We start from the raw sequence: 57671 nt of genomic DNA on the forward strand, positions 1-57671 counted from the left end.
CCGTCCGGAATTGCGTAGAAACAATAGGATAGAGCGCTGACCGCTCTAGCGTCCCCTCTCCCCGCTCCTGAGTTCATCGAAGGGCGGGGAGAGGGCTCGGGTGAGGGGCGGTGCGTTCGGCAAATTCACGGTGAATTTCGAGAAGGCCCCTCATCCGACCAGTCGCCGCTTCACTTCGTTCGGCAACTCCTGGCCACCTTCTCCCCGCATTTGCGGGGCGAAGGGGCTTAAACCTAAAACTCAGGTAATCACCGTCGGTGCATCACGGCCGGTACGGCCCTTGATATCGGCGATATCCTGGGCGGCGGCGATGAGGTCGGCAAGCGCTTCCTGGGTCTCGATGTTATGGCGGGTCGAATCCGGCTCGTAGCGCTCGATGTAGACGCGCAGGGTGGCGCCCGTCGTGCCGGTGCCGGACAGGCGGAAGACGACGCGGGAGCCGCCTTCGAACAGGATGCGGATGCCCTGATGCTGGCTGACCGATTTGTCGATCGGATCGTGATAGGCAAAGTCGTCGGCGGCGGAAACGGTGAGATCGCCGAACTTCGTGCCCGGCAGGGTCGGCAGCTTTTCGCGCAGGGCGTCGATCAGGCCGTTGGCGGCATCGGTATCGACGCCTTCGTAGTCATGGCGCGAATAATAGTTGCGGCCGTAGGTCGCCCAATGCTGGGTGACGATATCGACAACACTTTCGCCACGCACAGCGAGGATGTTGAGCCAGAGCAGCACGGCCCAGAGACCGTCCTTTTCGCGGACGTGGTTGGAACCCGTGCCGGAGCTTTCCTCGCCGCAGATCGTTGCCATGCCGGCATCGAGCAGATTGCCGAAGAATTTCCAACCGGTCGGCGTCTCGTAGATGCCGATGCCGCGCTTTTCCGCGACTCGGTCGGCAGCGCCGCTGGTCGGCATGGAGCGGGCGATGCCGGCGATGCCGTGCGAATAGCCCGGCGCCAGATTGGCGTTGGCGGCCAGGATCGCCAGGCTGTCCGACGGGGTGACGTAGATGCCCTTGCCGATAATTAGGTTGCGGTCGCCGTCGCCATCGGATGCAGCGCCGAAATCGGGCGCATCATCGCCCATCATCTCGTCATAGAGTTCTTTGCAATAGACGAGATTCGGATCGGGGTGATGGCCGCCGAAATCCGGCAGCGGCAGGAAATTGCGGACCGAACCGCCCGGCGCGCCGAGACGGATTTCGAAGATTTCCTTGGCATAGGGGCCGGTGACCGCGCTCATCGCGTCGAAGCAGAGGCGGAAGCCGAGGCTGATAAGGTTGCGGATGGCGCCGAAATCGAACAGCTCTTCCATCAGCGCGGCATAGTCTTCGACCGGGTCGATGACCGAAACGATCATGCCGCCGACGTCTTCGCGGCCGATGCGATCGAGATTGATGTCGGCGAAATCGGCGATTTTGTAGTTTTCGATGACCTTGGTGCGCTCATAGATCGCGTCGGTGATTTTTTCCGGCGCGGGGCCGCCATTGCCGATATTGTACTTGATGCCGAAATCTTCGGTCGGGCCGCCGGGATTGTGGCTGGCCGACAGCACGATGCCGCCGAATGCCTTGTATTTGCGGATGATGTTCGAGGCGGCAGGCGTGGAAAGAATACCGCCCTTGCCGACCATCACTTTGCCGAAGCCATTGGCGGCGGCCATCTTGATGGCCTTCTGAATGACTTCGCGATTGTAGAAACGGCCATCGCCGCCGATGACCAGGCACTTGCCGTGGTAGCCTTCAAGCGAATCGAAAATCGACTGGATGAAGTTCTCAGCGTAGTTCGGCTGTTGAAATACGGGAACTTTCTTCCGGAGGCCTGATGTGCCAGGCTTCTGATCCGCATAGGGTTTGGTGGGAATGGTTTTAATCATTTGATTAAGCGCCTCTCGAGACAAGGCTGGAGTAGAGGGCTGCATAGCGTTCTGCGCTCTTGCCCCAGGATACGTCGGATTTCATGCCCTGCTTTTGCATCTGCGTCCAGACCTTTCGATCCTGGAAAAGGTGCATGGCGCGGCGTACGGCTTGCAGCAGCCCATCGGCAGTGATGGGCGAAAACTGAATGCCGGTCGCGACTTTTGCCTGCAGTGCGGCGTGGTTGGCATCTATGATGGTGTCGTTGAGGCCACCCGTACGCGCAACGATCGGCAGGCAGCCATAACGTAAGCCATAAAGCTGCGTGAGGCCACAGGGTTCGAAGCGGGATGGGATGATGATGGCGTCGCAGCCAGCCTGCATCAGATGCGACATCGGTTCATTGTAGCCGGCGGAAACACCGACGCGGCCGCGATGACGACCGGCGGCGGAAAAAAGCGCGCCTTCAAGGGCGGCGTCACCCGCCCCGAGGATTGCGAGCTTGCCGCCCATTCGGACGATATCGCTGGAAATGCGGGCAAGCAGGTCCATGCCCTTCTGCCAGGTCAGGCGGCTGACGACGCAGAAAATCGGTCCGTCGTCGTTGTCGAGACCAAAATGCTCGATCACGAGCTTGCGGTTCGCGGCGCGGTCTTTCAGCGTCGTGGCTCCGTAGGTCTGCGCAATCATCGGATCGGTTTCGGGGTTCCAGATACCGTCGTCGATGCCGTTCACAATTCCGTGCAGGCTGTTGGCGCGGCTGGCAATGACGCCTTCAAGGCCCATGCCGAATTCTGGCGTCAGGATTTCCTCCGCATAGGAGGGACTGACCGTGGTGAGCGCATGGGCGGTCTGAAGCCCGCCCTTCAGGAAGCCGACATCGCCATAGTACTCGATACCTTCCATCGAAAAGGCGTGCGGAGGCAGGCGCAGACCGGGGAAGATATCCGAGCCGAACTGACCCTGGAAGGCGATATTGTGAACGGTGAGTACGCTCGGCAGTTCCGGGGTCGGATAGTAACGCATGTAGACCGGCACCATGGCCGATTGCCAGTCATGCACATGCACCAGATCCGGCCGCCAATTGGGCAGCAGGCCGGCGGCGATTTCCGCGCCGGCAAGCGACAAGGCAGCGAAGCGCTGCCAGTTGTCGGGATAGTCCTTGCCGGTGGCGTCGACATAGGGGCCGCCGCTGCGATTATAGTAGGCCGGGGCGTCGAGCACGAGAAGGGAAACCCCGTCGTGCTCGGCTTCGAAGACCGTGGCTTTCTCGCCGAGCAGGTCGGAAAATTCGAGGCAGGCCACCGGATTGCGAATGGCCTTCATGACCGCGGGATAGCCCGGGATCAGGGTCTTCGTTTCAACGCCATAGGGCTTGAGTGCGATAGGCAGGGCGCCGGCCACATCGGCCAAGCCCCCTGTCTTGATCAAAGGGAAGACTTCGGACGAAACCGAAAGAACTTTCATATGTCAGATATCCAGCTTGTCGATCATCGCCTGGGTGATCAGGCAGATACCGCTTTCCGTGCGACGGAAGCGTTTGCCGTCCAGTTCCGGATMCTCGCCGACCACCAGGCCTTCCGGAATGGTGACGCCATGGTCGATGACGACGTTCTTTAGCTGGGCGCGGCGGCCGATCTTGACGCTCGGCAGCACCACGGCCCCTTCCAGCTTGGAATAGGAGTTGGCGCGCACGCCGGTAAACAGCAGGCTGTTCGACAGGCTGGCGCCGGAAATGATGCAGTCGCCAGCAACGACGGAGGAGACGGCCGAACCGCGGCGGTCCTCGTCGTCATGGACGAATTTGGCTGGCGGCGTGATTTCGGCATAGGTCCAGATCGGCCAGGACTTGTCGTAGATGTCGAGTTCCGGCACCACGGCGGTCAGGTCGATATTGGCTTGCCAGTAGGCGTCGACCGTACCGACATCGCGCCAGTAGGCTTCGCGCTCGAAATCGGAACGCACGCAGGATTGCGTGAAGCGATGGGCCACGGCTTTGCCGTTCTTGACGATGTAAGGGATGATATCCTTACCGAAGTCGCGACTGGAATTCGGATCGGCGGCATCGCGGCGCAGGCACTCGATCAGGAATTTCGTGTGGAAGACGTAGATGCCCATCGACGCCAGCGCGAAATCGGGATTGCCGGGAATGCCCGGCGGGTCCGCCGGCTTCTCGACGAAATCGATGATCTGGTCCTTTTCGTCGACATGCATGACGCCGAAGCCGACAGCCTCCATGCGCGGCACTTCGAGGCAGCCGATGGTGACCTGCGCGCCGGAATCGACGTGCTGCTGCAGCATCCATTCATAGTCCATCTTGTAAATATGGTCGCCGGCGAGGATGACCATGTATTCCGGACCGTAGGGCTCGATGATGTCGATGTTCTGATAGACGGCGTCGGCCGTGCCTTCGTACCATTGCGTTTCGGAAACGCGCTGGCTGGCCGGCAGAATGTCGAAGCTTTCGTTACGCTCCGGGCGCAGGAAGTTCCAGCCGCGTTGCAGGTGGCGAATGAGGGAGTGCGCCTTGTATTGGGTGGCGACGCCGATGCGGCGGATACCGGAGTTCAGCGCGTTGGACAGCGCGAAATCAATGATACGAGCCTTGCCACCGAAATAGACGGCAGGTTTGGCGCGGCGGTCGGTCAGCTCTTTCAGGCGGCTGCCCCGGCCACCGGCAAGAACGTAAGCCATGGCGTCGCGTGCCAATGGCTGGATACGTTTTTCTACCATTTCATTCCTCCCTGTCTGTGATGATCTCAGAATTCCGGCTCAAGCATGATCGTCGCCAGTGGAGGTAGCGTTATCGTCGCTTGTATGCCCCCGCCCGCACTGACGGCCTGTACACGCCCGCCATTACCCTTGCCGCTGCCGCCGTAAATGTCGGCATCGGTATTCAATATCTCGCGCCACCGCCCCTCTGCTGGCAAGCGCAAGGTGTAATTCTCACGATAAACTGGCGTGAAGTTGGTGATGACCGCGACCGGCTTCTCGCCGGGCGCCTTGCGCAGCCAGGCGAAGACCGAATTCTCGAAGTCATCGACGATCAACCATTCGAAACCTTCGCCTTCGCAGTCCCGGGCATGCAATGCCGGTTTGCTGCGATAGGTGAAGTTGAGATCACGCACGAGGCGTCGCATGCCTTCATGCATGCGGTATTGCAGGAGATTCCAATCCAGTGCACGGGCTTCGCTCCACTCGCTCCATTGCGCGAATTCCTGGCCCATGAACAACAGCTTCTTGCCGGGATAGCCCCACATGAAGGCGTAGTAGGCGCGCAGGTTGGCAAATTTCTGCCAGTCGTCACCCGCCATCTTGGCGATCAGCGAACCCTTGCCGTGCACCACTTCGTCATGGGAGAGCGGCAGCACGAAATTTTCGGAGAAGGCGTAGATCAGGCCGAACGTCAGCTCGTTATGGTGATATCTGCGGTGCACGGGCTCGCGGGCGAGATAGCTCAGCGTGTCGTGCATGAAGCCCATATTCCACTTGAAGCCGAAGCCGAGGCCGCCTTCGTGGACCGGCTGCGATACTTTCGGCCAGGAGGTCGATTCCTCCGCGATGGTCATCACGCCCGGGTGCGAACCATAGAGCCTGGTGTTCATCGATTGCAGGAAGCGAACCGCCTCCAGGTTCTCGTTGCCGCCATATTCGTTCGGAATCCATTCGCCGTGCTTGCGGGAATAGTCGAGATAGAGCATCGAGGCGACGGCATCGACGCGCACGCCGTCGAGATGAAATTTCTCGGCCCAATAGAGCGCGTTGTTCTGCAGGAAGGCGAGAACTTCGGTGCGGCCGAAATTGTAGATCGCCGTGTTCCAGTCTGGATGAAAGCCCTTGCGCGGATCTTCGTGCTCGTAAAGCGCGGTGCCGTCGAACCAGCCCAGGCCGTGTTCGTCGGTCGGAAAATGCGCCGGAACCCAATCGAGGATGACGCCGATGCCGACCTTGTGACAGCCGTTGACGAAACGAGCCAAGCCTTCCGGTTCGCCGAAGCGGGCCGTCGGCGCGTAGAGGCCGGTGGTCTGATAGCCCCAGGACGGATCGTAGGGGTGTTCGGTGATCGGCAGGAATTCGATATGGGTGAAGCCCATGTCGACGCAATAGGGAATGAGGCGCGAGGCAAGCTCGTCCCAGGAGAGCATCGTGCCATCATCGCGGCGCTGCCAGGAGCCGGCATGCACCTCGTAGATCGAGATCGGCTGGCGGCGCTTGTCGACACTGGCCCAATGTTCGTGGTGTGCCGCGTCTTCCCAGACCTGGGTCATTTCGTTGGCGGTGACCGAGGCGGTCTTCGGCCGGAGTTCGCTGCGGCGGGCGAAGGGATCGGCCTTCAGTGGCAAGAGCACGCCGTCATGGCCGCGGATTTCGAACTTGTAGGCGACGCCGGCCGGAACGTCCGGCGCGAAGATTTCCCAGATGCCGGAGTCGGAGCGGAAGCGCATGACATGCCGGCGGCCGTCCCAACCGTTGAAGTCGCCGACCACCGAAACGCGCTGCGCATTCGGCGCCCAGACGGCAAAGTGAAAGCCCTGCACGCCCTCGTGCTTCAAGGGGTGGGCGCCCAACTTGTCGAACAGGCGTAGATGCGTGCCCTCGCGGACGAAGTAATCGTCCATCGGACCGAGGACCGGGCCGAAGCTATAGGGATCAGTCACCGCCCATTCGGCATCGCCGCGCCGGGCGCGATAGCGTACCGGCTGTTGTTTGGTGACCGTGATATTGCCGGAAAAGAACCCGGCTGGATCGACACAATCCAGCTCGCCGATGACGGAGCCGTCCAGCGCGGTGGCTGTGACGGCTTCTGCGCCGAGAATGAAGCAACGGGCGATGAACCCGTCATCCGTCCGATGCACGCCGAGGACGGCGAATGGATCGGAATGTGTGCCTGCGAGAATTGCAGCAATCTCGTCTGCCGAAATGTCCCTCAAGGCGGTGCCGTCAGCGGGTCTTTTCGGCTTTTTCATCCGGCTCTCCAGATTTCCTTGGCGTATTGACGAATCGTCCGATCGGAAGAGAACCAGCCCATCCGAGCGGTGTTGTTGATTGTTTTCGCATACCACTCGGAGGGCTTGGCCCAGAGGGCATCGACCTCGCGCTGGGCCGCGGCGTAGGCATCGAAATCGGCTGCGACCATGAACCAGTCATGGGCGTAGATGCCGTCGATCAGGCCGGCATAACGGCCGCGATCGTCCGGAGAGAAGACGCCCGACGCGATGGCCGAAAGCGCCTGCGCCAATTCGCGCGAACGTTCGATGACGGCGCGGGGATTGTGGCCGTCGCTGCGCAGATTGGCGACCTCGTCGGCCTTCAGACCGAAGATGACAATGTTGTCTTCGCCGACATTGTCGCGCATTTCGACGTTGGCGCCGTCCAGCGTGCCGATGGTGAGGGCGCCATTGAGGCCGAACTTCATGTTGCCGGTGCCGGATGCTTCCATGCCGGCGGTCGAAATCTGCTCGGAGAGGTCGGCGGCCGGAACCATGACCTCGGCAAGCGAAACGTTGTAGTTCGGCACGAAGACGACCTTCAGCAGGCCGCGCACCGAAGGGTCGTGATTGATGACGCGGGCGACATCGTTGATCAGCTTGATGATCAGCTTGGCGTTGTGATAGCTCGGCGCCGCCTTCCCGGCGAAGAGCTTTACGCGCGGCTGCCAGTCCAGTTCCGGGTGCGAGCGAATCTGGTCATAGAGCGCGATGGCTTCGATGATATTCAAAAGCTGGCGCTTGTATTCGTGGATGCGCTTGATCTGGATGTCGAACATTGCATCGGGATCGAGCTTGATGCCCATGCGGCTGGCGACGAGATTGGAAAGCTGCACCTTGTTGGCGCGTTTAACGGCGGCGAACTTCTCCTGGAAGGCGCTGTCGCGGGCAAACTGGTCGAGCGGCTTCAGCTTCTCCGCATCGTCGAGGAACGCGTCGCCGATGGTTTCGCGAATGAGACCGGTCAGGCCGGGATTGCATTGCATCAGCCAGCGACGCGGCGTGATGCCGTTGGTCTTGTTGTTGATGCGATCAGGATAGAGTTTGTGAAGGTCGGAGAAGACAGTGACCTTCATCAGATCGGTATGGAGCGCCGAGACGCCGTTGATCGAGTGCGAGCCGACGAAGGCGAGATTGCCCATGCGCAGGCGGCGGTCGCCGTTTTCATCGATCAGCGAGATCGAGCGGATTTCCGCGTCGCTGAAATTGCGAGCCTTGCGGGCTTCGACCAGGATCTTGGCATTGATCGCATAGACGATCTGCATGTGGCGGGGCAGCAGCCGTTCGAACAGCGGCACCGGCCAGCTTTCCAGCGCTTCGGGGAGAAGCGTGTGGTTGGTGTAGCCGAAGGTGTTGCGGGTGATATCCCAGGCGGCGTCGAACTCGAGGCCGTGAACATCGACCAGAAGGCGCATCATTTCGGCGACGGAGACGGCCGGATGGGTATCGTTCAGTTGGATTGCGACCTTGTCGGCGAGATTGGTCAGATCGTCATATTGCTGCAGATGGCGGCGCAGGATGTCTTGCAGCGAGGCGGACGAGAAGAAGAATTCCTGGCGCAGACGCAGTTCCTGGCCGGCGGGCGTCGCATCGGCCGGATAAAGAACGCGGGTCAGGCTTTCCGCCTTGTTGCTTTCGCGGAGTGCGCCGATATKGTCGCCGGCGTTGAAGGCGTCGAGCAGGATCGGGTCGATCGGCTGTGCCGACCAAAGGCGCAGCGTGTTGACCCGCTTGGCGCGCCAGCCGACGACGGGCGTATCGAAAGCGGCGGCGATGACGCGCTCGGCCGGCTTCCAGACATAGCGCGGCTGGTCGTCATGGCCGCTGACGAATTCGACGGCGCCGCCGAAGCCGATTTCATAGGCGCTTTCCTGACGCTCGAATTCCCAAGGGTTACCGTGGGCAAGCCAGGTTTCTGGCAGTTCAACTTGCCAGCCGTCGGCCATCTGCTGGCGGAAAAGGCCGTGGACATAACGAATGCCGTAGCCATAGGCCGGCACATCCACCGTCGCCATGGATTCCATGAAGCAGGCGGCGAGGCGGCCAAGGCCGCCATTGCCGAGCGCTGCGTCAGGCTCAAGGCCGGCGATGACGCGGATGTCGACGCCGAGTGAGGAGAGCGCATTGGTGATCTCCTCCATCAGGCCGAGGTTCGAAACGGCATCGCGCATCAGGCGGCCGATGAGGAATTCGAGAGATAGATAGTAGACGCGCTTGGCACCGGTCTCATACACCTTGCGGGTCGAATCCATCCACTTGTCGATGACGCGGTCGCGAATGACGAGGATCGTCGCCGTCAGCCAATCGTGCGGCTTGGCGACTTTTGCATCCTTGCCGATGCGATAGGTCAAGCGCTCGATGATTTCTTCCGCAAGGATTTCCGGCTGAGAACTGCGGGGCGCCGGAACGGGGAGATTGGCCTTGGTCAAGTTATTCATACTATCAAGTCTCGCCATTTGTGATTTATATTCAGGGCGTTACGCCTCATAAATCAAATTGCCATCGCCTTTACCTAGCAGTTTATGCACCGATGTAAAGGCGTTGCAACAAGTGAATTAGGCAGATGCGAAAATACCGGGCAAACGCCCTCAAAGCGCTAAAAAGACTTGATTCCGATTGTTTTTCCGGCTCTTATCCGCGGATTAGTTAACAAGCGAAAGCCGCCCCGAATTATTCTGGGCGGCTTTCGTTTTTTACGATCTATTTGTGGCTTCCGGTGCTTCGCGCACCGGTTGTTATTTGGTCAGAAGCGTCATTTTCTTTGACGCCTGTGTAGCAATTGACGAGAAGGCGTTGAACAGGTCTGCGGCATTCTGCGGTGTGAAGTAATCGGCGGCTGATGTTGCGCAATACTTCAGCAGAGCTTGGCCGTTTGCTGGCGCCATGAAGGCGATCGTATAGACGTGGATGCCGGCGTTGCGTGCGATATCGCATTGAGCCTTGGTGTTCGTGTCGGCGCTTGCCACGTTGTTATCGCCGTCCGTCATGAAGACGATGTATGTGGACGGGTTTGTCTGGCCGTTCTTGTTTTTATGCTGCAACTGCTCGTTCGTGAGCCCAGGCGTCGTCGATGCCATTGTGAGGGCGGTCACCGCAGCCGTGAATGCGGGCGCCGAGTTCGTCGTGCCGCTTGCCGTCAGGTTGTTGACATATTGGGTGACGCCGCTGGTGCCCCAGGCAAGCGCCGTCGGCGTCTGGGCGTTGGAGTTATAGGAGTCGGCACCGGTGCGAACATACATGCTGTTCGGATCGGCGGTGTTCAATTGCGTCGCCAGGTTCGCGGTCGCGATCTTCAGCGATTGGATCTTCGTGTAGTAATTGGGCTGCGTACCTGTGCAGGTGCTGGTGACAGTCTTGCCCTTCGAGTTGGTCGTCGTGCAGGCATATGTGTAGGTCGTCGTCGGCTGTTGCGCATTGACGGTGTCGGTTGGTTCGTCCATCGAGCCGGAACGGTCGAGAACGAAATACATGGACAGCGGGCTCTTTTGAGTTTGCGCTGGATCGTTGCCGCTGGCGGACCTGCTCGACGCGCCGACGTTCATCGTGGTGAAGCCGAGCATGCGTGTCATGCCGTTCACCTGCATGGCATAAGACGCGTTCACGACGACGGAATAGCTGGCATTGCCCGAAGAATCGGTCGTCTTCGTCACTGTTGCGGTGGTGCCGGCCTTCAGCGCGCTGGCGGCACTCGTATCGCCGGCAAGATAGTTCGACATCTGTCCGGTCACGAAGTTAGCGGCCAGTTGCTGAGCGTTGGATGTTGTCGCACTACCATTGGCAAGCGCCGTTGCCGTAGCAAGCGCCGCAGCATCGGTCGCCTCCTGTAGCTGGCTGTTGGTAACCGCCATGTTGGAAACATCGACCGCGACGCCTGCAGCGGCGGCGAGGACGGGAATAGCGAGTGCGGTCAATATGCCGAAATTGCCAGCACGATCACGCAAAAGATGTTGAATGCCACGAAATTTGCCCGAACAAGTGATCATCACGTCCGCCCAAAAAGAATAAGCCCCAGGACTGCGACTGTGGGCGAAAACTCTAAGGGCGGCGTTGAGATGATCATTCGACTTTTAGCGAATGACGCGAATATTTCCGATTTAGGGTTGTATTCGAAATTACTGCTTTAATGGAATGACGTCGACGGCTTGCACCGTCTTTTGAGTTCCATAGCTCTTCAATACGCCGATAACAGGGGCGACGTCGGAATAGTCGCGGCCGTAGGCGACGACGATATGGTCTGTTCCGGCAGGGATATTGTTGGTCGGATCGAGCTCGATCCAGCCCGCCGTTTCACCGCACCAGATGCGCACCCAGGCATGCATGGCGTCGGCCCCTTCCAGGCGTTCCTTGCCCGGCGGCGGAATGGTGCGCAGGAAGCCGCTGACATAGCCGGCCGGGATGCCGAGGCTGCGCAATGCGATGATCATCACATGCGTGAAATCCTGACAGACGCCGCGCTTCAGGCGGAACGCCTCTTTCGGCGTGGTGTCGACCGTCGTCGCCTTGGGGTCGTAGACGAAATCCTTATGGATCTGGGCGCAGACGGCGTGGGCGATCTGCATTACCGTCAGACCGGTCGTCGCCCATTGCCGGGCATAGTCGGTGATCTCGGTCGTCTCCGGCAGACGCGGGCTTGTGCCGATGAAATGATGTGGTGAGGATGGCTCGATCGACCAGCAATCGCTTAACTCTTCCGGCAGTTTGGCGAGTACGGGCGAGAAGTCGGCGGAAACCGGCTGGCTCTCCACCTGCACCCGCGCCTGCATGCGGATATCGAGCTTTTCATGCGGATTGCGCACCAGGATCGAGGTCGCGGGATGCTGGAAAAAATCCGTGAAGTTCGACTGCTCGTCCGGATGCGGGGTGACCTTCAGCGAGCCGGCAATCAAGCGCTGGCGGTTGGTCAGAGACAGCGGCAGCACCCGCACGATATGACGAGCGCCGCTGGCCGGTACGTCGTAGATATAGCCCATGTGCAGCGACAGGTCGTAGAGCATCACATCATCCGAGATAGGTCTGGGCGAGGAGGTCGGAGAGAGATTCTAGCTCCCGTTCCAGCCGCTTGTAGACCTCGTCGTTCATCGTCTCCGGCGTMATGACGGCAAGGCCCGAATGCAGCCGCATGGCTTCGCGGTAGAAGGGCGACATCTGGCCGTTGACGAAGGCGTTCGGCAATTGCTCTACCTCGCGATGGATCTCGTTCATCTGGAAAAGAATCGAGCGCGGGTTGAGCGGATCGAGCGCCAGCAGATCGGTCACTGTCAGGCGGGCGGTATTGACGTTGTAGCGGCGGCGATGGGTCATGACGCTGTCGCCGATTTCGAGCAGCATGTCGAGCGCGCCGTCGGGCGCCTCAGGGCCGGACATATAACCGAGCAGGCGCGTCATATGCAGTCCACGCTCGATATAGCGGCCGAGCGACAGGAAGCGCCAGCCGGTGAAACGGTACATGTTTTCGTGCACGAGACCGGCAAAGCCCGCGAGCTTGCGCAGGAGAATCGTCATCGCGTGGCTGGCGTCGTCGCCGGCTTTGATCTTTTCCTTGAAGCGCCGGGCAGTCTTGGCGAGATCGTTCAGTGCCAGCCAGCCGTCCGGCGAGAAGCGGTCGCGGATGTTGCTGGCGGAATAGACGGCGCTGTCGATATTGCGCAGCAGGCTTTCCGGTACGGGTTCCCTGGTGTCGATATCGACGGCTGCCAGATAGGTGCTGACATTGGCGAGCAGCGGCTGGGTGGGATCGGCCGCTTCGGCAAAGCGCCCATGCCAGGCTCGCAGGATGCGCAAGGCCCCTTCGGCGCGCTCGATATAGCGGCCGAGCCAGAAGAGATTGTCGGCGGCGCGGCTCGGCAGGCTGCCGGGCATGTTGCGCGTGAAGGTCTCTTCGGTCGGTAGCAGCGTGTGGCGCTCGACAGGCTTGTCGGAGACGATCCAGACATCGGCCGCGGAACCGCCGGACTGCATGGCAATGGCGGCCACATCGTCGCCGCTGCCGATGCGGGCAAAGCCGCCCGGCATGATCTGCCAGCCGTTTTCGGTGCGGGCGGCGAAGACACGCAAACTCATCGGCCGCGGCAGCAGCTTGCCGTTTACCCAGGCAGGAGTAGTCGAGAGCGTCACGACCTCCTGGCCGACCAGCTTGTGGCCGTCCGTCGTTAGCCAGTCTGCAATCGACTCCTTGGCAGTGGTGCGCAGCGTCGAGCCCAGCACCGACTGGCCGTTGTCGTCGAAGAAGGGCATGCAGGAATAGGCCGGGCCGATCACCATTTTTTCGATATGGGCGGCGACATGCTCCCGCTCGGCCTTCTGTCCGCACCACCAGGTGGCGATCGACGGCAGCTTCAGGTCCTCGCCACGCAGATGCCGACAGATGGTCGGCAAAAAGGCGAGAAGCGCGCGAGTTTCCAGAATGCCCGAACCGAGCCCGTTGACGATGGTGACGGTCTGCGCCCTCAGCGCCTCTACCATGCCTGGCGTGCCGATATGGGATTGCTGGTTGAGCTCCAGCGGGTCGGCATAGGATGCGTCAAGGCGGCGCCAGAGCACGCTGATGGGCTTCAGGCCTGCGACGGTGCGCACCATCAGTTGATCGTTGACGACGGTGATGTCCTCGCCTTCCAGCAACATGAAGCCGAGGTAGCGGGCAATATAGGCGTGTTCGTAATAGGTCTCGTTGGCCGGCCCCGGCGTCAAGACGGCGATGCGGTCGGATGCGCCGCGCTTCACGCCCTGCAAGGCATCGCGGAAGGCGCCGAAGAAGGATGCGAGACGGTGCACTTTCGTCTCTGCGTAGATATCAGAGAAAGCGCGCGTGGTAGCAACGCGGGTCTCCAGCGCGAAACCGGCGCCCGACGGCGCCTGGGCGCGGTCGGCCAGCACCCACCAATTGCCGTCCGGACCGCGGCCGATCTCGAAGGCGAGGAAGTGGAGATAGTGACCGTTCGCGGGCTTGATACCGGCGAGTGGCCGCAGGAACTCCGGATTGGCGGCAATCAGCGCCGGCGGCAGCAAGCCTTCGTTGATCAGCCTGTTGTCGCCGTAGATATCGGCAATGACCTCTTCGAGCAGGTCGGCGCGCTGGCGCAGGCCGGCCGAGAGCGTCTGCCATTCGCGCTCGTCGATCAGAACGGGAATATGGGAGATTGGCCAGTTGCGTTCGCTGACGCCGGTCGATCCATAGGCGCGGTAGAAAACGCCGGCGTCGCGCAGATAGCGGTCGGCGCGGGCGAAGCGCTCCAGAAGGTCCTTTTCCGGCATGCGGCTGAGCGCGGCGAGCAGATTTTGCCAGACCGGCCGGACCGCCCCGGTATTGTCGACCATTTCGTCGGCGACGCCGGGCAAAGCGGAATAGGCAAAGGCCGGATCGTTGCCGATGCCAGCCCTTACCTCGTCACGCCGTTCCGTCGCTGGTTTCTTCCCCATGCGTATGCCCGTTTCAAACTCCGATCGGCCGCCTCAGATCGAGCGTCAGCGGAAATTCCGCCGACACTGATTCTGTGCGCAGATTATAGCCGCCCGCGGTATGCCCCCAAGGTTCAAATCGCGCAAGACGTCGCGCTTCCGCCTCATTGCCGTTGACAGGGAAGGTGTCATAGTTGCGGCCGCCCGGATGAGCAACATGGTAGATACAGCCGCCGATCGAACGCTTCGACCACGTATCATAAATGTCGAAGGTCAGCGGCGTGTCGATCGGCAGAACCGGATGCAGGCCCGAAGCCGGATGCCAGGCTTTGTAACGGACGCCGGCAACGGAGACGCCCGACATGCCCGTCGGCGTCAGCGGCACGGCGCGGCCGTTGCAGGTGACAGTGTAGCGCGAGGGATTGTTGGTTTCGAACCGTACCTGCAGCCGTTCCACCGATGAATCGACATAGCGGACGGTACCGCCGATCGCGCCTTCTTCGCCCATGACATGCCAGGGCTCCAGCGCCTGGCGCAGTTCCAGCTTGCTGCCCTCGTATTCGACCTCCCCGCAGAAGGGGAAGCGGAATTCGAGCTGCGCCTGGAACCATTCGGGACGAAGGTCGAAGCCGTTTTCCCGCAGATCCGCGAGCACATCGAGGAAATCCTGCCAGATATGATGCGGCAGCATGAAACGGTCGTGCAGCGTCGTGCCCCAACGCACKAACCGGCCGTCGATCGGATTGCGCCAGAAGCGGGCGATGAGGGCGCGCACCAGCAATTGCTGGGCGAGGCTCATGCGCGCGTTCGGCGGCATTTCGAAGCCGCGGAATTCGACGAGGCCGAGGCGTCCCGTCGGTCCATCCGGCGAGAACAGTTTGTCGATGCAGATTTCCGAGCGGTGGGTGTTGCCGGTGACATCTGTCAGGAGATTGCGGAAGAGGCGATCCACCAGCCATGGGAGTGGTTGCAGCCCGCGGCCGGGTGCCGGTACCTGGGCCAGCGCAATTTCCAGCTCGTAGAGGCTATCGTGACGGGCTTCGTCAATGCGCGGCGCCTGGCTGGTTGGCCCGATGAACATACCGGAGAAAAGATAGGATAGCGAGGGATGGCGCTGCCAGTGCAGTACTAGGCTCTTCAACAGATCGGGACGGCGCAGGAAAGGGCTGTCCATGGTGTTGCGGCCGCCGACGACAACGTGGTTGCCGCCGCCGGTGCCGGTGTGGCGGCCGTCGATCATGAACTTGTCGGTGCCGAGCCGGCTGGCCCGCGCCTCCTCATAGATCGCCGTGGTGATATCGACGGTTTCCTTCCAGCTCGATGCCGGATGGATGTTCACCTCAATGACGCCGGGGTCGGGAGCGACGCGGATGACATTGATGCGCTCGTCCTGCGGCGGCGCATAGCCTTCGATATGAACAGGCAGGTTCAGGGCTGCGGCGGCGCGCTCGGCGGAGGCGACGAGGTCGAGGTATTCCTCGACGCTGACCGTCGGCGGCATGAAGATGCAGAGGCGCCCGTCGCGCGGCTCGACGCTGATGGCAGTGCGCACATAGCCGCCTATCTCATCGATGGATTGCGGCATGATCGGCTGCTGGCCAGCGAAGGGCTGGAAGTGAGCGGTCTGCAATGGCCGACCCTTGTCCGCACCGTAATCCGGCAGCGCCTCGCGCGGGATCGTTGGGTCCATCGGGTTAATGTACGGGTATTGCGATGCCGGTATCCAGCCGAGCGAGTTCAGTGGCAGGCGATAGCCGACCGGGCTGTCGCCGGGCATGAGGAAAATGCGGCCGCGGCGCGTGTGCCACTTCTCGCTGACCCAGCGGCGGCCGCTGGCGCGCGCATTCCAGGCCTGGATGGGGAGAATATAGCCCGTCGGCCGCGTCAGTCCGCGCTCGAAGACGCGGGCCATGCGCGAGCGTTCCTCCGGGTCCTTCAGTTTCGAGTTGGACGGATCGACATTGTCAGGCAGGTTCGCTTCCTTGACCAACCATTCGGCCGGATCTTCGAAGGCGGGCGCCACATAGTCCGGTTCGATGTCGAGTTCGCCGGCAATAGCCGTCAGCAGGCGGCCGGCATCATCCTCGTTGACGCTGTAGTTGCGACCTTCATTGGCAATCAGGTCTGGGTTCGACCAGATCGGCAGGCCGTCGCGCCGCCAATAGAGGGAGAAGGTCCAGCGCGGCAGGCTTTCGCCGGGATACCATTTGCCCTGGCCATAATGCAGGAAGCCGTTCGGCGCGAAGCGCTCGCGCAGGCGGCGGATCAGCGTATCGGCCTTTTCGCGCTTAGTCGGGCCGACTGCGGCGGTATTCCATTCGTCGGACTCGAAGTCGTCGATCGAAACGAACGTCGGCTCTCCGCCCATGGTCAGGCGCACGTCGTCTTGCTTGAGGATGGTATCCACCTTTTCCCCAAGCGAGTTCAGCGCATCCCAGCTTTCGTCGGAGAAGGGCTTGGTGATGCGCGGATGCTCGGCGACGCGGGTGACCTTCATGTCGAAATCGAATTCGGTCTCGGCCTCGCCGAAATAGCCGCCGGAGATCGGCGCAGCATTACGGTAATGTGGTGTGGCGGCGAGCGGAATATGGCTCTCGCCGGTCAATAGACCCGATGTAGGATCAAGGCCAACCCAGCCTGCACCGGGAAGATAAACCTCGGCCCAGGCATGCAGGTCGGTAAAGTCGTAGTCCGTGCCCGAGGGGCCGTCCAGCGCCTTCAGGTCCGGTGTGAGCTGGATAAGGTAGCCGGAGACGAAGCGGGCGGCGAGGCCGAGATGGCGGAGAACCTGGACGAGCAGCCAGCTCGTGTCGCGACAGGACCCCTTTGCCTTTTCCAGCGTCTCTTCCGGCGTTTGAACACCGGTTTCCAGGCGAATGACATAGCCGATCTCGTGCTGCAGTCGTGCATTGAGGCCGACGACCATGTCGACGGTGCGCTGCTCCGAGCGGTCGAGGGTTGAAAGGAAAGCCGCAAGTCGTGGCCCTGGCTCCTCCGGCTCCATATAGATCGACAGATCGTCGCGAATGGTCTCGGGATAATCGAAGGGCCACTTGGTGGCCTCCTCTTCGACGAAGAAGTCGAAGGGATTGTAGACGGTCATGTCGGCAACGAGATCGACCTCGATCTTCAACTCGGTCACCGGGTCGGGAAAGACGAAGCGGGCGAGATAGTTGCCGTAGGGATCCTGTTGTAGATTCACGAAATGATTGGATGGCGTCACCTTCAGCGAATGGCTGAGGACGCGTGTCTTGGAATGTGAAGCAGGTTTCAGGCGAATGATTTGAGGGCCGAGGCGGACCGGATTGTCGTATTTATAATGGGTGAGATGATAAATGCTTGCCTTGATCGCCATATTTTCTCTTTGCCTAGCTCGCATCGTTGTGCGGCATTTGCTGTTCCCGCCGGCAGTGTGTGCAATGCAGCGGAAGAATGCAAGGCGTCTCGGCGCTCAATCAGGCCCATTCATAGGGTGCAAAATAAAAGCGGCGGGCTTTCACCCACCGCTTTGAAATCGATACTGTCGAAGATCTCAGCTTCTGCCGAATTCATCGACCAGGCGAATGATGTCGTCTTCGCCGAGATAGGAGCCCGTCTGCACTTCGATCAGCTCCAGCAGGATCTTGCCGGGGTTGGAAAGACGGTGCACTTCGCCGAGGGGGATATAGACCGACTCGTTTTCACGCAGCATCTGTACGTGTTCGCCTACCGTCACCTCTGCCGTGCCCTTGACGACGATCCAATGTTCCGAACGGTGATGGTGCTTCTGCAGCGACAGCTTCTTGCCGGGCAGAACGAAGATGCGCTTCACCTGGAAACGCTCGCCGTTCAGAACCGAGGTGTAGCCGCCCCAAGGGCGATAGGACGTCGGATGGGTCTCGGTGAGCTTGGCCGTCGTCTTCTGGCTGGCGAGCAGCTTGACCAGCTTGCCGACTTCCTGGCTGTCCTTGAGATGGCCGACATAGACGGCGTCTTCGCTGGCGATGACGGCGACATCCTCAAGCCCTTGGACGGCAACATGGAGGCCGTGGGTCATCACAAGCGAATTCTTGGTGTTGACCAGAGTCGTGGCGCCGGCCGAGACGTTGCCGCTTTCATCGCGCTTGCCGACTTTCCAAACTGCATCCCAGCTACCGAGGTCGGACCAGGTAAAGGGGGAGGGAACGACGGCCGCATTGGCGGTCTTTTCCATCAGGGCGTAGTCGATGGAGATGTCGGGGCTCTTGGAGAAGGTGTCACTATCCAGGCGCGTAAAGTCGAGGTCGCGGGTTGCCTTAGAAACGGCCTTGCCGGCCGCCTTTTCGACGTCGGGCGCATATTCCTTCATTTCGTCCAGAAGCTGGGCGGCGGAGAACATGAACATGCCCGAGTTCCAGTAGAAGCTGCCGCTTGCAACCATCTCCTGGGCCTTCTCCAAGACAGGCTTCTCAACGAAGCGCTTGACGGCATGGGCGCCGGTCGAAAGCGCCTTGCCGCTTTCGATATAGCCGTAGCCAGTCGCTGGTTCGGTCGGCGTGATGCCGAAGGTGACAAGCTTGCCCTGTAGGGTGGTATCGCGCGCCACGCGCACGCAATCATAATAGGTCTTGTTGGCGTCGATCTCATAGTCGGAGCCGAGGACGTGCATGATTGCGTCCTTGCCGAAAAGCTCCGTGACGAGCGCAGCGGCGGCGGCAACGGCGGCGGCGGTATTGCGGGCGACCGGCTCGAGCAGCACGGCTGCAAGCTTCAAATCCAGCTCGCGGGCCTGTTCGGCGACGAGAAAGCGGAATTCTTCATTGGTGAGGACGATCGGCGCTTCGTAAAGCTCAGGATCAGCCACGCGCTCCAGCGTGTTCTGAAAGAGCGTCTTGTCGCCGATGAATTGGATGAACTGCTTCGGTGCAGAAGCGCGCGACAGCGGCCACAACCGTGTTCCCTTGCCTCCGGCCATGATCACTGGGACGATTTTGGCTGCCATATCTGCCTCTCTCCTAGATACTCACTCGGGACCGCTCGCGGGCATCTGCAACATATGCGATCGCCACGTTCGTCCCCTAAACAACTGAACTTCGCCATTGCGATATTTTTCAGGAAAACACCAGTGCGAATTGCCGTCGATTGCGAACATTCGCTGATCTTAGTTGGGAAATTCTAATAGACACAGTCATGCTTCGGTTGAGGGACCAAATCCGTGTTGTGGGAATTTTCCACCGAAAGACGTAGCGGCAACGACCTAAAGCGCATGTCGATCTCTGGGATTCGCTCCTTACGCTTTAGATCCTTGGTTTTCGCTGTCGTTGTCGCAGATCGCTGCACAGCTTTGCGCGACCTGCTTTGGATCATTGATCAGGCTTCGGCTCTATCGCGGGGCTCCTCATCGGCCGGGCCATGCTCGGCACCGTTGCGCTTGTTGTAACGGATCGAAGACCAGAGCGAGATACCGATCAAAGCCGCGCCGCCGAGACCGGTGATAACTTCCGGAATATGTATGAGCGTTTGGACATACATGATCCCCGAAAGAATCAGGATGGCGTAGAAGGCGCCGTGTTCCAGGTAGCGATAGTGGGCGAGGGTGCCTTTTTCCACCAGCATGATCGTCATCGAGCGCACATACATGGCGCCGATGCCGAGCCCGATGGCGATGATGAAGAGGTTCTGGGTGAGTGCGAAAGCGCCGATGACACCGTCGAAGGAGAAGCTCGCATCGAGGATTTCCAGATAGAGAAAGGCTCCGAGGCCGCCTCTCGCGGCAGCGCTCATCGATTTTTGCGAGGCATCCAGAAAGCCGCTGAGGACCTCCACCAGAAGGAAGGTGAGCAGACCATAGACGGAGGCATAAAGGAATGTGGTCGCATCGTCGCCATCGAGCAGGGAGGTGAAGATCAGAACGAGGATCAGCACGAAGGCGATCTCGATGCCCTTGACGGTGGCGAAATGCGCCATCGCCTTTTCGATAAAGGCGATCCAGTGCACATCCTTCTCGTGATTGAAGAAATAGGTGAGGCCGACCATCATCAGGAAGGTCCCGCCGAAAGCGGCAATGGGCAGATGTGCGTCATGCATGATCGCGGCATACTGCTCCGGTTCGGCCGCTGCGAGCTTCAGCGCTTCCCAGGGATTGATGTGGGCGGCAATCGCGACGATCGCCAGCGGAAAGACGATGCGCATGCCGAAGACGGCGATGACGATGCCCCAGGTCAAAAAGCGATGCTGCCAGACTGGCGTCATCTCTTTCAGCTTGTTGGCATTGACGATGGCGTTGTCGAACGAAAGCGATATTTCCAGCACGGCCAGCACCAGGCAGATGAAAAAGGCCGTTGCCAAGCCGCCGAAAGTGCCGGTCATGTTCCAGCCGAGCACTCCGCCCAGGATGAGACCTGCGATGGTGACGATGAAGGCCCAGCCGAAATAGCCGAGCATGGATTTGGAGGAAGAGGACGTCATGGGCGCACCTCCTCAAAAGCGGAAAAAATGTATCCGGACGCGAGGCATAGTCGCATGCCAGAGACGGCATGCGTGCGAGGCATGGTCAGGGTATTCATGAAAAGAAATCCGCCGGCTCATCTGCAGGCGGTACCGACATCGCGAGAGCGCCGTTAAAACTCTCGCCAGAGGGGCCCGGCACCAAAGTTCAATCCGCAGCCGATGTCAGAAGGCGCGGAGATGCCACCATTAGTTAGTGAAATTGTGGCGCCCGTCAAGAGCCGCGACGGTTCGATGCTGCCCTCATCACCAGGATAGAAATTTCCGGAACCAAACGGGAAAGAGGCGCGTTTGGCCTTCAGGCGGGCAGGGCGATGTCCGTTGCAAGGCAGATCCCAGAGCGGGTTTGATTGTCGGATAGAGAGCAGCGGACAAGGAGGACCTCTCATGAGCCCCCATCCCATCCATCATAGACCGAAAGAACAGAAGCCGGACATGGCTCGGCAGAAGCGGGCACGCCCGAATGTCGTGCGTCAGGTGCAGGTATTGCCGCCGCACAATGTCGACCTGACGCTGCAGCCTGCGACCCATGAAGATGTTCATGTGCCGGCCCATGTCAGCGGCGCGGACCTGTCGCGAGAGGCACCAGGCGATGCCAATCACGGCGGGAAAAATAAAGGCCGCTCAAAATAAAAGTTGGAAGCCGAAGGTTTTCCGAGGTTCCGGGTCAGAGGCCCGGAGCGGGCGAAGCTTTGCCTATTTGCCGCGTGGCGGTTTGCCATTCGACAGGAAGCTGGCGGTAAAGCTTAGCTCCGTCGATTTCGCCGAGCATTCGATCGCGACAGGTTTGCCGGCATAAGGATTGGCGAAGGTGCAGGTGCCCTTGGCGCCGACCTGGCCGGTCATCTTGTTGCCTGCACCGGTGGATATGACCTCGATCGGCAATTGCGCGGTGCCCTTTTTCTCGCCGGGCTTGATTCCACGGCCATCGCCCTGGAAGCCAAGCATCTTGCCGCCCGATGAAAAGATGAAGGTTACCGAGCCGTCCGGTCCCGTCACGCTGGCGATCTCACCCTTGCAGCCTTTCGAGGCATCGAGCTTGCCGACGACGAGCTTGGAACATGTTCCGCTAACCACTACCGCGCCGGGCGCCGGAAAATTCTGTGCGGCGGCAGCCGTCGTAGCGGTCATCACTGTCAATCCAATAGCAAGGCCTGCGAATCGCATGAATGGAGTCCTTTTAAAGCCTCCACAGGTTTGCCGATGGAAATGTGGCAGTCAATCCCCGACTGCTGACGCGCCGGTGTGGGCGGCGCCCGTCACTCCGGTACGAGGGTGCCGATCAGTTGCAGCAGAGCGTTCTGCCGATTGCCGCCGCCGGCCAGGAATTCGTAGAGCGTCATCTTCTTTTCGCTGCCGCCATCGACGAGATAATCGGATTGGCGAATGACGAAGACCTCGCCGCTGTCGGTGTCTCGGGCGAGGTGAAACATATATTCGTCGCCGTTGGGCTTATGGTTTTTGTAGAACTGCTTCTTCACGACGGCCATTCTCGTCCTCCCGTACGATCAATGCTTTAGCATGACAGTAGTGTGACAGAGCGATCGGAAGTCAAGCGACTTGTGGCGAAGTTTTGCTCATCTCGCCCGCCGGCGATGCATTCGAGCGCTGAACATCAGCATGTGATTGGATATCGAAGAAAAGACCATTATTCTCAACCCGTGCGATCGAGAATTCGATACGCCATGAGCGAGAGGTCAAAACAAATGAGAATGATGTTAGCGTTAGGGGCCATCTTAAGCTTCGCTTGCGTCTCCGCAGGCGAAGCGCCCTCGAACTACCAGTCATACCAAGGTATCCGCGCCGATAGCGATCCGGTGCTTCTAGCGAGATACGATAGGGCTCTGCAGTATTGCGAACCGGAAGCCTATTCCTGGTCTCGGGGATCACCCGATCCGAACAGCAGCATGTACATCCTGGCATTGAGAGCATGTTTGTATCGGCACAGCTTCGTAGACCGCGGCGTCCACGCTTATCCGACGACGGCGGTATTCCAGCACTTCCTGGATCGCTGAACGCCCACATGCATCTTTGCATAGGAAGCGCCTTTTCCCAGCCGGGAAGGGCGCTTTTCTCGTTTGGAATGTCTTCAACCGTCTCATAGTCAAGCTGAGTGGGTTCGGCGAGCAAGTTGAGGTGAATTTAAGCCTTTGAGATGTTCCGTCATAAACGGCAGAGTCGCAGATCACCGCCGATCTTCAAAACGGTGAATGACACGAGAAATTCCCGAAAAGAGCGATAAGGAAGTAGGGATCATCGCCAAACAGGCCGTATTGTCCAAGCCGAAGGGCGTATATCATTCAAGACACTATCATGTTCTAATTCAAACAGGTCGGACGTCCTCCGACGATTGAAACCGAGCACTTCATGGTAACTGTCCCCTATCCCTAACCGGATAGGGGCTTTTTCGTTCGCTCGACAAACAGGCGCCTGTGATCTCATGCACAAGGCGCTGAACAAAAGGCTAGATTTCTTAGTCATTTTCTTAATTCCCAGACGGAACGCTGGAAGCCGCACGGGTCACGAAAACTTGGTTTGTAGGTCGGATAGGGGGAAGGTTTTCTGAGCCTAGGGGAATTATGAGAAAAGGCCTCTCGATTTCTCGAAAGGCCTTTTTCAAAACTGGATGGTGGGCGTGACAAGGATCGAACTTGTGACCCCTACGATGTCAACGTAGTGCTCTCCCGCTGAGCTACACGCCCATCCGATGGCGGCGCATAGATCACAAAACCTTGGTGGCCGTCAATAGGCTTTTTTTCGGTTTTGTGACGTTGCCGCCAGAAGCCTTAGGCGGCAAGGAGTTTGTTCACTTCGTCGACCAGCTCGCGCAGGTGGAAAGGCTTGGAAAGCACCTTGGCATCCTTCGGTGCCTTCGAATCAGGGTTCAGCGCCACGGCGGCGAAGCCGGTGATGAACATCACCTTCAGGTCGGGATCGAGCTCGGTGGCGCGGCGCGCCAATTCGATGCCGTCCATCTCAGGCATGACGATGTCGGTCAGCAGCAGCGAAAAGGGCTCCTCGCGCAGCCGGTCATAGGCGCTTGCTCCATTGTCAAAGGACAAGACCTTGTAGCCGGCCTTTTCCAGCGCCTTCACAAGGAAGCGACGCATGTCGTTGTCATCTTCGGCAAGGAGTATCTTCTGGGTCATCATCTGTTCGCTAATCAACTTTTGTCGTGTTGGACTTGTCCAGCGTCCAACTTAGTCGTTGGCCGTAAACAAGCGGTGAATGATCGGTMAGGACAAAGCCGTTCTGTTCGTCCGTTGCAGCACAAACGCACCCGAGGCCGCTTCGCATGTCTCGGGATCGTGCTTTCGGACATTTCGGTCGCGGCCCTTTGTATAAGGCCATTTTGCTTAAGTTAGTATGGACTTGCGGGCGAGCAACTGGCAACATGGATGCTGCGACAAGTTGTTGACATGGTAAAGACGTTGATGTCCGCAGAAATGCGTAATTTCGAGATTTTCGAGGTATCGGAGCCCGTCTCTCAGACAATTCCCTTTGTCTACAGCTCGCCTCACAGCGGTCGCATCTATCCACCGGATTTCATCGCTCAGTCCCGCCTGCAGGGCATCGCCATTCGTCGCTCGGAAGATCATTACGTCGATGAACTGTTTTCAGCGGCAAGCGTTCTCGGTGCACCGCTGCTGCTCGCCAATTTTCCGCGCGCCTATATCGACGTTAACCGTGAGCCCTATGAGCTCGATCCGCGCATGTTCGACGGCGTGCTGCCGCCCTATGCCAATATCAATTCGCTGCGAGTCGCCGGCGGCTTAGGCACCATTCCGCGCATCGTCGCCGAAAACATGGAAATCTATGCCCGCCGCGTGCCGGTCGAGGATGCGCTCAATCGTATCGAAACGATCTACAAGCCCTATCATGCGACCCTGCGCCGGCTGATTGCCCGCACCCATGTCAAATTCGGCTTCGGCGTCCTCGTCGACTGCCATTCCATGCCGGGCAATATCCGAATCGCCGGCAGCAACATGCGACCCGATTTCATCCTTGGCGACCGCTACGGGACCAGCGCTTCGGCGGACCTGTCGCGCGCCGCCATGCAGATCCTCGACGAACTCGGCTTCAACGCCGTGCGCAATAAACCCTATGCGGGCGGCTTCATCACCGAGCACTACGGCCGCCCCTCCCGCGGGCTTCATGCCCTGCAGATTGAGGTCAACCGCTCGCTCTATGTTGATGAAACGACGCTGGAGAAGCGGTCGGATTTCGGTGCTGTCGCCGCCGCCATCACCCTGTTCATGAAGCGTATGGCCGAGCATGTGGAATCCTATGCCGGCGATCCCGCTTTGGCGGCGGAATAGGGCAAAGCCCCTTCGCCCCCGTCCTGAGCTTGCCGAAGGGGCGGGGAGAAGGTGGGGCGGGGACATTGAGCAAGGCGAAATGTCGACGCCTCGGATGAGGGGCTATCTCGGACCTTTCAGGCGAATAAGCCCTGTGGAAACGTTTGGCTATGGTTATGGTCAGGCATGTTTTCTGCTGCCGCGCCCTGGTGCCTAGCCCCTCACCCTAACCCTGACAAAAAAAGAACCGCGCTTGTGGCGCGGCTAAGTCTAGGGAGGAAACACCCAAGGAGGGTATTTACAGTCAGAAGACTGTAGGGAGATGTTGCTATTGCATTGCACAAATGTCAAGCAGATTATTGCGGTGCAAAATATTTAGGCAATTATCGGATTTCTGCCTCATCTCCGGGCAATCCGCCTCTCGCATCGGCATTTGGTTTGCTTCGCCGAGTTTATGCGCTATGACTTCGCCCGCCCCGTCATTTATCCGGATTCACCATGCTTCCTGATCGCGCCTTTTTCTATCGTCTGGCCGAGGCGGCCAAGGCTGAGACCCTGCCGCGCTTTCGCGCCGGCGTTGATGTGGTCAACAAGGAGGCGCAGGGCTTCGACCCTGTTACGGAAGGCGATCGCGCCGCAGAGGAGGCGATTCGCGCCTTGATCGAGACGGAATTTCCCGACCATGGCATCCTGGGCGAAGAGCACGGCAATGTCGGCCTCGACCGAGAGCATGTCTGGGTGATCGATCCGATCGATGGCACCCGCGCCTTCATTTCCGGCGTTCCCGTCTGGGGGACGCTCATCGGCCTGCAGAAAAACGGCCGCGCTATCATGGGCATGATCGATCAGCCGTTTACCGGCGAGCGCTATTTCGCCGATGGCAACGGCTCGACCTATTCAGGCCCGGACGGCGAAAAGCGGCTGCAGGTTCGCGACTGCGGCAGCCTGTCGAATGCTGTTCTCTTCACCACCTCGCCGCATATCTTCGTCGACGAGGAGCTGGTGAAGTACCGCGAGATCGAGAGCCAGGTGCGGTTGTTCCGCTATGGCACGGATTGCTATGCCTATGCGCTGCTCGCGGCCGGTCACGTCGATCTCGTCATCGAAAGTTCGCTGAAGCCGTACGATGTCGGCGGCATCATCCCGGTCATCGAACAGGCGGGCGGTATCATCACCACCTGGGACGGCGGTCGGCCGGAAATGGGCGGCACGATCATCGCTGCCGGCAGCCGCGCGGTCTATGATCAGGCAAGGGCGATCCTGTCGCGATAGCCACCCGATCGAGCGTCCGAAAAGCGTCAGATATTCTCGTTGCGCGTGATTCGAGATCGCGCGCTAAATCCCGACACCCGCCATATCCGTATTCGCCTCGGCGTCGCTGCCGGGGATAAAGGCGTTGATGGCGGCGAGTGCGGCGTTGCGGTAGACGTCGCGCTCCTGCAGGATTTCATGTTTCGCGCCGTGGACGGGCACGAACTGCGCTGCGCGGAAATAGCGAGACAATCGTTCCTGGTCGGCATAGGGCACGACGCCGTCGCGGGTCGGCGCGATCAGCACCGTCGGGATGGCGATGGAAAAGAGATGCTCGGGCGTATTGACGCGATCGATGGTGCGGAATGCTTCCAGTAGCCAGCGGGCCGTCGGCGGCCCGAGGGTGAGCTGGGGATAGGCCGTTGCGATGGCGAGATTGCGCCGATAACGGCGTTCGTCCGTGGTTAGCGGGTTTTCCGGGAAGGGCTTTTCCCTGATTCTTTTGCTGAATTGCATCCGGCCGAGACCAAGCGCGCAGACCGTGCCGGAGATAAAGCGGACGAGGCCGGGCGAGACACCTTGGCCGGTGAGACCGACAAAGGGCGCCGACAGCACCATGCGCTCGATCCGGCTCGCAAGCCGCGGCGCCGCTGATAGCGCGATCAGCGCGCCGGTCGAGTGCGCCAGCACGAAGAACGGCAGGCGCGTATCCGGTAGCACGATCTTGTCGAGGAAGGCGGTCAGGTCGCGCTCATAATCGGAAAAGCGACGGACATGTCCGCGCAGCGGATCCTTCAGCAGCCGTTCGGAGCCGCCCTGGCCGCGTAGATCGAAAGTCGCGACCCACAATCCCTTGGCGGTCAGGTCGCGGATCGTCTCGAAATATTTCTCGATGAACTCATTGCGGCCCTGCAGCAGTACCACGGTGCCTTTGGCGACTGGCTGTTCGCAGCGGAAGACGACATAGCGCAGCCTGCGCCCGTCAAATGTCTCAAAGAACCCTTCGGTGCGGTTTTCCGGCACCGGATTGTCTGGTGTGGAATAGAGGATCGAATCCATGACGATGTCGCGCCTCGTTGAAGGGAATGCCTTTCTCAAGGGGATAGCGTAGGTGCAGGGAATTGCAACTGGTTTGTTGGCAGTGCCGCTTGTGTCAAGCCTTCGGCGTCGTGCCGCGTCGTTCGAGTGCGGTTTTGCGGATGATGTCGGCGATCTCCGGGCTGCTGCTGGACAGCATCTGGAAATCCGCCGAATAAAGCGAGAGGAGTKAGACTTCAGTAGCAGCGCTGACGGTCGCGGAGCGTGGTTCGCCGCTGATCAGCGCCATCTCGCCGAAGAAGCTGCCGGAGCCTAGCTCTACCGGGTGTGGTGTCGCAACGGTGACGCGGCCTTCAACGATGAAGTACATCTGGTCGCCGGTGTCGCCCTTGCGGCAGATGACGGCGCCGGCCGGTACGATGCGCGGCCGCAGCGCCCGCACGATCTCGATGAGCGCGGCAGAACCAAGCTTCTGGAACAGCGGTACGGCAGCAACCAACTGCCAATTGCGCACGAAGTCCTGGCGGCGGACTTCCTCGTAGAAGCCGGTGGCTAGGATGCCGGCCCAGAGGGCAAAGATGCCGATACCGCTCATCATGACCAGCCCGGCGAGAACGCGGCCGGCGAAGCTTTGCGGGATCTCGTCGCCGTAGCCTGTAGTCGACAGCGTGACCACCGCCCACCACATCGCCAGAGGAATGCTGCCGAACTTGTCAGGCTGGACGTCGCGCTCGATGATATAGGCGGCAAGCGCAGCACCGAACAGAACGATGCCGAAGATCGAGGTGACGCCGAGGAGATTGCGCGCTTCTTTACTCAGGACCCTGCCCAGCAGCCGAAAGAAGGTCGAACCGCGCAGCGGCTTCAGCAGCCAGATCGCACAATAGAGGCTTTGGTCGCGCCCGCCGACGAACAGGAACGCAGCCAAGGGGACCAGAACGGCGAGCAGATCGACGGCAATTTCCGGTACTCTGTCGCGAACGGCCCTTGTCCGGTGCACGATCAGCGTCTCGATCAGCTGCAGGACGTAGACAGCCCAGATGCCGGCAAGCAGGATTTCCAGAATGAGCCTGGTCTGTCCGCTCACGCCCGGCGTCGTGAGTGCAGCTACGGTCACGAGGCCGACGGCGACGAGCAGCGCGTTAACGGGCTCAGAAATCTTCGAGAAAGGGAGCGTCGACATTCAATACCCCGGGGTGGGCAGGCACCCTTCTAGAATAGGATAGCCTCGCTCTAAACGTAAAGGGCTTGCGGGACATGCGCCGCAACCAAGCCTTGACCGGTAATCTTGCGTCACCCAGCGTCCATGTCTTGGACCGTTATCGCTGCCCGACATCCAGCGGAAAACCCTTGAAAGGCTTGATTTCCTTCAGCACGAAGGTTGTCTGCATCTCCTTGATGCGTGGCAGGTGGCGCACCACCGCCATGGCGAAATCCGCATAGCTGTCGAGGTCTTCGGCAACGACCTGCAGTAGGAAATCCGCGTCTCCAGCGATGCTGTAGCACGCCACGACTTCGCTCAGCTTCAATACGTCGCATGAGAATTCCTCGGCCTCGGCCTCGCTGTGGCTGTCGATCTTCACCCTGATGAAGGCGAGGACGCCAAGCCCGATCTGGCGCCTGTCCAGGGTGGCCGTATAGCCTTGAATCACGCCTGTTTCCTCCAGTTGGCGCACGCGCCGCCAACATGGCGATGTCGAGAGCCCGACTTCGGAGGAAAGCGCCTGATTCGTCAGCCTCCCGTCCTTCTGGAGCGCTCCGAGGATTCGCAAATCGATGGGCTCAAGTGTGTAAGGCATATTCGACCTTGTATTCGGAGAAATCTGGTAGAGTTTACCATAATATCGGCATAAGCAGCAATGAAAGGCAAGATTACCCCGGATATCGGAGATATTCTCTGAGCGCACAGTCTCAACAGCCGTAGGTCTCCATGCTTTTCGATATTCGTCTTGCCATTGTCGTCAATCCCGCACTCCCGCTCGGGCTGGTCGCCAACACCGTCGGTGCGATCTCGATCGGATTGGGTGCGAAGTTTCCCGCGCTTGCGGCGCGGCAATTGACTGACCGAGAGGCACGCATCATCGACATCAGCTCGAACATGCCGGTTCCGGTGCTGCAGGCGGATGCGGAGACAATCACATCCTTATTGCTGAAGGCCTTGTCGCAGCAGGACGACCGCGCGGTCGTTCCTTTTTCCGCTTTCGCCCGCTCATTGCACAACTACAGGGAGTATGAGGCGACGTTCCCCGATCGCGATCTTGCCGGCGAGGCGATCGACGGCCTGGGGTTGGCGGGACCTTCGAAATGGGTGAAATCGCTCACCGGTTCGCTGAAATTGCTGCGCTAGCGGCCAGAAAAAAAGACCGGCTTGCGGAGATAGAGAGATCCGCGTCGCCGGCCTAGCAAGGACTGAAGAAGAAGGGACGATACACTTCAGTCATCGGACAGTGAATGCATCCGATGACCTCATTGGTAGTCCCACCAGCCTGAACGGGTCCCGAACCGGCCGTTCATCTGCGGTTCACGCGGATTTTCTTGAAAATCGAGAGATGTTGGCAAGGGTCTTGAACTGCTGAAAAGCGATCACCATCTCCATTCTGCGGGTGCCAAACGGGCTCGCGTAACCGTCCCTAGGCCGCCCAGAGCGGGGTCGCGGGGGCAAAACCAAATCGCAATCGTCGCTCACAGGAGGACAACATGCGTCACGTAGACTTCTCTCCCCTTTACCGTTCCACCGTCGGTTTCGACCGTCTTTTCACTATGCTCGACAGCCTTGCGCAGCCGGATCAGGCTCAGACCTATCCGCCCTACAACATCGAGCGCACCGGTGAGAACACCTATCGCATCACCATGGCCGTCGCCGGTTTCGATGAAAAGGAACTGAGCATCGAGGCTCATGCCCACGTTCTCCAGGTCAAGGGTGAAAAGAGCGAAGAGCCGGCCGAGGCTAGCGAATATCTCTATCGCGGTATCGCCAAGCGCGCCTTCGAGCGTCGCTTCCAGCTTGCCGATCATGTCGAGGTCCAGGCGGCTTCGCTGAAGAATGGTCTGCTGCACATCGATCTGTTGCGCAACATTCCCGAGGCCATGAAGCCCCGTCGTATCTCCATCGCTGCCGAGCCGGTTGAGGCCCCGAAGGCAATCGAAGCCCGTATCAACTAACGGGCTTCAACACATAGCCTGAAGACCGATCCTCCCAAGGTCATAAAAGCAAGGCGGCGCTCCGTTGGGGCGCCGCCTTTTGTGTTGGGTAATGACTGGAATGGCCGTTATGCTGCGTTCGGGGCTCCGTTCGCCTTCGGCGACCCCGCTGTCTCGGCTTCGGCCTTGGCTGCTTCCCGCCGCTTCGCGGCATCCGCATATTTCTGGGCGATGACGGCGCAGGCCATGAGCTGGATCTGATGGAACAGCATCAGCGGCAGGACGATGGCGCCGATGCCCTGGCCGGCGAAGATGACGTTGGCCATCGGCACGCCACTTGCTAACGACTTTTTCGAGCCGCAGAAGGTGATGGTGATCTCGTCGGCGTGGGAGAAGCCGAGGGCGCGGCTGCCGAACATGGTGATGCAGAGCACCAGTACCAGAAGCACAATATTGGCGACGATGACGGTGGCAATATCGACCAGCGAGAAGGTGTGCCACAATCCCTCGACAACGGCCTCGCTGAAGGCGGAATAGACGACCATCAGGATCGAGCCGCGGTCGACCGGCATCAGGATCTTCTTCTTCGAACGTATCCAATTGCCGATCCACGGCTGCAGGATCTGGCCGGCGATGAAGGGCGCAAGCAGTTGCAGCATGATCTGCTCCAGCACGTCCCAAGAAAATCCACCGCCATGGCCGCCGACCGAGAAGAGTATGCCGACGAGCAGGGGCGTCAGGAACATGCCGAAGATGTTGGAAGCCGATGCCGCGCAGATCGCGGCCGGCACGTTACCGCCGGCAATCGAGGTGAAGGCGATCGAGGACTGCACCGTCGAGGGCAGCACGCTGAGAAACAGAATGCCGGTGTAAAGGGCCTGCGGCAGGATGGTCGGCACCAGCACGCCCATGGCAAGCGCCAGCAGCGGGAAAATGCCGAAGGTGGTCAGCAGGATGACCAAATGCAGGCGCCAATGCAGCAGGCCGGCGATGACGACATCACGCGACAGGCGCGCGCCATGCAGGAAGAACAGCAGGCCGATGGCAAAATTGGTGGCGGTGCCAAAGTAGTGGGCGCTCGTTCCCTGCACAGGGAAGAAGGATGCCGTCAGCACAGTGAGCACCAGCAGGATGGTGAAGGTGTCTGGAAGAAAACGGCGCATCGTGCCAACCCCAATTGCGATTCCGTAAGACTTGTCCTTGCACATAGACCTATCGTGATCCACGATGCAAGGAATAACAGTTATCGCGAATCAGGATGGGTGCCATGCTTGATCTCACACAGTTGCGCAGCTTCGTCGCCGTTGAGCAGATGGGCAGCTTCACGCTCGCGGCCGAGCGGCTCGGCCTCGGCCAGTCCACGGTTAGCCAGCATATTCAGCGGCTGGAGACCACGCTCGGACGCAAGCTTCTGGCGCGCGACACGCATCGGGTGGTGCTAACCGGCGACGGCGAGGCGCTACTTGGTCATGCCCGGCAAATGCTGTCGATCGAGGGGGAGGTGCAGCAGCTCTTCGCCGGCAACAGCCTGCGCGGCAATCTGCGGCTCGGCGTCTCGGAGGATTTCGTCACCAGCCAGTTGCCGGATGTGCTGGAGGAATTCGTTCGCTCGCATCCCTCGGTCGATCTCGAATTGACGGTCGCCCTCAGTGGCACGCTCTATGAGATGCAGGATAACGGCGACCTCGACCTCGTTCTTGCCAAGCGCCGTCTAGGCGATGCCAGGGGAAGGCTCGTCTATCGCGAACCGCTGATCTGGCTGGCGCGTGATCCGGAGCGCATTCGGAAGCTTGCGGCGCCATTGCCGTTGATCGCCTTTCCCGCCCCAAGCGTTACCCGAGCCGTGGCACTGGAAGCCTTGCGCCGTCAGCAGGTGCCCTGGCGCATCGTCTGCACCTGCGGCAGCCTCAGCGGCTTGACGGCGGCGGCACGGGCCGGCATGGGCGTCCTCGTTCAGCCCCGCAGCATGGCGCCGACGGGTCTGTCGGAAATTGCCCCTGGCTGGCTGCCGGCATTGGAGGATGTCGAATTTGTGTTGGTGCCGCGCAAGGGCGCGGATCAGTTGCTGGTCAGCGCCTTGTCGGAGGACATTCTGATGAAGGTGCGGGGGCTGAGATCCGCCTGATCTATCGGATTCGCTATTTCTAAAATCTAGAAATTTGTTTCCTATCAAATAGATAGAAGTAAAAGGCCTACTGGAATTCCTTCGCCGGCTGTTGTTTCGCTTTCCGCGTGTCCCGCCGTTTTGATTCACTCATTCAGGTTCGGGTCAGCTTTTGTTGGTACGATTTTCTAGGATAAACGAGCTGAGTCGAGGAAAATCAGCCCGATGAAATATGGTGCGATATTTATTTGCGGGCTGGTCGCCTGCGTCATGGCAATGACGGTCATAACCCGCCACATGCCGGGCCAATCGGGCCAAGACGTTTCAAATTCCGCACTATTCGTGCATTCAAATCAGAATTGACCTCCAAATGAGGTGTTGAGCGCCGCGTGCGCCCCGGTGGGACAGCTACGGCGCTCCTTTTTTACCCGAAAATCAGGTGAGGCAAGCTAGGAAGCCGGTGACATCGTCTTCGGTCGTGGCGAAGCTTGTGACGAGGCGGATCAGGGTCTCGTTCCCGTTCACCAGTTCGGGCTGCGATTCCGGGATCGGCCATTCGTAGAATTTTGCGCCCTTGTCCTCGGCGGTCTTAGCAGCCGATTTCGAGATGATCGCAAAGACTTCGTTCGAAGCCGTAGGCCAGGCGAGGCGTGCGGTGGCGGCTTGTTCGATGCCGGCGCGCAAACGATCGGCCATGCGGTTGGAATGGCGGGCAAGGTCGAGCCAGAGGCCATCTTCGAAATAGCCGTCGAATTGCGCGGCGATGAAACGCGATTTGGAGAAGAGCTGGGCAGCGCGTTTGCGGATGAAATGCATCTCCTTCGCCTGCTCCGGATTGAAAAAGACGATTGCCTCGGCGCACCAGCAGCCGTTCTTGGTGCCACCGAAGGAAAGAATGTCGACCCCACGCTTCCAGGTCATCTCCGCCGGGCTGACCTCAAGCGCGACCAGCGCATTGGCGAAACGAGCACCGTCCATGTGCAGCGGCAGACTGTTTGCCTTGCAGACGGACGCGATGGCATCGATTTCAGCGAGCGAATAGACCGTGCCGACCTCCGTTGCCTGGGTGATCGTCACCGCCGCTGCGCGGCCGTGATGGAGGTCATCCTGCGGAAAGCGGGCGACCTTGGTGGCGAGCGCCTTCACGTCAATTTTACCGGCCGCACCCTCGACCGTCGCCAGCCGCGCACCGCTGAAGAAATCCGGCGCCCCGCATTCGTCCTCGGCCACATGCGCTTCTGGATGGCAGAAGCTGATGCCGCCCGGCTTCTGGACGCTGGCGAGCGACAGAGAATTGGCGGCCGTGCCTGTCGCGACGAAGAAGACGGCGACCTTACGCTCGAAAATCTCGGCGAATTTGGCTTCAATTTTCTGATCGAGATCGCTGGTACCGTAGGCTGCGGCAAAACCGCCGGATTCGGCGAGAAGACGCTGGGCGATCTTAGGATGGGCGCCGGCCCAATTATCGGAAGCAAAGAACATGGATATGCACCAACTGAATTAACGGGATTGCGGGAGGGTTACCGGAGGTCTGCCGGACATTAATCCAATGTCGCAGGGGATCAAGAGCGTGATGCTGAAGGACGCATCACAGAAATTGATCTGCGCAATCAACAAACAAAATGATGCGGTGCAGCGAAACTTTCTTGCTCGAATTTTGAAGCATTGGCAATCTTCCGTCGCAACTTAGCGATAATTTGCCGTTTTGCTCTTGCGGAGCCCGTCGCTTTCTGGCATAGAGCTGATGAATTAGGACAGGGTTGCTGTCCTATTTTGGCCGCCAAGGCCGAAGATGCGCTAGAGGGTCCTGACGATATCGGGATTTCGAGCTATAGTTATCGCGAGCATGTCCCGTGGAGCCGTCAGGCGACCAAGTGGAGCGGCGGTGGAATAAGCAAGGCGCGGAACGCTGACGACGGGCTCCACCAAGGGGTCATGGTCTGCGGCCCGATCTTCACAATGCAACAGCGCTGTCGCGCGTCGGACCTGATAACGGGGCGGCGCGGGACGAAGGATCGCCCGTGATGCGGGCCTTACCGGAGGGAAAACGATGACGAACAGGACGCCGTCCAAGACTTTTGACCACATCGCAGCAGCAAAGGCTGCCGCTACGGTCAATACGTCGAAACGTGCCGCCTTCGGTATCCCGCCGAAACAGGGCCTTTACGATCCGCGCAACGAACATGACGCCTGTGGCGTTGGCTTTGTCGCGCATATGAAGGGCCAGAAGTCGCACCAGATCGTGCGCGACGGCCTGTTCATTCTKGAAAACCTGACGCATCGCGGCGCTGTCGGCGCCGATCCGCTGATGGGCGACGGTGCCGGCATTCTCGTGCAGATTCCGGACCGTTTCTTCCGCGAGGAGATGGCGGCGCAGGGCGTCATCCTGCCGAAGGCCGGGGAATATGGCGTCGGCCATTTCTTCCTGCCGCGCGACGCGGCGCTGATCGAGCATTTCAAGACGGCCATCAAGCAGGTCGTCGCCGAGGAGGGCCAGGTTCTGCTCGGCTTCCGCGACGTGCCGGTCGACAACTCCTCGCTCTCCAAGGCGCCGGAAATCGCTGCCACCGAGCCGCATCATGTGCAGGTCTTCATCGGCGCCGGCCGAGACGCCGGCACGCATGAGGAATTCGAGCGCCGCCTCTTCACCCTGCGCAAGGTGATTTCCAACCGCATCTATGCGGAATATGAGGGCGAAGAGAGCAACTTCTACCCGGTCTCGCTGTCGAACTCGACCGTGGTCTACAAGGGCATGTTCCTCGCCTATCAGGTCGGCGCCTATTACAAGGACCTCTCCGATCCGCGTTTCGAATCGGCGGTCGCCCTCGTGCATCAGCGTTTCTCCACCAACACCTTCCCGTCGTGGAAGCTGGCGCATCCCTATCGCATGGTTGCCCATAATGGCGAAATCAACACGTTGCGCGGCAACGTCAACTGGATGGCGGCGCGCCAGGCATCGGTGTCTTCGCCGTTGTTCGGCGACGATATCTCCAAGCTCTGGCCGATTTCCTACGAAGGGCAGTCGGACACGGCATGCTTCGACAACGCGCTCGAATTCCTCGTGCGTGGCGGCTATTCCATGGCGCATGCCGTGATGATGCTCATCCCGGAAGCCTGGGCTGGCAACCAGTTGATGGCGCCGGAACGCAAGGCATTCTACGAATATCATGCCGCCCTGATGGAGCCGTGGGATGGTCCGGCTGCTGTCGCCTTCACGGATGGCAAGCAGATCGGCGCGACGCTCGACCGCAACGGCCTGCGTCCGGCCCGCTATCTCGTCACCAACGATGATCGCGTCATCATGGCGTCCGAGGCCGGTGTTCTGCCGGTCGAGGAAGAAAAGATCATTCAGAAGTGGCGCCTGCAGCCAGGCAAGATGCTGCTTATCGATATGGAAAAGGGCCGGATCATCTCGGACGACGAGGTGAAGTCAGAACTTGCGACCAAGCATCCCTATCGTAACTGGCTCAACCGCACGCAGTTGATCCTCGAAGACCTGAAGCCGGTGGAGCCGCGGGCGCTACGCCGCGACGTGTCGCTGCTCGATCGCCAGCAGGCCTTCGGCTATACGCTGGAAGACACCAAGATCCTGATGTCGCCGATGGCGACGACGGGGCAGGAAGCGATCGGCTCCATGGGTACGGATACGCCGATCTCGGCCATGTCCGACAAGCCGAAGCTGCTCTATACCTACTTCAAGCAGAACTTCGCGCAGGTAACCAACCCGCCGATCGACCCGATCCGCGAAGAGCTGGTGATGAGCCTCGTCTCCTTCATCGGCCCGCGTCCGAACTTACTCGACCATACCGGCATGGCAAACGCCAAGCGGCTGGAAGTACGCCAGCCGATCCTGACCAATGGCGATTTGGAAAAGATTCGTTCGATCGGCCATACGGAGGATCGTTTCGACACCAAGACGCTCGACTTCACCTATGATGTCGAACGCGGTGCCGAAGGCATGCCGGAAATGCTCGATCGTCTCTGCGAGCGTGCCGAGGCGGCCGTTCGCGGCGGCTACAACATCATCGTGCTCTCCGACCGCCAGATCGGCCCGGACCGCATCGCGATCCCGGCGCTGCTGGCGACTGCGGCCGTCCACCATCACCTGATCCGCAAGGGGTTGCGCACATCGGTCGGTATCGTCGTTGAAACCGGCGAGCCGCGCGAAGTGCATCATTTCTGCCTGCTCGCCGGCTATGGCGCGGAGGCGATCAACCCCTACCTCGCCTTCGACACGTTGCTCGACATGCATCAGCGCGGCGATTTCCCGAAGGAAGTCGATGCGAGCGAAGTCGTCTACCGCTATATCAAGGCGGTCGGCAAAGGCATCCTCAAGGTCATGTCGAAGATGGGCATCTCGACCTATCAGTCCTATTGCGGCGCGCAGATCTTCGATGCGATCGGCCTGCGGCAGGAACTGGTGGATCAATATTTCTTCGGCACGGCGACGATGATCGAAGGCATCGGCCTCGAAACCATCGCCGAGGAAACCGTTGCCCGTCATCGGTCGGCCTTCGGCCGTGACCCGATTCTGGCAAGCACGCTCGATATCGGCGGTGAATATGCCTACCGCATGCGCGGCGAAAGCCACGCCTGGACCCCGGATGCCGTGGCCGCCCTTCAGCATGCCGTGCGCGGCAATGCCGAAGACCGCTATCGCGAGTTCTCGGAGATGGTCAACCAGTCGGCGCTTCGGATGAACACCATCCGCGGTCTTTTTAAGGTCAAGGGTGCGGAAGCACTCGGCCGCAAGCCGATCTCGGTCGACGAGGTCGAGCCGGCAGCCGATATCGTCAAGCGCTTCTCGACGGGCGCCATGTCCTTCGGCTCGATCAGCCGCGAGGCGCACACGACACTGGCAATCGCCATGAACCGCATCGGCGGCAAGTCGAATACGGGTGAAGGCGGCGAGGAATCCGACCGTTACATGCCGCTCTTCGACGGCTCGCCGAACCCGGAACGCTCGGCGATCAAGCAGATCGCCTCGGGCCGCTTCGGTGTGACAACGGAATATCTGGTCAATGCCGACGTGCTGCAGATCAAGGTTGCGCAGGGTGCGAAGCCCGGCGAGGGCGGTCAATTGCCCGGCCACAAGGTCGACGCCACCGTCGCCAAGACCCGGCATTCGACGCCGGGTGTCGGCCTGATCTCGCCGCCGCCGCATCATGACATCTATTCGATCGAAGATCTGGCGCAGCTCATCTTCGACCTGAAGAACGTCAACCCGACGTCGGATGTCTCGGTCAAGCTCGTCTCGGAAGTCGGTGTCGGCACGGTCGCCGCCGGTGTCGCCAAGGCGCGCGCCGATCACATCACCGTCGCCGGCTTCGATGGCGGCACGGGCGCATCGCCGCTCACGTCGCTGAAGCATGCCGGCTCGCCTTGGGAAATCGGCCTTGCTGAGACACAGCAGACGCTCGTGCTGAACGGGTTGCGCTCACGCGTTGCCCTGCAGGTGGATGGCGGCTTGAAGACGGGCCGCGACGTCATCGTCGGCGCGCTGCTCGGCGCAGACGAATTCGGCTTTGCCACCGCGCCGTTGATTGCGGCCGGCTGCATCATGATGCGCAAGTGCCACCTCAACACCTGTCCGGTTGGCGTCGCGACGCAGGACCCGGTCCTGCGCAAGCGCTTCAAGGGCGCGCCGGAGCATGTCATCAACTACTTCTTCTTCGTTGCAGAGGAAGTGCGCGAAATCCTCGCCTCGCTTGGCGCCGCCAAGCTGGACGACATCATCGGCGCTTCGGAACTGCTGGAGAAGGACGATATGCTCGCCCATTGGAAGGCCAAGGGGCTCGACTTCAGCCGCATCTTCCACAAGGTCGAGGCGCCGAAGGAAGAGACCTATTGGACGACCGTGCAGAAGCACCCGATCGTCGACATTCTCGACCGCAAGCTGATCGAGAAGGCGGAGCCGGCGCTTGCCAGCAAGACGCCTGTCGCCTTCGAAGTAGACATCAAGAACGTCGATCGTTCGGCTGGCGCGATGCTGTCGGGCGCCGTCGCCAAGCGCTATGGTCACCGTGGCCTGAAGGATGACACGATCAACGTCACGCTGAGAGGCACCGCCGGGCAGTCCTTCGGCGCGTTCCTGGCACGCGGCGTCACGTTCAACCTCATCGGCGACGGTAACGACTATGTCGGCAAGGGTCTTTCGGGCGGCCGCATCATCATCCGTCCGCCGGAAAACTCGCGGATCTCAGCCGAACATTCGATCATCGTCGGCAACACCGTGCTCTACGGTGCGACCGAAGGCGAGTGCTACTTCCGTGGCGTCGCCGGCGAGCGTTTCGCGGTGCGCAACTCCGGCGCCATCTCCGTCGTCGAAGGCGTGGGTGACCACGGCTGCGAATACATGACCGGCGGTGTCGTCGTCGTGCTTGGCGAAACCGGCCGCAACTTCGCAGCCGGCATGTCGGGCGGCGTCGCTTACGTGCTTGACGAGAAGGGCGATTTCGCCCGCCGCTGCAACATGGCGATGGTCGAGCTGGAACCGGTTCCGGAAGAGGATGAATTGCTGGAGAAGCTGCATCATCACGGCGGCGACCTCATGCACAAGGGACGCGTCGACGTCTCCGGTGACATGACGCGCCACGACGAAGAGCGCCTCTACCAGTTGATTTCGAACCATTTCCACTACACCGGGTCGACGCGGGCAAAGGAGATCCTCTATCACTGGGCCGACTACCGCCCGAAATTCCGCAAGGTCATGCCGGTCGAATACCGTCGTGCGCTGGAAGAGATGGAGCGTAGCCGGATGGGCGTGGCGGCGGAGTGATCCGCTGCGGCTCGTCTTCCCTTCGAGGATTTCGCGTCCGATTGCGATCGCCGAACTGGCGATCGCAACTGTCGAAAAGCGGAATCGGTTTTGAATTACAGTGCCGGACGGGGCAGCGGGATTTGCCTTCAGGCACGGGAGCCATCGGCTCCTCTATTTTGAGTGAGGAAACGAAAGCATGGGCAAGGTAACAGGCTTCTTGGAAATCGACCGGCAGGTTGGCAAGTATCAGCCGGCATCGGATCGCATCCGGCATTTCCGCGAATTCACGATCCCCATGTCGGACCAGGAAGTACAGAAACAGGCCGCGCGTTGCATGGACTGTGGCATTCCCTATTGCCACGGCCCGACCGGCTGCCCGGTTCACAACCAGATTCCGGACTGGAACGACCTCGTCTACAACAACAATTGGGAAGAGGCGATCCGCAACCTGCATTCGACCAACAACTTCCCGGAATTCACCGGCCGCGTCTGCCCCGCGCCTTGCGAGGAAGCCTGCACGCTGAATCTCGAGGATGCTCCGGTCGCGATCAAGACGGTCGAGCAGGCCATTGCCGACAAGGCCTACGAGCTCGGCTTCATCCGTCCGGAACCGGCAACCGTCCATACGGGCAAGAAGGTCGCCGTCATCGGCTCCGGCCCTGCCGGCATGGCAGCGGCTCAGCAGCTTGGCCGGGCTGGTCACGATGTCCATGTCTACGAGCGCGAGACGAAGCCCGGCGGGCTGCTGCGCTACGGCATTCCGGACTTCAAGATGGAGAAGAACTTCATCGATCGCCGTGTCGAGCAGATGAAGGGCGAAGGCGTGACCTTCCATTGCGGCGTCAATGTCGGCGTGGACGTCAAGGCCGAGCAGCTTCTGGCTGATTATGATGCGGTTCTTTACTGCGGCGGCTCGGAAACCCCGCGCGAAGCGGGCATTCCCGGCACGACGCTAGCCGGCGTCCATGACGCCATGCCCTATCTCGTGCAGCAGAACCGCCGCATCGGCCGTGAAAACATCGACAGTATCGGTTGGCCGTCCGATCCGATCCTCGCTGGCGGCAAGCATATTGTCGTCGTCGGTGGCGGCGACACGGCATCCGACTGCGTCGGCACCGCTTTCCGTCAGGGTGCTGTCAAGGTGACCCAGCTCGATATCCGCCCGCAGCCGCCGGAAAAGGAAGACAAGCTCGCTGTTTGGCCCTTCTGGGCGACGAAGATGCGCACCTCCTCCTCGCAGGCCGAGGGTGCCGTGCGCGAATTCCAGGTGGCAACGCTGGAATTCATGGGCGAAGACGGCGTGCTGACCGGCGTGAAGTGCTGCGAAGTCGATGAGCGCCGCAAGCCGATCGCCGGGACGGAATTCGTCATCCGCGCCGATCTCGCCTTCATCGCCATCGGCTTCCGCGGCCCCTTCACCGACAGCGTGCTGAAGGAACTCGACGGCAAGCTGACGCTCAACACCGACAAGCGCGGCTCAACCAACGTCGTCGCCAACGACAAGGACTACAAGACCTCGGTCGATAAGCTCTGGACCGCCGGCGACGTCCGCCGCGGCCAGTCCCTGGTCGTCTGGGCCATCCGCGAAGGCCGCCAGGCCGCCCGCGCGATCGACGAGGCCCTGATGGGCTCGACAGTGCTGCCGCGGTAAGCGAAGCGCATCTGCTGATATTTAGAGGGCCGCGAAGTGCGGCCCTTTTATTTTGCGGAGTTGTCTACCGGCGTATCCGGCGTCGGCAGCCGATAGTCGTCGACGCGTCCGGTCGGTGCCGGGGCCATTTGGCCTTTCTCGACCAGGAGGTCACGAGGAGATTCGCTGACCGAGGTTTGGGCGGGGGTGCCGCCGAGGAGCTGCGCGCCGCCGTCGAGATTGGGATCGGAGAGGCTGACCGGCTGTGTGCGGGTGATCTTTTCCATCTCCGTTGCCGGCAGATTGACCTGTTCGGCTGGCAGTTGATTGCCGGTGTCGAGGCGGGTGATATCCGGGCTCGCCTGATCGCCGAGTAACCGGCGCGTCGGTTTTTCGACGTAGAAGGCGACCTTGCGTTTTCCCGCTGCCGTGAGATTGATGCCATCGGCGGTTCTGAGCCGCACCTGCTGGCCGTTGATGTCTGAGCCGGTGACGATGAACGCGCCGTTCTCGTCGGTGAAGCCATCCCAGATATCGATGAACTCGCCGCCGATACTTGCGACTTGGCTTTGGTAGATTTGATTGAGCTTTACGGCGTCGGCCGTCATTTGGCTTGAACCGAAGGGTGGAAGGCCGACCCAGAGCAGGGGGATATGGCGGCTCGTCACCAGCTTGCCGAACTGCTCCACGCGTTCCTCATAGGCGAGGTACCATGGATCGGTGCCGAATTTTTCATTGAGCCCGTCACCCGTCATCTGCTGGCGGTCGTTGGCGCCGATCATGACGACGACCAGGGCCGGTTTCAATTGATCCATCATGGCGGGCAGTTGCTGCGGCCAGTTATAATAATCCTGGCGCACAAGGCCGGAGGCGACCGTGCTGCGCGTCTGCACGACGACGCCGGGAGAGGTGGAAAAGGCATCGCCCAATCCGTCGCCAAGGCCGCCCGCCAGAAAATCGCCGACGACGAGGATCGTCTTGGCGTCGGGCAGTTTCGGGATCTCCGGCGGCGTCTCCGGCTGAGCCACCACCACCTGGCGTGGCGGCGGAGCGACTCGTTTATGCGGCCGTATGGTGCGTCTCGGCGCAGGCTGCTGCTCGGGAATATCGGGTTCCGAACTGCCGAACAGCATGTCGAGCAATGTCCTGCGCGGCCGCTCCTGCGCTTCGGCCGTCGTGAGCAGGCAGGCAAACGCGAAGCATACTGCAAGAAGCGCCGTGAGGATCGCTTTCGCAGCAGCCATGGCCGCGCGGACAGGTCGGTTTTTCATCGGGCTCTTTTCCGCTCGCTGCGCCATGGTCGCATGAAAGCGGCGCTGCCGTCCAGAGAATCCAAGACTCATTGCGACCGCGGCGACCTATTTGCGCAGGGCGTTCAACAGGTTCATCGACGGCTCGCCGTCGGCGCTCATGCCGAATCGCTGCTGAACGGCGGTAATGGCGGCCTTGGAGCCGGAGCCGAAATTGCCGTCGACGACACCGTCGTAATAGCCGAGTTCCTTCAGGCGGGTCTGCAGCTCGAATTTCTGCTTCACATCCAGCGTACCGCTCGGGCGCGGCCAGGATTGCTGCATGCCGCCAGAGCCGGCGATCTGATCGGCAAGCAGGCCGACGGCAAGCGCGTAGCTATCGGCGGCATTGTAGCGCTTGATGGTGAAGAAGTTGCCGGCCATCAGGAAGCCGGGGCCGTTAGGTCCGCCCGGCATCTTCAGTTGCGCGCGGTCGGAGGTGAGGCGGAAGCTCTTGCCGTTCGGGCGTACGAAACCCATGGCAGCCCATTGCGCGATCGTGTGGGTCTTGCCGAGTTGCGCCGCGCCGCCGGGCGGTACGGTCACTTCGTAGCCCCAGGTGCGGCCAGTGCTCCAGCCGTTCTTTGCCAGCAGATTGGCGGTCGTTGCCAGCGCGTCGGGAATGGAGTTCCAGATATCGGCATGGCCATTGCCATCGGCGTCGACCGCATAGAGCAGGTAGCTGGTCGGGATGAATTGCGTGTGGCCCATGGCGCCGGCCCAGGAGCCGTTGAGCTCTTCGCGCGGCACGTCGCCGCTCTGCAGGATCTTCAACGCGGCGATCAACTGCTTTTTGGCGTAGCCAGCACGCTTCGGATCGGCATAGGCGAGAGTTGCCAAAGCACGCGGCACGTAATGCAGCTTCTCGTCCTTGGCGAGCACGGCGCCGTAATTCGATTCCATCGACCAGATAGCCAGGATGATATTGCGGTCCACGCCGAAATGCTGTTCAAGGGAACGAAGTGTGGAACCGTATTTGGCCGCCATCTTCCGGCCAACATCAACGGTATAGGGATTGACGCGGGAATCTAGATAATCCCAGATCTCGGATTTGAATTCCGGTTGGTACTGAGCTTTTTCTAGGACCGTGGGGTCTGGGTCCGTTACGCCGGCAAATGCTTTGCGATAGGTTGACTGCGTGATGCCGCTTTTGGCTGCGGTATCGTAGAAGCCCGCGATCCATTTCTGGAACCCAGCGTCCGCATTGGCGTTAATGGGGGTTAGTCCCGCAACGGCACCGAGCGCGAGCGCCAGGGCGAGACCACGAAGGGAGTGTTTGCGGTTTGGGGTCATCAACAGCCGTGTCCATCAATACTTGGATTTCGGGTGCGGCGATGCCCGTGGCATTCGCCCAAGCGTGACACTACAGGAACGAAGTCAACAAATTCTTTACCATGGAAGCCGGGGTCAGTCATCATTTGCAAAACAGTAGCAAATTTATACTACTGACCCTTCGAGTAGCTTTGGCGCAAAAGCGACGCAATTCCCAGGAGGTATGAGTGGGACAGCATAAAAAGGTGCGTAAGGCAGTATTTCCGGTCGCCGGACTAGGGACGCGGTTCTTGCCGGCGACCAAGGCGGTGCCGAAAGAGATGCTGACCGTCGTCGACAAGCCGGTAATCCAGTACGTCGTCGATGAGGCGATGGAAGCCGGCATCGAGCATTTCGTGTTCGTGACCGGCCGCAGCAAGCATGTCATCGAGGACTATTTCGATATTCAGTTCGAACTCGAGCAGACGCTTCGCCAGCGCAACAAGAATGCCGAGCTGTCGCTGCTGAACGGCCTGCTGCCGAAGGCCGGCACGGCGAGCTTCACACGCCAGCAGGAGCCGCTCGGTCTCGGCCACGCCGTCTGGTGCGCCCGCGAGATCGTCGGCGACGAACCCTTCGCGCTGCTGCTGCCCGACATGGTCATGCGTGCCGAAAAGGGCTGCATGAAGGGCATGATCGAGCTTTACGAGCATAGCGGCGGCAACGTCATCGCCGTCGAGGAATGCGCTCCGGACCAGACCCATAAATACGGCATCGTCKGCGTCGGCGAGACGATCGGCAGCGGCTTCCGCATCACCGAAATGGTGGAAAAGCCGGCCAAGGGCACGGCTCCGTCGAACTTCTTCATCAACGGCCGCTACATCCTGCAGCCGGAGATCTTCCACATCCTGGAAAGTCAGGAGCGTGGTGCGGGCAACGAAATCCAGTTGACGGACGGCATGCTGAAGCTTGCCCAGCAGCAGGATTTCGCCGGCTATCACTTCCGCGGCCAGACTTTCGACTGTGGCGCCAAGGATGGCTTCATCCTCGCCAACGTCGCCTTCGCGCTCGCCCGCGCCGACATCCGTCCTACCATCGAGGACGGGTTCAAGGCACTGGTCGAAGCGCTGAAGTAACAAGCTCATCTCGCCCCTGGCGGGCGAGAAAGCAATTTCTTAGGATTAGGCGAGGGCTTGTCCCTCGCCTAATTTTTAGAAATTGCAAGAGAGGGGGTAGGCAGGGACGAACCGAGTCCTGATGTTCGGACAAGAAACGACCCTCGCTCCTATCGAATCTGTCTAGGCAGTTTCTACCTCTTCACCGTCAATCCCACGCCCGCCTGGAGCTGCCGCGTATCATCGCCCGTCGTTCGTGACGTCAGTTGGTAGCCGACATTGCTCGTCAGATCGAGATAGCGGTTGATGCCCCAGGTGAGGCCAAGCGCGGCATCATATTCGGTTTCGTCGGAGGTGGTGCTGCCGGAGGGATAGACGCGCCAGATGGTGCCGCCCGTTACTTTGGCGGTGAGATMGTCGCGCAGTTCCTGGCTCAACGTGCCCGTCAACTGATAGGCGGTGTAGCCGCTTTCGCCCGCCGTCGTGGAGGGTTGGACCGTTGTCGAAAGGCCGATGCTGACATCGGTGCCGCGCTGCGGCKACCAGGCGAGATTGCCGTCGACGGTCGGCGAATCGATCGAAGCGAGGCGCGAATCGTCGAATTCCGTATGCTGATAGCCGAAGCCTAGTTCGCCCTTCATCTTGTCGCCGAGGTCGAGCTCGACGCCCGCCTTGCCCCCGTAGCTCTGGTTCGAGCGGGCGTAGCCATTGCTGTCGTGCGACTGGTCGTAGAAGGTGCGGCCGAGATCGGCCTCCAGGAAGGGGATGAGCACAGGCGAAAGCTCGTAACCGATGCGCCCGCGCCAGGTGCCGGCGGTCTGGTTGCGGTCGCTGAGCGTCACCTGTGTTCCGTCCGACAGGGTGGCGTCGGAATAGATGGTGCGGGTCAGGCCGACGGCTGTCGTGCCGCGCAGCAGGCCGAAATCGCGCTCCAGCGATGCGCCGGTATTGAATTGATTGACAGCCGACTGCTTCGAAGCGCCGGCAATGGCGTTCGGGTCGCTGGTGTCTTCGCGGTAGAACTGATAGCCGGCGATGATATGCGCTGTCGTATCGGCGGGAAGGTCAAGGCGCAGATCGGCGTTGATATTGACGGTCGGCTGTTCGGCGCCGGTGCCGCTCAGGTTTTTCTGCCAGACGCCCTCGCCGGTGACGGTCAGGGCATGGCGGTCCCAATCCGACGTCAAGGTGCTGCGCAGATCGGTTTGCAGAAAGCTACGGTCGTCATTGGTCGAGCCGGTGCGGTTGCTCTCGACGTTGATGGATTGGTTGACGGAAGGGCGCAAGGTGAAGGTGCCAAGCGGTATGCCCTGCACATCCTCACGGTCCGGATGCTGCCGCGCTTTCAGATCGTCGACACTGGTCTCGCGCTGATTGACGCGGCGCAGATCGTTATCCAGCGTGGAGCCCGTCGTCGTGGGATCGATGCCGCCGAGCCGGAGAGACGCGCTGGACGGACTATCCGCATCCGTTGCCGCCTGATTCGCGGCGTTGGTCGTCATGGATCTGGAGGATGTCGCGCCCGTCGTGTCCGAACCGGGCAGATCCAAACTGTCCGTGTCGGTCGATGCTGTCGCCGGATTAGAACTCTGGCTGGTGTTGAGCGATTGCGCCTGAACCGGCATCGGCATGGCGAGCGCAACCCAACCCAGCAGAGCGGATGCAGCGCATGCCGTCAGCCGGAGGGAAACACCACCCGCCTTGTTCTTGCCGATGTTCATTTGATCTATGTCTGACCTTACTTGAAATGCTTTAAATTCTTACCCAAGCGTAAAGGCCCATGGTTAACGCTTCCTTGCCAGAGGACTACAAGGAGTCATGTGACGGAACTTGCTTTGATGGTGCGACGACCCATCTCCGCTGCACAAAATCGATCTCGGGTGGACAGAAATAGAGAAAAGCGTTAGGCCTCGCTCATGAACAAGAGAGCTGTAAGACTGATCGAGAACGGTGCGATCGAATCCGCAATACGGACGATCGAGACCGAGAGACTGGGCATGGAGGCGCTGGAACGCGCCCTGACCAATGGTCTGGCCGCGCCCTTCAGCCGCGCGGTGGAGATCATCGGCGACATCAGCGGCCGCGTCGTCATCACCGGTGTCGGCAAGAGCGGCCATATCGGCAACAAGCTCGCCGCAAGCCTGGCGTCCACGGGAACACCGGCTTTCTTCGTGCATCCGGTCGAAGCCAATCACGGCGATCTCGGCATGATCACGCAGGATGACGTCATCATCGCCATATCCTGGAGCGGCGAAAGCGCCGAGCTGCGCGGCATCATCAGCTATTCCCGTCGCTTCTCGATTCCGATGATCGCCATCACCGCCGGTGAAACCTCTACGCTTGCGCGCGAGTCGGATGTAGTTCTGCTGCTGCCCAAGGAGCAGGAAGCTTGCCCGCATGGGCTCGCACCGACGACCTCGACGCTGCTGCAGCTTGCCATCGGCGATGCGCTGACCGTAGCACTGCTGGAAGCGCGCGGCTTCACGGCCGAGGATTTCCGCACCTTCCATCCCGGTGGCAAGCTGGGCGCCAGCCTCTCGCATGTCGCCGATATCATGCACAAGGGTGACCGCGTGCCTCTGGTTAGCCTTGGCACCGGCATGCCGGAAGCGGCGATGACGCTATCGAAAATGCGTTTCGGCTGCGTCGGCGTGATCGATGACGACGGTTGCCTGTGCGGCATCGTCACCGATGGCGATATTGCCCGCAATCTCGGCGGCAGCCTTGCAGAGATGCGGGTGGACGATGTGATGACGCGCAATCCGAAGACGGTAAAGGAAACGACGCTGGCGACCGGCGCAATGGCAGTGCTGAACCGTCACAATATCTCGGCGCTGATCGTCGTCGACGACGCCCGGCGGCCTGTCGGCATCGTCCATTTCCACGATCTGCTGCGGATCGGCGTCGCCTGATCACGCCATTTCGACGGTCAGATCGCGTCCATTGCTGGCGACGACCTTGACGCGGGTTCCGGCCGGCAGGTCCGGCCCCATCACAGTCCAATAGGTATCGTCCAGGCGGATCCGGCCGCGGCCTTCGGCGATCGGCTCGTTGAGCGTTGCCGTGCGGCCGACCAGGCTCGCGCCGCGCTGGTTGAGGAAGGGCTCATCCGTTATCTGGTTGTTGTTGTAGACATAGCGGCGGCCKAGCAGGGTGACGATGATGGCGCAGGCCGCAAAGACCAGCAGTTGCACCTGCCAGATCCAGAAGGCGCTGTCCCAAAATGCCAAAGAGAGAGCGCCGACGATGACGGCGGCAAGACCGATCCAGACCAGGAAGAAACCGGGTGCGATGAGTTCGGCAGCCAGGAGTACGAAACCGGCCACCCACCAACTCCATGGCCCAAGTTCGCCAATGAGATTGTCGAGCATGCTCAACTCTCCCGCGGCAGCGGATTGACGGAGGGGGTCGATCGCGTTGCGCCCGCACGCGGACGTGACGGCTGCGAAGGCGTATCGCCATTATTGCTGTCGCCGAAGACCTCGCGGGCGATAGCGCCGATACCGCCGAGCGAACCGATGAGCGAAGCGGCTTCCATTGGCATCAGCACGATCTTGGAATTGCCGGCCGTGCCGATGGATGTCAGTGCCTCCGTATATTTCTGCGCGACGAAATAGTTGATGGCGTGAATGTCGCCTGCGGCGATCGCTTCCGAAACCATACGTGTCGCCTTGGCTTCCGCTTCGGCCAGGCGTTCGCGGGCCTCCGCATTGCGGAAAGCTGCCTCACGCTGACCTTCCGCCTGCAACACCGCAGCCTGTTTGGAGCCCTCGGCCCGTAGGATTTGCGCGTTGCGCAGGCCTTCCGCCTCAAGCACCTGGGCGCGCTTTTCGCGCTCGGCCTTCATCTGCCGCGCCATTGCGTCGACCAGATCCTTTGGCGGCTGTATGTCCTTGATCTCGACACGAGTGACCTTGATGCCCCAGGGGTGTACCGCATCGTCGACGACGCGCAGCAATCGGTCATTGATGGCGTCACGATTGGAAAGCAGCTCATCGAGATCCATCGAGCCCATGACGGAGCGGATATTGGTCATGGTCAGATTCTGAATGGCATTTTCGAGATTGGTCACCTGGTAAGCGGCCTGCGCAGCGTTTAGCACCTGATAGAAGGCGATGGCGTCCGCGGCTATGCTCGCATTGTCCTTGGTGATGACCTCCTGGGTCGGGACGACCAGCACCTGCTCCATGACATTCATGCGTGCGCCAACAGAATCGATGAAGGGCACGATCAGATTGAGGCCCGGCTCGAGTGTGCGCGTGTAGCGTCCGAAGCGTTGGAGCGTATAGCGATATCCCTGTGGCACGGTCTTGATCCCGGCAAACAGCACCAGGATGACTAGAATTACAAAAGCGACCACGACGATGCTGAAACCACCGACGACCATAAAATCCTCCATGGACGCCCTGCACGATGCAGGATTTGCGTCACTTCAAAACACTGCCGCGATCTCTACGCATTCGGGCGAACAGGCGGCGCAGCAGATCAATCTGATGTGGTGGGTTAGCATGTTCTCGGCAAGGGCGGAATGGGCCGTGAAAGCCAACCGTGTGCCTCGCTTGACGGCGTGAAAAGGGCGGGCGGAAATCTTGCGCTTTCGGTCCGAACGGACGGTTTCGGCGCCCTCTCAATTTCACTCAGGCCTTGCACCTGACCACACATGTTCATACCTTAAGGGGAGGAAATGTATCCGGTTTCTGCCGCCGCGCGGCTCTCCGAGCCATGGCGTGGCGCATCACCAGGGTGAGACGATGAATATCGACAGGACTTTGCGGTCAATCGTGGCCGTGCACGCTTCAATTCCGGAAGATGCCTTTACGGCTGGCGCGTTGGGAACCCGGCGGGAAGGCAGCGGCGTAGTCATCAGGGATAACGGACTGGTACTCACGATCGGCTATCTGATCACCGAAGCCGAGGAGGTCTGGCTGACGACCCATGACGGCCGGGTGGTTCCCGCTCATGCGCTTGCCTATGATCAGGAAACCGGCTTCGGTCTGGTCCAGGCGCTTGGCTCGCTTGGGGTTCCGGCACTGGAATTCGGCAATGTGGCCAAGGCTGGGATCGGCGATCCCGTGGTGATTGCCGACGGTGTCGGTCAATTCGTCCGGGCAAATATCGTGGCTAAGCAGGAATTCGCCGGATATTGGGAATATCTGCTGGAGGAGGCGATCTTCGTCGCGCCCGCTCATCCTTCATGGGGCGGCGCTGCGCTCGTCGATGCGCACGGCAAGCTTCTGGGCATCGGCTCGCTTCACCTGCAGATGGCCTCCCAGAACGAAGAGACGGCCGATATCAATATGGTCGTGCCGATCGATTTGCTGCCGCCTATTCTCGATGACCTGCTCAACCGAGGCCAGGTCAACAAGCCGCCGAGACCTTGGCTCGGTGCTTTCTCCGCTGAAAGCAACGGCGATGTCGTGGTCATGAGCGTGGCGGAAGGAGGCCCGGCCGCTCAAGCGGGCTTGCAGCGAGGCGATGTCATCTCCGAAATCCGGGACGGCGAGGTCGACAGCCTGGCCGATTTTTACCGCAAGGTATGGGAAAGCGGCCCCGCCGGCGCGGAAATCCCCATGAGGATATTGCGCAACGGCCGGGAAGCATGGCTACGCGTCAAATCGGCTGATCGCAGCAGCTTTCTCAGGAAGCCGCAATTGCAGTGAAGCACTGCCGTCGCGGCGGTGGAATAGCATCCGGCGCCGCAGGCGTATGGCGGACTTCAAACCCAGCCCAGCAATTCCCGTCTCACCACCTTCTCCAGCACCCGCATGCCATCTTCGCTATCGTTCAGGCAGGGGATGTGCGTGAACTTCTCGCCGCCATTGTGATGGAAGGATTCGGCTGCCTGTTCGGCAATTTCTTCAAGCGTTTCCAGGCAATCCGAGACGAAGCCGGGGTTGAGGACGGCGATGCGTTTCGTGCCTTCCTTGGCAAGGCTCTCCACCGTCTTGTCCGTGTAAGGTTGCAGCCATTCCTCCGGTCCGAAGCGGGACTGGAAGGTGAGCATGAACCGGTCTTCGGACAAGCCAAGCTTTTCACGCAGCAACCGACTGGTCTCGACACATTGTCGATAATAGGGGTCGCCCTTCTCGGAGTAGGAAAGTGGAATGCCGTGGAAGGAGGCCAGGATCTTCTCCGGTTGCCAGTTGAGTGTCGCGAGGTGCCGGGTGATGGAGTTCGCGAGTGCCTCGATATAGGTCGGGTCGGTATGATAGTCCGGCACGGTGCGCAACGCCGGCTGCCAGCGCATGGCCATCAGCTTTTCGAAAGCCTTGTCGTTGACGGTGGCGGTGGTCGCGGCCGCATATTGCGGGTAGAGCGGAAACAGCAGGATACGGTCGCACCCCTGATCCTTCAGCACCTGGATGCGCTCACCGATCGAAGGCTTGCCGTAGCGCATGCCCCAATCAACGACGACGTTCGGCAGATCCATCAGCCGAGCGGCCATCAAATCCGATTGGTTGCGCGTATAGGTGCGTAGGAAACTCTCGTTCTTTTCTTTGTTCCAGATCGTCTCATAGGCCTTGCCGACCTTGCCGGGGCGGGTGTTGAGGACGATGCCGAACAGGATCGGATACCATTTCCACGGCGACCACTCGATGACACGCTTGTCGGTCAGGAATTCGCGCAGATAGCGCCGCATCGACGTGTAGTCGGTGCCATCGGGCGTGCCGAGATTGACGAGAAGGACGCCGATCTTGCCGGATTTTTGCTGCGGTTGGCCGGCCGAGGCTTCTGCGATCATCAATTGTGTTCCTCTCAACGAAACGGAGCACCTCACATAGGAACAAAAGCCGGCCCGGGAAAGCCCGGACCGGCTGACTTTTACGGGACAAATCGTCCTTACTTGGCCGGAATCTTCAATTCGCGACCGATGGTGAGGTGGCGCGGCTTGAGATTGCGATTGGCGGCCACGAGTTTGTGCCATGCGCCGGCATCGCCGTAATAGGTCTTGGCGATATCCCAGAGCGTGTCGCCGGCGGCGATGACGTGGGTAGCCGGTGTTTTCGGCGGCTCGCTAGCCTGGGGCACTGGTGCGGCGGTCTCCGGAGTTATTGTGGTAGCAGGAGCCGTTGTCGTCGGCGTGGTGGTCGTTGTGGCGGGCGCAGTCGTTGCCGGTGCTTTGGTCTCGGGCGTCGAAGCGGCGGGCGCTGTCGTCGTTGTGGCCGGAGCAGCAGCAGCCGGAGCCGTTGTAGCGGGGGCGGTGGTGGTCGTCGGCGGGGTCGCTGCGGGCGCCGTTGTCTGAGACGTCGACGTGTCTGGGGTCGTGGTGGTGCTCGGCGTTGAAGCGGCTGGCGCCGTTGTCGTGGCGGGAGCGGCAGTCGCGGGGGCTGTTGTTGCCGGCGCGGCAGTCGTCGGAGCAGTCGCGGCGGGTGCCGTCGTCTGAGATGTTGACGTATCGGGTGTCGTGGTGGCGGGTGTCGAGGCAGCAGGAGCTGTTGTGGAGGAAGCTGCACCGGTATCGGCCGGAGCCGGGACGGGTTTCTGATCCGATGCCGCTGCCTCTTGCGTTGCAGCCGGCTTGCCTGCCTCTGGCTGGGCGGTGGCCGCGGTGCCGCCGACCTGCGTCACGCGGCCATCGGTGTAGGGCTTATAGGGATTGTGCGATGCCAGATAATTGGCAACGACGCCTTCCAGATCGGGGCCGAAGTCATAGGCATTCTTGCCATTCTTTGCGAAGACCACGTAACCGTCCCCGCCAGCGCGCATGTAATTGTTGCTGACGACGCCATAGGTCTTGTTAGGGTCTAGCGGCACGAACTCCGTGCCTTCCTGCACCGTGATGGAGACGATGCGGTCGCCGGGCGGCTTTGATTTGTCAAAGGTATATTTGAGACCAGCGACCTGCGGGAAACGGCCGGCGCCGTCGTCGATCTGGCTGAGGCCGTTCTCCAGTGCTGCCTTCACATCGGCACCCGTCAACTGGAAGGTGGCGACCGTATTCTGGAACGGCAGCACGGTCAGCACGTCGCCCATCGTGACGTCGCCGGCGCCGATCGAGGCGCGCAGGCCGCCGCCGTTCTGGATGGCGATGGAGATGCCCTGGTTTTTCGTACGGTCGAGCATGGCATCGGCGACGAGATTGCCCATGGAGCATTCCTGAACGCGGCAAATCTCGCGTGCGCCCTCGATCGGGGCCTGCGAAGCGCCAATGACCTTCTGGCGCAGTTCCTCGATCGGCTTGGCCATTTCCTGGACGCGGGCKGCAATGGTCGGGTCCGGTTTGATCGAAGAATCGAGCAGGATCGGATCGCCCTTGGCTTCCTTGACGACTCCGTTGTCATCGAAGGTAATGACGACGTCGCCGAGATACTTGCTGTAGGAAGCGGCCTGGACGACCGGGACCTTATAGCCCGCCGGGTTGTCGACCATGGTCGGATAGGGGCCGGCCGCTTTCGGATCGGTATTCGACAGCAGCGTGTGCGAATGACCGCCGACGACGACATCGACGCCGGCGATCCTGGCGATCTGGGCAACATCGCGCGGATAGCCGACATGGGTGAGCGCGATGATCTTGTTGACGCCCTGCGCCTTCAGTGCATCCACTTCGGCACTGATGGCAGCCGCATCGTCGGTGATCTTGATATGCGGGCCAGGCGAGGAGAGTTCGGGCGTCTCGGTCGTGACCGCGCCGACGATACCGATTTTCTGGCCGCCGATATCGAGCACGATCGATTTCTTGATGCGGTCGCCGATTTTCGACTGCTCGTCCACGACAAGATTGGCGGTGACKACCGGGAATTGCGCCTTGTCGAGGAAAGCGGCAAGCGGGCCTTCGCCATCATCGAATTCGTKGTTGCCCACGGTCATGGCGTCGAGCTTCATAGCGTTGAGAAATTCGACCTCGGCAGCCCCCTTGTAGGTCGTGTAAAACAGTGAGCCCTGGAAATTGTCGCCGGCATCGAGCAACAGGACATTTTGGCCGGCGAGTGCGGCGCGACGCTGGTCGATTGCGGTCTTCAGCCGTGCTGCCCCGCCGAAGCATTCATTCTTGCTTTCTTCCGCAGTGGAGCAGGTCGCGTCGAACTTGTTGATCGATTCCACGCGCGAATGGAAATCGTTGAAGTGCAGAATGTTGAGCTGGTAATCCGCGAAGGCGGTGCTGGCGCTGAGCGCCAAGGCCGCGGCGGCCAAAAGACCCATACCGAAGGGCTTCGTCATCTCTTTCTCCTGTTGCTCACCATATCCGGCCCGCCCATGTCCCGCGGCGGTACCCCCGTGTCGAATCTTTCCATCGCGGCGGAAAGAGCGCAAGCAAAAGCTGTTGGGTTTATTAGGATTTTGCAAATTTGCCTGAAAGAAGTCGCTGCGTCAGGCGCAGGCCTCAATGGAGGCAGTACCATGGGACTCTCGCACGGCGGCGACGAGATTCCAGCCGATGGTAAGAGTGACGAGCAGGCAGCAAAGTGCTGCGACGCGATGAAGGCGCCGGCGCCGATCGCGGTAAAGCAGGATCGTGCCGATGGCATAGATCAGCAAGGCAGGCAGGGCGATGATGAAGACGCTCATCGGTCCGTCGCAATCGAGCGCCGCGATTCCTTGTGCTTTATAGCTGTTGGCAGGCAAAGCCGCCGCCAGGATGGCGAGCGGCAAGGAGGCGATGAGAACGAGATAGAGCGCCATTCTACGCATGGCTTTCATCCGTCCGCAGAGCCTGTTTCAGCCCCTATCGACGATTGAGCGAAAACTGCTTCCCGGCATCGGAGGTGCAGTTGAGCTGAGAAGGGTTGATCAGGGCGCAGTTGATCTTGGACTGCGTCTTGCGCACCAGCGACGTCATGTTGATTTCGATCAGGCTGGGGGAAACGGTACTATAGGTGCCCGAAGCCAGAACCGTGTTGCTGTCGGTGGTGTGCGTGGTGAAGGTGCCGGCCTGGAAGGTCGAAATGAGGCCGTTCGCATCGCTCCAGTTGCCTTCTACCCCTGTCTGCGGCTGGACGCTGGCGTGCATGGCCGGCGGAGACCTCGATCCGCCGAAATCGACGCAGGCGGACAACGCTGCGGCGGCGGCAAGAAGGGCAATGCTGGTTCTGATCTTCATAAATATCTCCCGCGATTGAAGGCGGACTAATGTCATATTGGTTGCGGGAACCATGGCGTGGCCATCTGGCGAAAGCAAGGCTCCAGAACCCGTCACTTCGATTTATCCAACAAACGTAACAAAAATGCCCGCACGACCTGTGCGGGCATTCGAATTTCTGACTGTTCGGATGATCTGTCGATCAGCGAACCAGGATGTTCCTGAACTGCCAAGGATCCTTGGTGTCGATGTCTTCCGGGAACAGGCCCGGGCGGCCGTCAAGCGGCGTCCAGTCGGTGTAGTGGCCTTCAACCGGGCCGAGATATGGCAACTGCACTTCGAGGCAGCGCTTGTAGTCGATCTCGTCCGCTTCGACGATGCCGGCGGTCGGATTTTCGAGCGCCCAGACCATGCCGGCGAGCACTGCGGAGGTTACCTGCAGGCCGGTTGCGTTCTGGTATGGAGCGATGCGGCGGGTCTCTTCGAGAGACAGACGCGAACCGTACCAATAGGCGTTCTTGTCGTGGCCATAGAGCAGTACGCCGAGTTCGTCGATGCCGTCTTCCAGTTCGTCTTCATCGAGGACGTGGTGAACCGGCTGCGGCGTGCCGCCATTGCCGAACATCTCGTGCAGCGAAAGCACGGCATCGTTGGCCGGATGGTAGGCGTAGTGGCAGGTCGGGCGGAAGGTGACGTCGCCGTCCTTGTCGCGCACGGTAAAATAGTCGGCGATCGAGATCGACTCATTGTGGGTGACCAGGAAGCCGTATTGCGGACCCGGGGTTGGGCACCAGGTACGGACGCGGGTGTTAGCGCCCGGCTGTTCCAGGTAGATGGCGGCTTGGCAGCCCTTCTTGTGCTTCTTGGCGTTCTTCGGCATCCACTCTTCGTGCGTGCCCCAGCCGAGTTCGGCCGGCTGCATGCCTTCAGAGATGAAACCTTCGACCGACCAGGTGTTCCAGAAGACGTTCAGCGGCTTCGGATGCTTGGTGCGCTGCGTGTCGCGCTCGGCAATGTGGACGCCCTTGACGCCGACCTTTTTCATCAGCTTGGCCCAGCCTTCGCGGTCATGCTGATCCGGCTCTTCGAACTTGACGCCGATGTCATTGGCGAGATTGACGAGTGCCTGCTTGACGAACCAGGACACCATGCCCGGGTTTGCACCGCAGGTGGAGACCGCCGTCGCACCGCCGGGATTCTTTGCCTTCTCCTTGCGCATGGTTTCGCGCAGAGCGTAGTTGGTGCGGTCGGCATTCTTCATGTTCTTGTCGAAATAGAAGCCAAGCCAAGGTTCGACGACGGTGTCGATGTAGAGCACGTCGAGCTTGCGGCAAAGCTTGACCAGGTCGAGCGAGCCGGTATCGACCGAGAGGTTGACGCAGAAGCCCTGGCCACCGCCTTCCGTCAGGAGCGGCTTCAGGAGGTCTTTGTAGTTGTCCTTGGTGACATATTCCTGGATATGACGGACGCCGTGCTTCTCGAGGATCGCCAGGTGCTCGGCGTCCATCTGCGGGTCGATGACGACCATCCGGCTCTTGTCGAATTTGAAATGGCGCTCGATCAGGGGCAGGGTGCCGCGGCCGATGGAGCCAAAGCCGATCATCACGATCGGACCGGTAATTTCGGCATATACCGGATAGTTCTGTTCCGTCATTCTTTTCTCCTTCGAAAGGCAGGACGCCGTTCGGTCGCTGAAATTCAATCAGTGTTTGCGCGAAAATGCGAGGTGAACGGCTCTAACCATAAATTCATGTCACAATAAAGAGCCGTCCTGGCTTATCGGGTAAATGTCAATCCGGTGACGCAACTTCCGCAAGCGCTCGCAATTGCCTCACCAACTCTGCTTTCTGATGGGTGAGGCCCTTATAGGCCGTCTGCTGTTCATCCAAAGCATCCAATTGTGCGGCAAAGCTCGATGCCAGTTCCGGGGCCTTGGGATGGCCGGCGATCGCCGCGATCGGGTCGACATAGACGCGGATGGTGAAGAGGATATCGCCGGATACCGGCAGCTTGCGTAGCGTTTGGCGCTCGACGCGGGCAAAGCTGGTTTCGAGCGTGGGAGCCGTGCTGGCCGGCGGTCGCCTGTGCTTCGAAGTCGGGAGGGACAATTCGTTTGTCGTGCTCACCGACCAGTTCATCCGCTCGACGGGCTGCGTCACCTGCAGATTGTCGAAGATGCGGTTGATGAGAACGGCATTGCGGGTGCCCTCGCTGAAACCGGGCACGTCGGCATGAATCGCCTGCATCGGCCGGCCGAATTTTTCCTGGAGCGACCAGGAGGAGGGGAAGGCGACATGGCCGGCGACGAGATGCCAGCCATTCTCCTTGCGCCGCATGATGACGAGATCGTCGGCGACGAGCGAACCGGCTTTCAGAAGCGGCGGTAGGTAGGGATCGGCGAGATCGATCGCGTGACCGGCGGCGGAGACGATATCGCCTTGACGACGATAGATCGCGGGATGCTGTTCGCAGAGATAAGCGCTCAGAAGATCAAGGCATTCCTGCTGCGCATTCTCCGATCCGTCTTCGGAAACGAAAATATCGTCGCGATGATCGCGAAGAAGCTCTCGCTTTTCATCGAGGTAGCGCCTGAGGTCGGCGTCCGGCTCGATCCATCTTGCCGGATCGAGCGGCAAGAGACCAATGGTGAAGGGCTTTGCGGAGCCGTCATAGGGTGTGTAGGTCAACAAGGTCATGGATGGAGCCTACTGAGTCAACGTTCCCTGATGGAAGAGCATCCGCCAGCGCTCGACCGCTTCCAGCCGCCAGATCGAACTGCGGAGCGTCCTGACGTCACGTCCATCCGGATAGTGGAGGGTTGCACGATAGGTCACGAGCGCGAGCGTATCGGAGAGCATTTTTAATTCAAAACCGGTCAGTACCCGTGAAATGCCGTCGGGCTCGCCCTCGGTGAGCCGATCGACGATGTCGCCAAACGTATAGAGCATGCCTGAACTGCCGATCTCGCGAAACTCGGCGGACAACAGTTCCTCCAGCGCCGGTCTCGATGCACGCACCGCCGGATCGAAAAGCCGTTCTTCCAATTGTTTCAGATGTTGACTGAGATCATCCATCGCGG

43 protein-coding genes and 1 tRNA gene are annotated in these 57671 nt (G+C 60.3%); 12 read left to right on the forward strand and 32 right to left on the reverse strand.

Annotation, left to right across the window (positions count from 1 at the left end):
* Window positions 1-240 precede the first annotated feature (240 nt).
* The 11 genes from QD357_RS12295 to QD357_RS12345 all read right to left on the reverse strand — a co-directional run bounded on the left by QD357_RS12295 (window position 241) and on the right by QD357_RS12345 (window position 20658).
* Entirely contained in the window at window positions 241-1869 is a 1629-nt protein-coding gene (locus tag QD357_RS12295; protein WP_107109219.1) for an alpha-D-glucose phosphate-specific phosphoglucomutase, read from the reverse strand.
* A 4-nt stretch (window positions 1870-1873) separates the two neighbouring features.
* A complete protein-coding gene (gene glgA, locus QD357_RS12300) occupies window positions 1874-3316 on the reverse strand; it encodes a glycogen synthase GlgA (protein WP_107109218.1) in 1443 nt (480 codons plus the stop codon).
* Between the two features lie 3 nt (window positions 3317-3319).
* On the reverse strand, window positions 3320-4582 hold the full coding sequence (gene glgC / locus QD357_RS12305; RefSeq protein WP_414124383.1) for a glucose-1-phosphate adenylyltransferase: 1263 nt from the start codon (window positions 4580-4582) through the stop codon (window positions 3320-3322).
* 26 nt (window positions 4583-4608) lie between these two features.
* Entirely contained in the window at window positions 4609-6816 is a 2208-nt protein-coding gene (gene glgB, locus QD357_RS12310; protein ID WP_107109216.1) for a 1,4-alpha-glucan branching protein GlgB, read from the reverse strand.
* Window positions 6813-9275, reverse strand: coding sequence for a glycogen/starch/alpha-glucan phosphorylase (locus tag QD357_RS12315; protein ID WP_414124384.1), 2463 nt, complete (start codon window positions 9273-9275; stop codon window positions 6813-6815). The genes glgB and QD357_RS12315 overlap by 4 nt, the downstream gene beginning before the upstream one ends.
* 297 nt (window positions 9276-9572) lie before the next feature.
* A complete protein-coding gene (locus QD357_RS12320; RefSeq protein ID WP_107109214.1) occupies window positions 9573-10820 on the reverse strand; it encodes a vWA domain-containing protein in 1248 nt (415 codons plus the stop codon).
* 129 nt (window positions 10821-10949) lie between these two features.
* Window positions 10950-11831: a transglutaminase family protein gene (locus tag QD357_RS12325; RefSeq protein WP_107109213.1), complete on the reverse strand. Its 882-nt coding sequence runs from the start codon at window positions 11829-11831 to the stop codon at window positions 10950-10952.
* A gap of 4 nt (window positions 11832-11835) precedes the next feature.
* On the reverse strand, window positions 11836-14253 hold the full coding sequence (locus QD357_RS12330) for a circularly permuted type 2 ATP-grasp protein (RefSeq protein WP_414124385.1): 2418 nt from the start codon (window positions 14251-14253) through the stop codon (window positions 11836-11838).
* Window positions 14254-14266: 13 nt separating this feature from the next.
* The gene (locus QD357_RS12335) at window positions 14267-17587 is read right to left on the reverse strand and encodes a DUF2126 domain-containing protein (RefSeq protein ID WP_414124386.1); all 3321 of its coding nucleotides are present in this window, start codon (window positions 17585-17587) and stop codon (window positions 14267-14269) included.
* Window positions 17588-17764: 177 nt separating this feature from the next.
* A complete protein-coding gene (locus QD357_RS12340; RefSeq protein ID WP_107109210.1) occupies window positions 17765-19192 on the reverse strand; it encodes a mannose-1-phosphate guanylyltransferase/mannose-6-phosphate isomerase in 1428 nt (475 codons plus the stop codon).
* A gap of 368 nt (window positions 19193-19560) precedes the next feature.
* Window positions 19561-20658: a DUF475 domain-containing protein gene (locus QD357_RS12345; RefSeq protein WP_107109209.1), complete on the reverse strand. Its 1098-nt coding sequence runs from the start codon at window positions 20656-20658 to the stop codon at window positions 19561-19563.
* A 426-nt stretch (window positions 20659-21084) separates the two neighbouring features.
* Here QD357_RS12345 and QD357_RS12350 point away from each other — a divergent pair, with 426 nt between their 5' ends.
* A complete protein-coding gene (locus QD357_RS12350; RefSeq protein WP_107109208.1) occupies window positions 21085-21330 on the forward strand; it encodes a hypothetical protein in 246 nt (81 codons plus the stop codon).
* A 63-nt stretch (window positions 21331-21393) separates the two neighbouring features.
* Here the strand turns inward: QD357_RS12350 and QD357_RS12355 are convergent, their stop codons facing one another.
* On the reverse strand, window positions 21394-21864 hold the full coding sequence (locus tag QD357_RS12355) for a hypothetical protein (RefSeq protein ID WP_107109207.1): 471 nt from the start codon (window positions 21862-21864) through the stop codon (window positions 21394-21396).
* 92 nt (window positions 21865-21956) lie between these two features.
* On the reverse strand, window positions 21957-22187 hold the full coding sequence (locus tag QD357_RS12360; RefSeq protein WP_107109206.1) for a hypothetical protein: 231 nt from the start codon (window positions 22185-22187) through the stop codon (window positions 21957-21959).
* A 216-nt stretch (window positions 22188-22403) separates the two neighbouring features.
* On the opposite strand from QD357_RS12360, the gene QD357_RS12365 reads away from it, so the two are divergent.
* Window positions 22404-22712, forward strand: a complete 309-nt coding sequence (locus QD357_RS12365) for a hypothetical protein (RefSeq protein WP_107109472.1) — start codon at window positions 22404-22406, stop codon at window positions 22710-22712.
* A 612-nt stretch (window positions 22713-23324) separates the two neighbouring features.
* Here QD357_RS12365 and QD357_RS12370 read toward each other — a convergent pair.
* Together QD357_RS12370 and cpdR1 are read right to left on the reverse strand one after the other, a co-directional pair.
* Window positions 23325-23399, reverse strand: a tRNA-Val gene (locus QD357_RS12370).
* A gap of 84 nt (window positions 23400-23483) precedes the next feature.
* A complete protein-coding gene (cpdR1, locus tag QD357_RS12375; protein WP_004117561.1) occupies window positions 23484-23846 on the reverse strand; it encodes a response regulator CpdR1 in 363 nt (120 codons plus the stop codon).
* A 285-nt stretch (window positions 23847-24131) separates the two neighbouring features.
* Between cpdR1 and QD357_RS12380 the strand changes: the two genes are divergently transcribed.
* Both QD357_RS12380 and hisN read left to right on the forward strand, forming a co-directional pair.
* On the forward strand, window positions 24132-25016 hold the full coding sequence (locus QD357_RS12380) for an N-formylglutamate amidohydrolase (protein ID WP_107109471.1): 885 nt from the start codon (window positions 24132-24134) through the stop codon (window positions 25014-25016).
* Window positions 25017-25493: 477 nt separating this feature from the next.
* Window positions 25494-26267, forward strand: coding sequence for a histidinol-phosphatase (hisN, locus tag QD357_RS12385; RefSeq protein ID WP_107109205.1), 774 nt, complete (start codon window positions 25494-25496; stop codon window positions 26265-26267).
* 63 nt (window positions 26268-26330) lie between these two features.
* On the opposite strand, the gene QD357_RS12390 is transcribed toward hisN, so the two are convergent.
* From QD357_RS12390 to QD357_RS12400, 3 genes are all read right to left on the reverse strand, one after another.
* On the reverse strand, window positions 26331-27305 hold the full coding sequence (locus QD357_RS12390) for an alpha/beta fold hydrolase (protein WP_107109204.1): 975 nt from the start codon (window positions 27303-27305) through the stop codon (window positions 26331-26333).
* Window positions 27306-27399: 94 nt separating this feature from the next.
* A complete protein-coding gene (locus QD357_RS12395) occupies window positions 27400-28467 on the reverse strand; it encodes a cyclic nucleotide-gated ion channel (RefSeq protein WP_414124387.1) in 1068 nt (355 codons plus the stop codon).
* A gap of 136 nt (window positions 28468-28603) precedes the next feature.
* Window positions 28604-29083, reverse strand: coding sequence for an Lrp/AsnC family transcriptional regulator (locus QD357_RS12400; protein WP_107109202.1), 480 nt, complete (start codon window positions 29081-29083; stop codon window positions 28604-28606).
* 131 nt (window positions 29084-29214) lie between these two features.
* Between QD357_RS12400 and QD357_RS12405 the strand changes: the two genes are divergently transcribed.
* Window positions 29215-29631, forward strand: a complete 417-nt coding sequence (locus QD357_RS12405; RefSeq protein WP_107109201.1) for a DUF2000 domain-containing protein — start codon at window positions 29215-29217, stop codon at window positions 29629-29631.
* 350 nt (window positions 29632-29981) lie between these two features.
* Complete coding sequence (locus tag QD357_RS12410; RefSeq protein ID WP_107109200.1) at window positions 29982-30446, forward strand: Hsp20 family protein; 465 nt, start codon at window positions 29982-29984, stop codon at window positions 30444-30446.
* Between the two features lie 107 nt (window positions 30447-30553).
* Here the strand turns inward: QD357_RS12410 and QD357_RS12415 are convergent, their stop codons facing one another.
* On the reverse strand, window positions 30554-31588 hold the full coding sequence (locus QD357_RS12415) for a bile acid:sodium symporter family protein (RefSeq protein ID WP_107109470.1): 1035 nt from the start codon (window positions 31586-31588) through the stop codon (window positions 30554-30556).
* A 104-nt stretch (window positions 31589-31692) separates the two neighbouring features.
* On the opposite strand from QD357_RS12415, the gene QD357_RS12420 reads away from it, so the two are divergent.
* The gene (locus tag QD357_RS12420; protein ID WP_107109469.1) at window positions 31693-32550 is read left to right on the forward strand and encodes a LysR substrate-binding domain-containing protein; all 858 of its coding nucleotides are present in this window, start codon (window positions 31693-31695) and stop codon (window positions 32548-32550) included.
* Between the two features lie 414 nt (window positions 32551-32964).
* Here the strand turns inward: QD357_RS12420 and QD357_RS12425 are convergent, their stop codons facing one another.
* Complete coding sequence (locus QD357_RS12425; protein WP_107109199.1) at window positions 32965-34011, reverse strand: threonine aldolase family protein; 1047 nt, start codon at window positions 34009-34011, stop codon at window positions 32965-32967.
* Between the two features lie 568 nt (window positions 34012-34579).
* Between QD357_RS12425 and gltB the strand changes: the two genes are divergently transcribed.
* Together gltB and QD357_RS12435 are read left to right on the forward strand one after the other, a co-directional pair.
* Window positions 34580-39307, forward strand: a complete 4728-nt coding sequence (gene gltB, locus QD357_RS12430; RefSeq protein WP_414124388.1) for a glutamate synthase large subunit — start codon at window positions 34580-34582, stop codon at window positions 39305-39307.
* 178 nt (window positions 39308-39485) lie between these two features.
* A complete protein-coding gene (locus QD357_RS12435) occupies window positions 39486-40940 on the forward strand; it encodes a glutamate synthase subunit beta (RefSeq protein ID WP_107109196.1) in 1455 nt (484 codons plus the stop codon).
* 47 nt (window positions 40941-40987) lie between these two features.
* Here QD357_RS12435 and QD357_RS12440 read toward each other — a convergent pair whose 3' ends face one another.
* Window positions 40988-42190, reverse strand: a complete 1203-nt coding sequence (locus QD357_RS12440; protein ID WP_107109195.1) for a DUF459 domain-containing protein — start codon at window positions 42188-42190, stop codon at window positions 40988-40990.
* 87 nt (window positions 42191-42277) lie between these two features.
* On the reverse strand, window positions 42278-43501 hold the full coding sequence (locus QD357_RS12445; protein ID WP_107109194.1) for a lytic murein transglycosylase: 1224 nt from the start codon (window positions 43499-43501) through the stop codon (window positions 42278-42280).
* A 206-nt stretch (window positions 43502-43707) separates the two neighbouring features.
* On the opposite strand from QD357_RS12445, the gene galU reads away from it, so the two are divergent.
* Entirely contained in the window at window positions 43708-44595 is an 888-nt protein-coding gene (gene galU / locus QD357_RS12450; RefSeq protein ID WP_414124389.1) for a UTP--glucose-1-phosphate uridylyltransferase GalU, read from the forward strand.
* Between the two features lie 173 nt (window positions 44596-44768).
* Here galU and QD357_RS12455 read toward each other — a convergent pair whose 3' ends face one another.
* On the reverse strand, window positions 44769-46295 hold the full coding sequence (locus QD357_RS12455) for an outer membrane beta-barrel protein (RefSeq protein WP_414124390.1): 1527 nt from the start codon (window positions 46293-46295) through the stop codon (window positions 44769-44771).
* Window positions 46296-46490: 195 nt separating this feature from the next.
* Here QD357_RS12455 and QD357_RS12460 point away from each other — a divergent pair, with 195 nt between their 5' ends.
* Window positions 46491-47486 carry a KpsF/GutQ family sugar-phosphate isomerase gene (locus tag QD357_RS12460; protein ID WP_107109191.1) on the forward strand — a complete coding sequence of 332 codons (996 nt, stop codon included), beginning with the start codon at window positions 46491-46493 and terminating at the stop codon, window positions 47484-47486.
* Here the strand turns inward: QD357_RS12460 and QD357_RS12465 are convergent, their stop codons facing one another.
* Both QD357_RS12465 and QD357_RS12470 read right to left on the reverse strand, forming a co-directional pair.
* On the reverse strand, window positions 47487-47945 hold the full coding sequence (locus QD357_RS12465; RefSeq protein WP_107109190.1) for an NfeD family protein: 459 nt from the start codon (window positions 47943-47945) through the stop codon (window positions 47487-47489).
* 2 nt (window positions 47946-47947) lie between these two features.
* Window positions 47948-48961 (reverse strand): SPFH domain-containing protein, encoded by a 1014-nt coding sequence (locus tag QD357_RS12470; protein ID WP_107109189.1) that lies wholly within the window; start codon window positions 48959-48961, stop codon window positions 47948-47950.
* 364 nt (window positions 48962-49325) lie between these two features.
* Here QD357_RS12470 and QD357_RS12475 point away from each other — a divergent pair, with 364 nt between their 5' ends.
* Complete coding sequence (locus QD357_RS12475) at window positions 49326-50234, forward strand: S1C family serine protease (RefSeq protein ID WP_414124391.1); 909 nt, start codon at window positions 49326-49328, stop codon at window positions 50232-50234.
* Between the two features lie 56 nt (window positions 50235-50290).
* Here the strand turns inward: QD357_RS12475 and hemH are convergent, their stop codons facing one another.
* The 7 genes from hemH to QD357_RS12510 all read right to left on the reverse strand — a co-directional run bounded on the left by hemH (window position 50291) and on the right by QD357_RS12510 (window position 57666).
* Window positions 50291-51316, reverse strand: coding sequence for a ferrochelatase (hemH, locus tag QD357_RS12480; RefSeq protein WP_107109187.1), 1026 nt, complete (start codon window positions 51314-51316; stop codon window positions 50291-50293).
* A 98-nt stretch (window positions 51317-51414) separates the two neighbouring features.
* Window positions 51415-53733 (reverse strand): 5'-nucleotidase C-terminal domain-containing protein, encoded by a 2319-nt coding sequence (locus tag QD357_RS12485; RefSeq protein ID WP_414124392.1) that lies wholly within the window; start codon window positions 53731-53733, stop codon window positions 51415-51417.
* 150 nt (window positions 53734-53883) lie between these two features.
* A complete protein-coding gene (locus QD357_RS12490; protein WP_107109468.1) occupies window positions 53884-54204 on the reverse strand; it encodes a hypothetical protein in 321 nt (106 codons plus the stop codon).
* Window positions 54205-54238: 34 nt separating this feature from the next.
* Complete coding sequence (omp10, locus tag QD357_RS12495; protein ID WP_107109185.1) at window positions 54239-54613, reverse strand: outer membrane lipoprotein Omp10; 375 nt, start codon at window positions 54611-54613, stop codon at window positions 54239-54241.
* Window positions 54614-54794: 181 nt separating this feature from the next.
* Window positions 54795-56246, reverse strand: coding sequence for a homospermidine synthase (locus QD357_RS12500; RefSeq protein ID WP_107109184.1), 1452 nt, complete (start codon window positions 56244-56246; stop codon window positions 54795-54797).
* A 136-nt stretch (window positions 56247-56382) separates the two neighbouring features.
* Window positions 56383-57288 carry a heme-dependent oxidative N-demethylase family protein gene (locus QD357_RS12505; protein ID WP_107109183.1) on the reverse strand — a complete coding sequence of 302 codons (906 nt, stop codon included), beginning with the start codon at window positions 57286-57288 and terminating at the stop codon, window positions 56383-56385.
* A 9-nt stretch (window positions 57289-57297) separates the two neighbouring features.
* A complete protein-coding gene (locus tag QD357_RS12510) occupies window positions 57298-57666 on the reverse strand; it encodes a DUF4440 domain-containing protein (protein WP_107109182.1) in 369 nt (122 codons plus the stop codon).
* Window positions 57667-57671 lie beyond the last annotated feature (5 nt).

It is taken from the genome of Rhizobium sp. BR 317 (assembly GCF_047445835.1).
GTDB lineage: Bacteria > Pseudomonadota > Alphaproteobacteria > Rhizobiales > Rhizobiaceae > Rhizobium > Rhizobium paranaense.

What these genes read in the sequence shown, in the direction of transcription:
- QD357_RS12295 (WP_107109219.1), bottom strand. Translation starts at nt 1,869, where the DNA reads ATGATTAAAACCATTCCCACCAAACCCTATGCGGATCAGAAGCCTGGC.
- glgA (WP_107109218.1), bottom strand. Translation starts at nt 3,316, where the DNA reads ATGAAAGTTCTTTCGGTTTCGTCCGAAGTCTTCCCTTTGATCAAGACA.
- glgB (WP_107109216.1), bottom strand. Translation starts at nt 6,816, where the DNA reads ATGAAAAAGCCGAAAAGACCCGCTGACGGCACCGCCTTGAGGGACATT.
- QD357_RS12320 (WP_107109214.1), bottom strand. Translation starts at nt 10,820, where the DNA reads ATGATCACTTGTTCGGGCAAATTTCGTGGCATTCAACATCTTTTGCGT.
- QD357_RS12325 (WP_107109213.1), bottom strand. Translation starts at nt 11,831, where the DNA reads ATGCTCTACGACCTGTCGCTGCACATGGGCTATATCTACGACGTACCG.
- QD357_RS12340 (WP_107109210.1), bottom strand. Translation starts at nt 19,192, where the DNA reads ATGGCAGCCAAAATCGTCCCAGTGATCATGGCCGGAGGCAAGGGAACA.
- QD357_RS12345 (WP_107109209.1), bottom strand. Translation starts at nt 20,658, where the DNA reads ATGACGTCCTCTTCCTCCAAATCCATGCTCGGCTATTTCGGCTGGGCC.
- QD357_RS12350 (WP_107109208.1), top strand. Translation starts at nt 21,085, where the DNA reads ATGAGCCCCCATCCCATCCATCATAGACCGAAAGAACAGAAGCCGGAC.
- QD357_RS12355 (WP_107109207.1), bottom strand. Translation starts at nt 21,864, where the DNA reads ATGCGATTCGCAGGCCTTGCTATTGGATTGACAGTGATGACCGCTACG.
- QD357_RS12360 (WP_107109206.1), bottom strand. Translation starts at nt 22,187, where the DNA reads ATGGCCGTCGTGAAGAAGCAGTTCTACAAAAACCATAAGCCCAACGGC.
- QD357_RS12365 (WP_107109472.1), top strand. Translation starts at nt 22,404, where the DNA reads ATGAGAATGATGTTAGCGTTAGGGGCCATCTTAAGCTTCGCTTGCGTC.
- cpdR1 (WP_004117561.1), bottom strand. Translation starts at nt 23,846, where the DNA reads ATGACCCAGAAGATACTCCTTGCCGAAGATGACAACGACATGCGTCGC.
- QD357_RS12380 (WP_107109471.1), top strand. Translation starts at nt 24,132, where the DNA reads ATGTCCGCAGAAATGCGTAATTTCGAGATTTTCGAGGTATCGGAGCCC.
- hisN (WP_107109205.1), top strand. Translation starts at nt 25,494, where the DNA reads ATGCTTCCTGATCGCGCCTTTTTCTATCGTCTGGCCGAGGCGGCCAAG.
- QD357_RS12390 (WP_107109204.1), bottom strand. Translation starts at nt 27,305, where the DNA reads ATGGATTCGATCCTCTATTCCACACCAGACAATCCGGTGCCGGAAAAC.
- QD357_RS12400 (WP_107109202.1), bottom strand. Translation starts at nt 29,083, where the DNA reads ATGCCTTACACACTTGAGCCCATCGATTTGCGAATCCTCGGAGCGCTC.
- QD357_RS12405 (WP_107109201.1), top strand. Translation starts at nt 29,215, where the DNA reads ATGCTTTTCGATATTCGTCTTGCCATTGTCGTCAATCCCGCACTCCCG.
- QD357_RS12410 (WP_107109200.1), top strand. Translation starts at nt 29,982, where the DNA reads ATGCGTCACGTAGACTTCTCTCCCCTTTACCGTTCCACCGTCGGTTTC.
- QD357_RS12415 (WP_107109470.1), bottom strand. Translation starts at nt 31,588, where the DNA reads ATGCGCCGTTTTCTTCCAGACACCTTCACCATCCTGCTGGTGCTCACT.
- QD357_RS12420 (WP_107109469.1), top strand. Translation starts at nt 31,693, where the DNA reads ATGCTTGATCTCACACAGTTGCGCAGCTTCGTCGCCGTTGAGCAGATG.
- QD357_RS12425 (WP_107109199.1), bottom strand. Translation starts at nt 34,011, where the DNA reads ATGTTCTTTGCTTCCGATAATTGGGCCGGCGCCCATCCTAAGATCGCC.
- QD357_RS12435 (WP_107109196.1), top strand. Translation starts at nt 39,486, where the DNA reads ATGGGCAAGGTAACAGGCTTCTTGGAAATCGACCGGCAGGTTGGCAAG.
- QD357_RS12440 (WP_107109195.1), bottom strand. Translation starts at nt 42,190, where the DNA reads ATGAAAAACCGACCTGTCCGCGCGGCCATGGCTGCTGCGAAAGCGATC.
- QD357_RS12445 (WP_107109194.1), bottom strand. Translation starts at nt 43,501, where the DNA reads ATGACCCCAAACCGCAAACACTCCCTTCGTGGTCTCGCCCTGGCGCTC.
- QD357_RS12460 (WP_107109191.1), top strand. Translation starts at nt 46,491, where the DNA reads ATGAACAAGAGAGCTGTAAGACTGATCGAGAACGGTGCGATCGAATCC.
- QD357_RS12470 (WP_107109189.1), bottom strand. Translation starts at nt 48,961, where the DNA reads ATGGTCGTCGGTGGTTTCAGCATCGTCGTGGTCGCTTTTGTAATTCTA.
- QD357_RS12475 (WP_414124391.1), top strand. Translation starts at nt 49,326, where the DNA reads ATGAATATCGACAGGACTTTGCGGTCAATCGTGGCCGTGCACGCTTCA.
- hemH (WP_107109187.1), bottom strand. Translation starts at nt 51,316, where the DNA reads ATGATCGCAGAAGCCTCGGCCGGCCAACCGCAGCAAAAATCCGGCAAG.
- QD357_RS12490 (WP_107109468.1), bottom strand. Translation starts at nt 54,204, where the DNA reads ATGCGTAGAATGGCGCTCTATCTCGTTCTCATCGCCTCCTTGCCGCTC.
- omp10 (WP_107109185.1), bottom strand. Translation starts at nt 54,613, where the DNA reads ATGAAGATCAGAACCAGCATTGCCCTTCTTGCCGCCGCCGCAGCGTTG.
- QD357_RS12500 (WP_107109184.1), bottom strand. Translation starts at nt 56,246, where the DNA reads ATGACGGAACAGAACTATCCGGTATATGCCGAAATTACCGGTCCGATC.
- QD357_RS12505 (WP_107109183.1), bottom strand. Translation starts at nt 57,288, where the DNA reads ATGACCTTGTTGACCTACACACCCTATGACGGCTCCGCAAAGCCCTTC.
- QD357_RS12510 (WP_107109182.1), bottom strand. Translation starts at nt 57,666, where the DNA reads ATGGATGATCTCAGTCAACATCTGAAACAATTGGAAGAACGGCTTTTC.